This window comes from Thermohalobaculum sp., from assembly GCF_058622915.1.
In genome coordinates, this window is the sequence record NZ_JBZSYN010000197.1 from 1 (window position 1) to 40826 (window position 40826).

41 protein-coding genes and 2 tRNA genes are annotated in these 40826 nt (G+C 68.4%); 19 read left to right on the forward strand and 24 right to left on the reverse strand.

All coding sequences use genetic code 11. From position 1 onward, the window contains the following. The 16 genes from AC32QD_RS15440 to AC32QD_RS15515 form a co-directional block, all read right to left on the reverse strand. Positions 1–433, reverse strand: a 433-nt coding sequence (locus AC32QD_RS15440; RefSeq protein ID WP_492011398.1) for an NADH-quinone oxidoreductase subunit H, incomplete at its 3' end; no start/stop codon positions are given. A gap of 4 nt (positions 434–437) precedes the next feature. Then, complete coding sequence (nuoG, locus tag AC32QD_RS15445) at positions 438–2465, reverse strand: NADH-quinone oxidoreductase subunit NuoG (protein ID WP_492011399.1); 2028 nt, start codon at positions 2463–2465, stop codon at positions 438–440. Continuing rightward, the gene (locus AC32QD_RS15450; protein ID WP_492011400.1) at positions 2458–2658 is read right to left on the reverse strand and encodes a hypothetical protein; all 201 of its coding nucleotides are present in this window, start codon (positions 2656–2658) and stop codon (positions 2458–2460) included. Before AC32QD_RS15450 ends, nuoG begins: the two co-directional genes overlap by 8 nt. A 10-nt stretch (positions 2659–2668) precedes the next feature. Beyond that, on the reverse strand, positions 2669–3151 hold the full coding sequence (locus AC32QD_RS15455) for a hypothetical protein (RefSeq protein WP_492011401.1): 483 nt from the start codon (positions 3149–3151) through the stop codon (positions 2669–2671). Between the two features lie 3 nt (positions 3152–3154). Then, positions 3155–4450 carry an NADH-quinone oxidoreductase subunit NuoF gene (gene nuoF / locus AC32QD_RS15460; RefSeq protein WP_492011402.1) on the reverse strand — a complete coding sequence of 432 codons (1296 nt, stop codon included), beginning with the start codon at positions 4448–4450 and terminating at the stop codon, positions 3155–3157. Continuing rightward, positions 4450–5460: an NADH-quinone oxidoreductase subunit NuoE gene (nuoE, locus tag AC32QD_RS15465; RefSeq protein ID WP_492011403.1), complete on the reverse strand. Its 1011-nt coding sequence runs from the start codon at positions 5458–5460 to the stop codon at positions 4450–4452. Before nuoE ends, nuoF begins: the two co-directional genes overlap by 1 nt. 88 nt (positions 5461–5548) lie before the next feature. Next, positions 5549–6763: an NADH-quinone oxidoreductase subunit D gene (locus AC32QD_RS15470; RefSeq protein WP_492011404.1), complete on the reverse strand. Its 1215-nt coding sequence runs from the start codon at positions 6761–6763 to the stop codon at positions 5549–5551. A gap of 2 nt (positions 6764–6765) precedes the next feature. Further along, positions 6766–7374 carry an NADH-quinone oxidoreductase subunit C gene (locus AC32QD_RS15475; protein ID WP_492011405.1) on the reverse strand — a complete coding sequence of 203 codons (609 nt, stop codon included), beginning with the start codon at positions 7372–7374 and terminating at the stop codon, positions 6766–6768. A 13-nt stretch (positions 7375–7387) separates the two neighbouring features. Next, positions 7388–7921, reverse strand: a complete 534-nt coding sequence (locus tag AC32QD_RS15480; RefSeq protein WP_492011406.1) for a NuoB/complex I 20 kDa subunit family protein — start codon at positions 7919–7921, stop codon at positions 7388–7390. After that, positions 7912–8277, reverse strand: a complete 366-nt coding sequence (locus AC32QD_RS15485) for an NADH-quinone oxidoreductase subunit A (protein ID WP_492011407.1) — start codon at positions 8275–8277, stop codon at positions 7912–7914. Before AC32QD_RS15485 ends, AC32QD_RS15480 begins: the two co-directional genes overlap by 10 nt. Before the next feature lie 170 nt (positions 8278–8447). Further along, a tRNA-Asp gene (locus AC32QD_RS15490) sits at positions 8448–8524 on the reverse strand. Between the two features lie 340 nt (positions 8525–8864). Continuing rightward, entirely contained in the window at positions 8865–10481 is a 1617-nt protein-coding gene (locus AC32QD_RS15495) for an ABC transporter ATP-binding protein (RefSeq protein WP_492011408.1), read from the reverse strand. 5 nt (positions 10482–10486) lie between these two features. Continuing rightward, on the reverse strand, positions 10487–11542 hold the full coding sequence (locus AC32QD_RS15500) for an ABC transporter permease (protein WP_492011409.1): 1056 nt from the start codon (positions 11540–11542) through the stop codon (positions 10487–10489). Positions 11543–11545: 3 nt separating this feature from the next. Further along, on the reverse strand, positions 11546–12682 hold the full coding sequence (locus AC32QD_RS15505; protein WP_492011410.1) for a microcin C ABC transporter permease YejB: 1137 nt from the start codon (positions 12680–12682) through the stop codon (positions 11546–11548). Between the two features lie 19 nt (positions 12683–12701). After that, positions 12702–14558, reverse strand: a complete 1857-nt coding sequence (locus AC32QD_RS15510; RefSeq protein WP_492011411.1) for an extracellular solute-binding protein — start codon at positions 14556–14558, stop codon at positions 12702–12704. A gap of 131 nt (positions 14559–14689) precedes the next feature. After that, entirely contained in the window at positions 14690–16183 is a 1494-nt protein-coding gene (locus tag AC32QD_RS15515; RefSeq protein ID WP_492011412.1) for a c-type cytochrome, read from the reverse strand. Positions 16184–16337: 154 nt separating this feature from the next. Between AC32QD_RS15515 and AC32QD_RS15520 the strand changes: the two genes are divergently transcribed. Further along, entirely contained in the window at positions 16338–17204 is an 867-nt protein-coding gene (locus AC32QD_RS15520) for a prephenate dehydratase (RefSeq protein WP_492011413.1), read from the forward strand. 7 nt (positions 17205–17211) lie between these two features. Here the strand turns inward: AC32QD_RS15520 and tldD are convergent, their stop codons facing one another. Then, positions 17212–18642, reverse strand: coding sequence for a metalloprotease TldD (gene tldD, locus AC32QD_RS15525; RefSeq protein WP_492011414.1), 1431 nt, complete (start codon positions 18640–18642; stop codon positions 17212–17214). 176 nt (positions 18643–18818) lie between these two features. On the opposite strand from tldD, the gene coxB reads away from it, so the two are divergent. From coxB to AC32QD_RS15570, 9 genes are all read left to right on the forward strand, one after another. Beyond that, the gene (coxB, locus tag AC32QD_RS15530; RefSeq protein WP_492011415.1) at positions 18819–19685 is read left to right on the forward strand and encodes a cytochrome c oxidase subunit II; all 867 of its coding nucleotides are present in this window, start codon (positions 18819–18821) and stop codon (positions 19683–19685) included. A 41-nt stretch (positions 19686–19726) separates the two neighbouring features. Continuing rightward, positions 19727–20686 (forward strand): heme o synthase, encoded by a 960-nt coding sequence (locus AC32QD_RS15535; protein ID WP_492011416.1) that lies wholly within the window; start codon positions 19727–19729, stop codon positions 20684–20686. 13 nt (positions 20687–20699) lie between these two features. Beyond that, positions 20700–20840, forward strand: coding sequence for a cytochrome c oxidase system small membrane protein (locus tag AC32QD_RS15540; RefSeq protein ID WP_492011417.1), 141 nt, complete (start codon positions 20700–20702; stop codon positions 20838–20840). 1 nt (position 20841) lies between these two features. Continuing rightward, entirely contained in the window at positions 20842–21405 is a 564-nt protein-coding gene (locus AC32QD_RS15545; protein WP_492011418.1) for a cytochrome c oxidase assembly protein, read from the forward strand. A gap of 70 nt (positions 21406–21475) precedes the next feature. Continuing rightward, complete coding sequence (locus tag AC32QD_RS15550; RefSeq protein ID WP_492011419.1) at positions 21476–22276, forward strand: cytochrome c oxidase subunit 3; 801 nt, start codon at positions 21476–21478, stop codon at positions 22274–22276. A 67-nt stretch (positions 22277–22343) separates the two neighbouring features. Continuing rightward, a complete protein-coding gene (locus AC32QD_RS15555; protein WP_492011420.1) occupies positions 22344–23024 on the forward strand; it encodes an SURF1 family protein in 681 nt (226 codons plus the stop codon). 66 nt (positions 23025–23090) lie between these two features. Next, the gene (gene thrC / locus AC32QD_RS15560; protein WP_492011421.1) at positions 23091–24488 is read left to right on the forward strand and encodes a threonine synthase; all 1398 of its coding nucleotides are present in this window, start codon (positions 23091–23093) and stop codon (positions 24486–24488) included. A 19-nt stretch (positions 24489–24507) separates the two neighbouring features. Next, positions 24508–25767: a M16 family metallopeptidase gene (locus tag AC32QD_RS15565; protein ID WP_492011422.1), complete on the forward strand. Its 1260-nt coding sequence runs from the start codon at positions 24508–24510 to the stop codon at positions 25765–25767. Between the two features lie 4 nt (positions 25768–25771). Continuing rightward, a complete protein-coding gene (locus AC32QD_RS15570; protein WP_492011423.1) occupies positions 25772–26359 on the forward strand; it encodes a GNAT family N-acetyltransferase in 588 nt (195 codons plus the stop codon). 25 nt (positions 26360–26384) lie between these two features. Here the strand turns inward: AC32QD_RS15570 and AC32QD_RS15575 are convergent, their stop codons facing one another. Continuing rightward, positions 26385–26969, reverse strand: coding sequence for a YqgE/AlgH family protein (locus tag AC32QD_RS15575; protein WP_492011424.1), 585 nt, complete (start codon positions 26967–26969; stop codon positions 26385–26387). Between the two features lie 92 nt (positions 26970–27061). On the opposite strand from AC32QD_RS15575, the gene AC32QD_RS15580 reads away from it, so the two are divergent. After that, positions 27062–27910, forward strand: coding sequence for a protein-disulfide reductase DsbD domain-containing protein (locus tag AC32QD_RS15580; RefSeq protein ID WP_492011425.1), 849 nt, complete (start codon positions 27062–27064; stop codon positions 27908–27910). Positions 27911–27991: 81 nt separating this feature from the next. On the opposite strand, the gene rpoH is transcribed toward AC32QD_RS15580, so the two are convergent. Then, complete coding sequence (rpoH, locus tag AC32QD_RS15585; RefSeq protein ID WP_492011426.1) at positions 27992–28900, reverse strand: RNA polymerase sigma factor RpoH; 909 nt, start codon at positions 28898–28900, stop codon at positions 27992–27994. A gap of 98 nt (positions 28901–28998) precedes the next feature. Further along, a complete protein-coding gene (locus AC32QD_RS15590; protein ID WP_492011427.1) occupies positions 28999–30087 on the reverse strand; it encodes an RluA family pseudouridine synthase in 1089 nt (362 codons plus the stop codon). Between AC32QD_RS15590 and AC32QD_RS15595 the strand changes: the two genes are divergently transcribed. Further along, complete coding sequence (locus tag AC32QD_RS15595; RefSeq protein WP_492011428.1) at positions 30086–30436, forward strand: DUF6476 family protein; 351 nt, start codon at positions 30086–30088, stop codon at positions 30434–30436. The genes AC32QD_RS15590 and AC32QD_RS15595 overlap by 2 nt on opposite strands. A 1-nt stretch (position 30437) precedes the next feature. On the opposite strand, the gene AC32QD_RS15600 is transcribed toward AC32QD_RS15595, so the two are convergent. Next, entirely contained in the window at positions 30438–31418 is a 981-nt protein-coding gene (locus AC32QD_RS15600; protein ID WP_492011429.1) for a P1 family peptidase, read from the reverse strand. A 107-nt stretch (positions 31419–31525) separates the two neighbouring features. On the opposite strand from AC32QD_RS15600, the gene AC32QD_RS15605 reads away from it, so the two are divergent. Next, positions 31526–32617, forward strand: coding sequence for a CaiB/BaiF CoA transferase family protein (locus AC32QD_RS15605; protein WP_492011430.1), 1092 nt, complete (start codon positions 31526–31528; stop codon positions 32615–32617). A 69-nt stretch (positions 32618–32686) separates the two neighbouring features. Continuing rightward, on the forward strand, positions 32687–33088 hold the full coding sequence (locus AC32QD_RS15610) for a c-type cytochrome (RefSeq protein ID WP_492011431.1): 402 nt from the start codon (positions 32687–32689) through the stop codon (positions 33086–33088). Between the two features lie 191 nt (positions 33089–33279). Here AC32QD_RS15610 and AC32QD_RS15615 read toward each other — a convergent pair whose 3' ends face one another. The 3 genes from AC32QD_RS15615 to AC32QD_RS15625 form a co-directional block, all read right to left on the reverse strand. After that, complete coding sequence (locus AC32QD_RS15615; RefSeq protein WP_492011432.1) at positions 33280–33690, reverse strand: metallopeptidase family protein; 411 nt, start codon at positions 33688–33690, stop codon at positions 33280–33282. A 68-nt stretch (positions 33691–33758) separates the two neighbouring features. Further along, positions 33759–35168, reverse strand: coding sequence for a type I glutamate--ammonia ligase (gene glnA / locus AC32QD_RS15620; protein WP_492011433.1), 1410 nt, complete (start codon positions 35166–35168; stop codon positions 33759–33761). Between the two features lie 57 nt (positions 35169–35225). After that, positions 35226–35564, reverse strand: coding sequence for a P-II family nitrogen regulator (locus tag AC32QD_RS15625; protein WP_492011434.1), 339 nt, complete (start codon positions 35562–35564; stop codon positions 35226–35228). Positions 35565–35910: 346 nt separating this feature from the next. Here AC32QD_RS15625 and AC32QD_RS15630 point away from each other — a divergent pair, with 346 nt between their 5' ends. The 5 genes from AC32QD_RS15630 to clpX all read left to right on the forward strand — a co-directional run. Continuing rightward, positions 35911–37482 carry an NAD(P)H-hydrate dehydratase gene (locus tag AC32QD_RS15630; RefSeq protein ID WP_492011435.1) on the forward strand — a complete coding sequence of 524 codons (1572 nt, stop codon included), beginning with the start codon at positions 35911–35913 and terminating at the stop codon, positions 37480–37482. Positions 37483–37758: 276 nt separating this feature from the next. After that, a tRNA-Leu gene (locus tag AC32QD_RS15635) sits at positions 37759–37843 on the forward strand. 60 nt (positions 37844–37903) lie between these two features. Then, positions 37904–39235, forward strand: coding sequence for a trigger factor (gene tig, locus AC32QD_RS15640; RefSeq protein WP_492011436.1), 1332 nt, complete (start codon positions 37904–37906; stop codon positions 39233–39235). 159 nt (positions 39236–39394) lie between these two features. Next, positions 39395–40030: an ATP-dependent Clp protease proteolytic subunit gene (locus AC32QD_RS15645; protein WP_492011437.1), complete on the forward strand. Its 636-nt coding sequence runs from the start codon at positions 39395–39397 to the stop codon at positions 40028–40030. Between the two features lie 137 nt (positions 40031–40167). Further along, a partial coding sequence (gene clpX, locus AC32QD_RS15650; protein WP_492011438.1) for an ATP-dependent Clp protease ATP-binding subunit ClpX occupies positions 40168–40826 on the forward strand: 659 nt, incomplete at its 3' end.

A 40826-nucleotide genomic window follows, 5' to 3' on the forward strand; every position in this document is an offset into this window, starting at 1 on the left:
GAAAGGGGTATTTCGAGTTCGAGGCCCAGCCGCCCATGACGACGCCGTAGACGCCGAGCGAGGAGACCGCGAAGATATAGAGCACCCCGACATTGATGTCCGAGATCACCCAGCCGTTGGCGAAGGGGATCACCGCCCAGCCGATCGTGGCGAGCACGAAGGTCACCATCGGCGCGATCAGGAACACCGCCTTGTCGGACCCCGCCGGGATCACGATCTCCTTGAGCATGAACTTGAGGAAGTCGGCGAAGGACTGCAGCAGCCCCCAAGGCCCCACCACGTTCGGGCCACGCCGGATCTGCACCGCGGCCCAGACCTTGCGGTCCATGTAGAGCAGGAAGGCGAGGCTCACGAGAACCGACACCACGACCGCCAGGCACTCGCCAAGGATCAAGAGGAAGATCCCGAAGTCGGTGTGCAGGAACCCGTTCATTCGCTCACTCCGCCGCCATCGCCCGGTTGCGCTCGGTCGCCATCCGGCTGAGCCTGGCCATCACCGCGCTCGCCCGGCAGATCGGGTTGGCGAGGTAATGATCGCCCACCGTCGAGCGAAACGGCCGGTCGTCCAGAGTCCCTGCCTCGACCGGCTGCCACGCGTTCTCGGGCACCTCGTCGAGCGCGGCCAGATGCGGGTGCGCCTCGAACAGCTGCGCGCGCAGCTCGTTGAGGCTGTTGAACGGCAGCGTGTGGCCGAGCTGCGCCGAGAGCGCCCGCAGGATCGCCCAGTCCTCGCGCGCGTCGCCCGGCGGGAAGCCGGCGCGATGCGCCATCTGCACCCGGCCCTCGGTGTTGACGTAGATGCCGGACTGCTCGGGATAGGCGCCGCCGGGCAGGATCACGTCGGCGCGGTGTGCGCCGCGGTCGCCGTGGCTGCCCTGGTAGACGACGAAGGCGCCCTGGGGCAGGTCGATCTCGTCGGCGCCGAGGTTGAAGATCACCCTGGCGCCGTCGAGTGCGCCCGAAAGGCCGCCCGCATGCGTGAAGCCCAGATCCATTGCTCCGACCCGGGCCGCTGCCGTGTGCAGCACCAGGAGGCGCGCCCCCGCCTCCTGGGTCAGGGCCATCACGTGGCCGAGCACGGCCGCGCCGTCCGGCCGCGCCAGGGCGCCCTGGCCCAGGATCACCAGCGGCGCCTCGCCCCCCTTCAGATAGTCGACGATCTTGCCGCGGCTTTCGCCCTGGAGCGCCTCGGGCCCGTTGCCCAGATGACGGTGGCGGTAGGTCAGGTCGGCATCCTCGCCGACCAGCGCCACCTCGGCGTCGTTGACCCAGGCCTTGCGGATGCGGGCGTTCAGCACCGGCGCCTCACGCCGCGGGTTCGTGCCGACCAGCAGGATCGTACTGGCCTGGTCGATGTCCTCGATGCGCGCGGTGCCGACATAGCCCGAGCGGTTGCCCGGCGGCAGCGCGGCGCCGTCCTGGCGGCACTCGTGCCGGTCCGAGTCCAGCAATTCGAGCAGCGTCTTCAGGGCAAAGACTGGCTCGACCGAGACGAGATCGCCCGCGACCGCCGCGATGTCCTTGCCGGCGCCCTTGACCGCCTCGGCGACGGCGGCGAAGGCCTCGGCCCATGTCGCCGGGCTGAGCTTGCCGTCGACGCGCACATAGGGCCGGTCCAGCCGCTGCCGGCGCAGGCCGTCCCACAGATAGCGCGAGCGGTCGGCCAGCCATTCCTCGTTCACCGCGTCGTGGCTGCGCGGCAGGATGCGCATCACCTCGCGGCCGCGCACGTCGATGCGGATGTTCGAGCCCAGCGCGTCGATGGCGTCGATCGAGGGCGTCTTGGTCAGCTCCCAGGGCCGCGCCTGGAAGGCATAGGGCTTGTGCGTCAGCGCCCCCACGGGGCACAGATCGGCGACATTGCCCTGCATCTCCGAGCTCAGCGCCGCGTGCAGGTAGCTGACGATCTCCGCGTCCTCGCCGCGGCCGGTCATGCCCATCTCGGGCACGCCCGCGACCTCGGTGATGAAGCGCACGCAGCGGGTGCAGTAGATGCACCGGGTCATGAAGGTCTTGATCAGCGGCCCGATGTCGTAGTCGGCCAGCGCCCGCTTCGGCTCGCGGTAGCGCGAGAAGTCCATGCCGTAGGCCATGGCCTCGTCCTGCAGGTCGCACTCGCCGCCCTGATCGCAGATCGGGCAGTCGAGCGGGTGGTTGATCAGCAGGAACTCGAGCACGCCCTCGCGCGCCTTCTTGACCAGCGGCGTGTTGGTGCGGACCTCCGGCGGCTCGCCGTTCTTTCCCCCGCGCAGGTCCTTGACCTGCAGGTGGCACGAGGCCTGGGGCTTCGGCGCGCCCACCGCCTCGACCAGGCACATGCGGCAGTTGCCGGCGATCGACAGCCGCTCGTGGTAGCAAAAGCGCGGGATCTCGATGCCGTTCTGGTCGCACACCTGGATGACGGTCAGCGCCGGATCGGCCTCGATCTCGCGGCCGTCGATGATGATCTTGCGCGGCTCAGCCATGCTTCACTCGCTCCTGCCTCATGTCGCCGGCCGGGTTGGACCCGAGCCAGTGCCGCAGCCGCGCCAGGAGGGCGCAGACCGCATCGACGACGCGCTGCTCGCGCGCGGCGGCAGCGGCGTTGGCCTCGAGGATTCGCTCCTCGGCGGCGCGGCGGCTCGCCTCGGGCATGTACATGTCGACCGAGTGGCACATGGTCCCCTCCTCAGTCCTTCGCCGATTTCGGACAGGTCGCGAAGATCACCCAGGCCTGCTCGCTGTCGCGGTACATGGTGCTGGGGGAGCCGCCGCTCTGAACGATCTGCATCGCCGCGTTGCCCGGGCAGATGCCGTTTTGCTGCCGCACCGCATCGGCGATCTTCAGCGCCACCGGGCGCCAGACCTTGGCGCTGAACGGCTCGCCCGAAGGCACATTGCCCAGGCCCGAGACGCCGAGCGGACGCCAGCTCGAATCGGCCTTGCCCTTGCCCTGGCGCACCACGATCACGCTCTGGCCGAGCATCGAGACGTACTGCACGTTGACCCGGTAGAGGTTGCCACCGCCATTGACCAGGAACTGCGCGCTTTCATGCGCCGCCCCCGCGCTCGCCCCGGCCCCCGACTTGCCCTGCGCGGTGGCCGTGGGCAGGGCGCAGCCGCCCGCCAGCAGCAGGGCGCCGATCGCAAGGCCGGTGAGGATGATTCGCATCGCCTACTCCGCCGCCGTTGCCGTGACCCGCCCGCCGCGCCGGGCGCTGATGCGCTCCTCGAGCTCGCCGCGGAAATGCCGGATCAGGCCCTGGATCGGCCAGGCGGCCGCGTCGCCCAGCGCGCAGATGGTGTGGCCTTCGACCTGCTTGGAGACCTCCCACAGCATGTCGATCTCGTGCGGCTCGGCGTCGCCCTCGATCAGGCGCTCCATCAGGCGCATCATCCAGCCGCAGCCCTCGCGACACGGCGTGCACTGGCCGCAGCTCTCGTGCTTGAAGAACTTGGAGATGCGCCAGATCGCCTTCACCACGTCGGTCGACTGGTCCATCACCGTGACCGCGGCGGTGCCCAGCCCCGACTGGTGATCCTTGAGCCAGTCGAAGTCCATGATGCACTCGTCGCACAGACGCGCCGGCAGGAGCGGCACCGAGGCGCCGCCGGGGATCACCGCCTTGAGGTTCTTCCAGCCGCCGCGCACGCCGCCGGCGTGGCGGTCGATCAGCTCGCGCAGCGGCATCGACATCTGCTCCTCGACCACGCAGGGCGCGTTCACGTGGCCGGAGAGCGCATAGAGCTTGGTGCCGGAATTGTTCGGCCGGCCGATGCCGGCGAACCAGGCGGCGCCGCGGCGCAGGATCGCGGGCACCTGGGCGATGGTCTCGACGTTGTTCACCGTGGTCGGACAGCCATAGAGGCCGACCGCTGCCGGGAACGGCGGCTTCAGCCGCGGCATGCCCTTCTTGCCCTCGAGCGACTCCAGCAGGCCCGTCTCCTCGCCGCAGATATAGGCGCCGGCGCCGTGGTAGAGCTTGACATCGCAGTCCCAGCCCGACCTCGCCGCGTTCTTGCCCAGAAGCCCGGCCTCGTAGCACTCGTCGATCGCCGCCTGCAGCGCCTCGCGCTCGCGGATGAACTCGCCGCGCAGGTAGATCCAGGCGGTGTTCGCGCCCATGGCGAAGCAGGCGAAGAGGCACCCCTCGATCAGGATATGCGGGTCGTGGCGCAGGATCTCGCGATCCTTGCAGGTGCCCGGCTCGGACTCGTCGGCGTTGACCACGAGGTAGCTGGGCCGGCCGTCCGACTCCTTGGGCATAAAGGACCACTTGAGGCCGGTCGGGAACCCCGCCCCGCCGCGGCCCCGCAGCCCGGCATCCTTGACCTCCTGGATGACCTTGTCGCGCCCGCGCTGGATGATCTCGGCGGTGCCGTCCCATTGCCCGCGCGACATGGCGCCCTTCAGCGAGCGGTCGAACATGCCGTAGAGGTTGGTGAAGATGCGGTCCTCGTCCTTCAGCATTACCGCTCACCCCCATGCACCAGGGCCTTCGCCTGCTCGACCCAGTCGTCGCGCTCGATCCGGCCGCGGGCCCCGATCTGTGCGTCGATCCAGGCGATCTGCGCGTCGGTCCAGCTCAGGATCTGGTCGTAGTGGAAGACGCCCAACTCGTTCAGCGCCTCCTCCATCTTTCGCCCCAGCCCCTTGATCTTCTTCAGGTCGTCGGGGGTGCCGTCGCGCGGCTTATCGAGAAGCTTGGGCTTGGCGCCGGCCTCGTCCACGGCCGCGCGCTTCGCCGGGGCGGGCTCGGCCTTCTTCACCGAGCGGGCGCCGAGTTTGACCATCTCGGGCCGTTGGAAATCCTCGCCGGTGATGCGCGCCACCGTGTCGTGCTTCTCGAGCGCCAGCGTCACCGAGGCGTTGGTCTCGTGCGCCCGCTCGGCATCGAGTGTGGTCAGCCCGCTCGCCGGCTCGGACGAGAAGCGCCCGGTCTGCGAGCCCGGCACCGGCAGCTTGCCCGCGGCGAAGGTGTCGATGATCTGCTCGAGCGTCTCGGGCGTGAGGTCCTCGTAATAGTCCTTGCCGATCTGCACCATCGGCGCGTTCGAGCAGGCGGCGAGGCATTCGACCTCCTCCCAGGAGAACTTGCCGTCCTCGCTGAGCTGGTGCTCCTTCGGCGCGATCCGCCGCTTGAGCACCTCGATGAGCGCCTCCGAGCCGCACAGCATGCACGGCGTGGTGCCGCACACCTGGATATGCGCGACCGAGCCCATCGGCTTGAGGTGGAACATGAAGTAGAAGGTGGCCACCTCCAGCACCCGGATCGACGCCATGCCGAGCATCTTCGCGATCTGCTCGATCATCGGCCGGGTGACCCAGCCCTCCTGCTCCTGGCCGCGCCACAGCAGCGGGATTACGGCGCTTTGCCGCTTGTTCTCGGGATACTTCGCGATCTCGCGCCTGGCCCATTCGAGGTTGGCGGGCGTGAACGCGAAGCTCTCGGGCTGTTCGTCGTGCAGCCTGCGAAACATCAGCGGCGGTCTCCCACGACTTTGTTGAGGCAGCGGGCGCCGCGGAGGGCGCCGCCGACAGAAACCGGAGCGCGGGCCGGTGCGCGGCTCACCGGTCGATCTCCCCGAAGACAACGTCGACCGAGCCGAGGATGGCGCTGACATCGGCCAGCATGTGGTTGCGGCAGATGTGGTCCATGGCGGCGAGGTGCGGATAGCTCGGCGCGCGCAGCTTGGCGCGGTAGGGCACGTTGGTGCCGGTCGAGACCAGGTAGACGCCGAACTCGCCCTTGGGCGCCTCGACCTTGGCATAGACCTCGCCCTCGGGCACGCGAAAGCCCTCGGTGTAGAGCTTGAAGTGATGGATCAGGGCCTCCATCGAGGTCTTCATCTCCGGGCGCCGCGGCGGCGAGAACTTGTGGTTCTGGGTCAGCACCGGCTCGCCCTGGCACTTGTCGAGCTTCTCCAGCGCCTGGCGCATGATCTTGGTCGACTCGCGCATCTCCTCCATGCGGCACAGATAGCGGTCGTAGCAGTCGCCGTTTTTGCCCACGGGGATCAGGAAGTCGAACTCGCTGTAGCCCGAATAGGGCTGCGCGCGGCGCAGGTCCCAGGCCCAGCCCGAGCCGCGCACCATCACGCCGGAGAAGCCCCACGCCTGCGCCTCCTCGAGCGTGACCACGCCGATGTCGACATTGCGCTGCTTGAAGATGCGGTTTTCGGTGAGCAGCTCCTCCATGTCGTCGAGCGCCTTGGGGAACTCCTCGGTCCACTGCCAGATGTCGTCGATCAGCTTGGGCGTGAGGTCCTGGTGCACGCCGCCCGGCCGGTAGTAGGCCGCGTGCATCCGGGCGCCCGAGGCGCGCTCGTAGAAGATCATCAGCTTCTCGCGCTCCTCGAAGCCCCACAAGGGCGGGGTGAGCGCACCGACGTCCATCGCCTGGGTGGTGACGTTGAGCAGGTGGTTCAGGATGCGGCCGATCTCGTCGTAGAGAACGCGGATCAGCATGCCCCGGCGCGGCAGGTCGATGCCGGCCAGCTTCTCGATCGCCAGGCACCAGGCGTGCTCCTGGTTCAGCGGCGCCACGTAATCGAGCCGGTCGAAATAGGGCAGGTTCTGCAGGTAGGTGCGGCTCTCCATCAGCTTCTCGGTGGCGCGGTGGAGCAGCCCGATATGCGGGTCGACGCGCTCGACGATCTCGCCGTCGAGCTCGAGCACCATGCGCAGCACGCCGTGCGCGGCCGGGTGCTGCGGCCCGAAGTTCAGGTTGAAGTTGCGGATCCGCTGCTCGCCGGTCCGGGAGGCGGCCGTGCGCTCGTCCATGCTCAGCCCTCCTTCGCCTTCTCGTCGCCCGGGAGGATGTATTTCGCCCCCTCCCACGGGCTCATGAAGTCGAACAGGCGGTAGTCCTGCACCAGCTTGACCGGCTCGTAGACCACGCGCTTGACCGTCTCGTCATAGCGCAGCTCGACATAGCCGGTGGTCGGGAAGTCCTTCCTGAGCGGGTGCCCGCGGAAGCCGTAGTCGGTGAGGATGCGGCGCAGGTCCGGGTGGCCCGAGAACGTCACGCCGTACATGTCGAAGGTCTCGCGCTCGTACCAGTTCGCCGAGGGGAAGAGGTCGGTGATCGAGGGCACCACGTCGTCCTCGCCGACCTCGAGCTTGACGCGCACGCGCTGGTTCTGCGGCATCGATAGGAAATGGTAGACTACATCGAAGCGCTTGTCGCGCCCCGGCCAGTCGACGCCGGTGACGTCGAGCAGCGAGGTGAAGGCGCAGGCCGTGTTGTTGCGCAGATAGGCGACGAGCGTGCGCAGCCCGGCCGGCGTGGCGATCAGCACGAGCTCGCCCACGGGGGTTACATGATGGCTGACGACCGCCTCCGGCTGGGCGGCCGCGATCATCTCGCCAAGTTCGGCCAGAGCGTCCGGCATGCGCGGGTCTCCCTCAGCGCTCGATGGTCCCGGTACGGCGGATCTTCCGCTGCAGCTGGAGGATGCCGTAGAGCAGCGCCTCCGCCGAGGGCGGGCAGCCGGGCACGTAGATGTCGACCGGCACGATGCGGTCGCAGCCGCGCACCACCGAGTAGGAATAGTGGTAGTAGCCGCCGCCATTGGCACACGAGCCCATGGAGATGACGTAGCGCGGCTCGGGCATCTGGTCGTAGACCTTCCTCAGTGCCGGCGCCATCTTGTTGCACAGCGTGCCCGCGACGATCATCACGTCGGACTGGCGCGGGCTGGCGCGCGGCGCGAAGCCGAAGCGCTCGACGTCGTAGCGCGGCATCGAGGCCTGCATCATCTCGACGGCGCAGCAGGCCAGGCCGAAGGTCATCCAGAAGAGCGACCCGGTCCGCGCCCAGTTGATCAGGTCGTCGGCCGTCGTGAGCAGGAACCCCTTGTCCGCCAGCTCGTCGGAGAAGTTGCCGGCAAGCACGTCCTTGTCGGCCCCCGCCCGGATGGCGCCTGCGCTCACTCCCATTCCAGGCCTCCCTTCTTCCACTCGTAGGCGAAGCCCACCGTCAGCACCGCGAGGAACACCATCATCGACCAGAAGGCGACGGCCGACAGGTGGCCGAAAGCCGCAGCCCAGGGGAACAGGAAGGCGATCTCGAGGTCGAAGATGATGAACAGGATCGCGACGAGGTAATACCGCACGTCGAACCTCATGCGCGCGTCGTCGAAGGCGTTGAAGCCGCATTCGTAGGCCGACACCTTCTCCGCGTCCGGCCGGTACACCGCGATGATCAGCGGCGCCAGCATCAGCACCAGTCCGAGCACGATGGCTAGTCCGAGGAAGATCACGATCGGCAGGTATTCGCGAAGAAGCTCGTCCATCACACCACCTCTCGGGGCCAGGGGCCCGGCACTGCCGAAGTGTCTATATGCCGGACCGGGGGAGGTCAACTGAGGCGCCCCCGCAAATCTCGCTGTCCCCTGAGGCAACTACGCGCGGGCGTGCCAACGGTTGCCCGACTGCGCAAAACGGCTGATCGTGGAAGGCGACTTGGCGCGGTGGACGGGACTTGAACCCGCGACCCCCGGCGTGACAGGCCGGTACTCTAACCGACTGAGCTACCACCGCATTAAGTCGCTCGTCCGGGGCGGCTGGGCCCCCGGAAGTGCGTGCCTTTTAGAGTTGGGCTCATGCCGCGTCAAGTGATTCACACGGCGCGCCCGCACGGCGCGCCGGCCGCCTTTTTCGGCCTGCACGGCGGGCCTCTCGACCTCGCCGCCGACCCCGTTTCCAGGCGGGGACGATGCGCACGCAACTTATCTATGGTGGCGCGGCGACCGGTATCAAGATGCGCGGCGCGACTCCCTGCCCGCGGCGAGCGCCGAGGGTCGACGCCGCCCAGTCGGTCCGGCGCTCAGTCGGTCCGGCGCCTGGTCCGTCCGACGCCCGGCTACTCCGAGACGCCCGGCTACTCCGAGACGCCCGGCACGGCCTCGAGGTTGAAGGCGGCCGCCATCAGTGCGCGGGCGTATTCGGTCTGCGGCGCCTCGAAGATCTCGTCCGAGGTGCCGCTCTCGACCACCTGGCCGTCCTTCATCACGATCAGCTTGTGCGCCATGGCGCGCACCACGCGCAGGTCGTGGCTGATGAAGATATAGGCCAGGCCGTGCCGCCGCTGCAGCGCGCGCAGGAGGTCGACGATCTGGTGCTGCACCGTCATGTCGAGCGCCGATGTCGGCTCGTCGAGGATGATCAGCTTGGGCTTGAGGACCATGGCGCGCGCGACGGCGACGCGCTGGCGCTGGCCGCCGGAGAATTCGTGCGGGTAGCGGTCCATGGTGGAGGGGTCGAGCCCGACCTCGCCCATGGCCTCGGCCACCAGCTCGCGCCTGGCCGCGCCGCTGCCGCCGATGCGATGCACGCCCAGGCCCTCGAAGATGATCTCGGCCACCGACATGCGCGGGCTGAGCGAGCCATAGGGGTCCTGGAACACGATCTGCATGTTCCGCCTGAGCGCGCGCAGCTCGCGCTTGCGCAACCCGTGCACCTCGCGGCCGTCGAAGGTGATCCGGCCCTCCGACCGGATCAGCCGCATCAGCGCCAGGCCGAGCGAGGTCTTGCCCGAGCCGGATTCGCCGACCACGCCCAGCGTCTCGGAGGCGCAGATGTCGATGTCCACGTCGGTGCACGCCTTGATGTGGCCGACGGTCTTCTTGAACAGGCCGCGCTTGATCGGGAACCACACGCGGATGTCGCGGCCCTGGACCAGCGGCTTGGCCTGGCGCGGGACCGGGCCGGGCCGGCCCGTGGGCTCGGCCGCCAGCAGCATGCGGGTATAGGGGTGCTGCGGGGCGTCGAAGACGCGCGCCGTCGCGCCGGTCTCGACGATCTCGCCCTCCTTCATCACGGCGATCCGCTGCGCCACCTTGCGCACGATGTTGAGGTCGTGGGTGATGAACAGCATCGACAGCCCCTCGTCGCGCTGCAGCTCGGCGAGGAGGTTCAGGATCTGCGCCTGAATGGTGACGTCGAGCGCCGTGGTCGGCTCGTCGGCGATCAGCAGATCGGGCTTGTTGGCCAGCGCCATGGCGATCATCACGCGCTGGCGCTGCCCGCCCGAGAGCTGGTGCGGCCAGGCGCCCAGCCGCTCGGCCGGGTTGGGGATGCCGACGCGGCCGAGAAGATCGATGGTGCGCGCCCGCGCCGCCTTGCCGGTCAGCCCCTGGTGGATCGCCAGGCTCTCGCCGATCTGCCGCTCGATGGTGTGCAGCGGGTTCAGCGAGGTCATCGGCTCCTGGAACACGAAGCTGATGTCGTTGCCGCGCACCTGCATCAACTCGCGCTGGCTGGCGCCCAGCATCTGCCGGCCGCGATAGTCCACCGAGCCGGTCACCACCGCCGTGTCGGGCTGAAGCGCGACGGTGGAGAGCGCCGTGACCGACTTGCCCGAGCCCGACTCGCCCACCAGCGCCAGCGTCTCACCGCGCGCGATATGGAACGAGACGCCGCGCACCGCCTCGACCGTGCGCTCGCTCTCGGGAAAAGCGATGCACAGGTTCTCGACGGTGAGCAGCGCGTCGCTCATCCGCGTCACCGGAAAGTCTTGCGCGGATCGAAGGCGTCGCGCACGCCCTCGAACATGAAGACCATCAGAGAGAGCATGATGGCGAAGGTGAAGAAGGCGGTGATTGCCAGATGCGGGTCCTGCAGGTACTTCTTGCCCTGCAGCGCCAGCTCGCCCAGCGAGGGATAGCCCGCCGACAGCCCGAAGCCGAGGAAATCGAGCGCCGCGAGCATGCTGATCGAGCCGGTCAGCATGAAGGGCACGAAGGTCAGCGTCGCCACCATGGCGTTGGGCAGGACGTGCCGGAATATGATGGTCCAGTCGCCGACCCCCAGCGCCCGGGCGGCCACCACGTATTCGAAGTTGCGCGCGCGCAGGAACTCGGCGCGCACCACGCCGATGAGCTGGGTCCAGGAGAAGGCGACGAAGATGAAGAACATCACCCACAGGTTGGGCGCCAGCACCGAGGCGATGATCAGCACCACGTAGAGCAGGTTCATCGAGGACCACACCTCCTCGACCCGCTGGAAGAACAGATCGACCCAGCCGCCGAAGAAGCCCTGGCTGGCGCCGGCGACGATGCCGATGATCGCCGAGACGATGGTCACCCCGAAGCCAAACAGCACCGAGAGGCGGAAGCCGTAGATCACGCGCGCCAGCACGTCGCGCGCCTGGTCGTCGGTGCCCAGGATATGCGTCCAGTCCGGCGACGAGGGGGCCGTCGCCACGTTGTAGTCGATGGTGTTGTAGTTGAAGGGGATGAGCGGCCAGATCATCCAGCCCGGTCTCTCGCCGGGCGACAGCTTGCCGTCGCCGTTGGTGCGGATCAGCTTCTGCACATAGGGGTCCTTGTAGTCCGCAGGGGTGCGGAAGTCGCCGCCGAAGAAGGTCTCCGGGTAGTCGTGGACCAGCGGGAACAAGAGCTCGCCCTTGAAGCTGAGCACCAGCGGCCGGTCATTGGCGATGACCTCGGCGAACAGGCTGAGCACGAAGAGCACGAGAAAGATCGCCAGCGACCAGACCGCGCGCCTGTTGGCGCGGAAGTTGCGCAGCCGGCGGCGGTTGAGGGGGGACAGACGCATGCCCTAGCCTTCGCGCCGCTCGAAGTCGATGCGCGGGTCGATCCAGACATACATGAGGTCCGAGATCAGCTTCACCACCAGCCCCATCAGGCCGAAGATGTAGAGGGTGCCGAGCACCACGGGATAGTCGCGGCTGACCACCGATTCGAAGCCCAGGAGCCCCAGCCCGTCGAGCGAGAACACCGTCTCGACGATCAGCGCGCCGGTGAAGAAGGCGGCGAGGAAGGCACCGGGGAAGCCGGCGATCACGATCAGCATGGCGTTGCGGAAGACGTGGCCGTAGAGCACGCGCCGCTCGCTCAGCCCCTTGGCCCGGGCGGTCATCACGTAGTGCTTGCGGATCTCGTCGAGGAAGGAGTTGCGGGTCAGGAGCGTGAGCGTGGCGAAGCCCGAGATCATCAGCGCGCTGACCGGCAGCACGATGTGCCACAGATAGTCGGGCACGATCACGGTGACGCAGTCGAGCGGCGCGAAGTGCGCGCCGAAGGGCAGGCAGGCCCCGGCGTCGAGCCCGTCCGACAATAGCCCGCGCAGCGGGAACCACTGCAGGTAGCTGCCACCGGCGAACAGCACCAGGAGCACGATGGCGAACAAAAAGCCGGGAATGGCGTAGGCCGCGACCACGATTCCCGAGGAGATCGCGTCGAAGCGCGAGCCGTCGCGCACCGCCTTGGCGATGCCGAGCGGGATCGAGACCAGATAGGCGATCAGCGTGGTCCAGACGCCGAGCGAGATCGAGACCGGCATCTTCTCGAGGATCAGGCCGATCACGCTCTTGGAGCGGAAGAAGCTCTGGCCGAAATCGAAGCGGGCATAGTTCCAGAGCATGATGAAGAAGCGCTGCAGCGGCGGCTTGTCGAGCCCGAACTGCTTGCGCAGCTCGACCTTCAGCTGCTGCTCGAGCCCGCGCGAGCCGCGATAGGCGCCCTCGCCGCCCGCGCCCTCGCCACCGCCGCCGCCGACCTGGCCGCCGCCCGAGAAGCGCGCAGTGGCCCCGCCGTGGCCCGATTGCTGGATCTGCTGCAGGATCTGCTCGACCGGGCCGCCGGGCGCGAACTGGATGATGACGAAGTTGAGCAGCATGATCCCGAACAGCGTCGGGATGATCAGCAGAATCCGGCGCAGGATGTAGGCGCCCATCTCAGCCCCCCGTCACGCGTCAGTCCCTAAGATCGGCCTTGAGACGGGCGTATTTCGCGTCGTCGACCCACCAGGTATCGATCACCCCGCGGGCATATTTCGGTTTGGTCCTGGGCCAGGCATAGATGTCCCAGAAGGCCAGGTGGTGAGAGGGCTTGTACCACTGGGGCACCCAGATCTGCATGGCGCGCAGGACCCGGTCGAGCGCCTTCACCGCCGAGGTCAGCCGGTCGCGGCTCTCGGCCCGCTCGATCTCCTCGATCAGCGCGTCGACGGCGGGGTCGGCAACGCCGGCGGTGTTGTCCGAGCCGGGCGAGTTCGCCGAGGAGGAGTGGAAGTAGTCCCTGAGCTCGACGCCGGGGGTGAGCGACATGGCCTTGCGGTCGACCACGACGTCGAAGTCGAAATGGTCGGTGCGCTCCTTGTACTGCGCCGGGTCGATCGTGCGCATCGTGGCCCTGACGCCGATGCGCGCGAGGTTGTCGATATAGGGCGCGGTGATGCGGTCGAAGCCTTCGCCGACCAGGAGGAACTCGAACTCGAGCCGCTGGTCGCCCTTCTGGCGCACACCGCCCGCAACCGTCCATCCGGCCTCGTCGAGCAGGCGCGCGGCCATGCGCAGCTCGGCGCGGTTGCGGCCCGAGCCGTCGGTCTTGGGCGGCTCGTAGGCCGGCTGGTCGAGCACCCCGGGCGGCAGCTTGTCGGCTAGCGGCTCGAGCAGCGCCAGCTCGCCCGGCGTGGGCAGGCCCTTGGCCTGCATCGGGCCGCCCTCGAAGAAGCTGTCGGTGCGCTCGTAGAGGCCGAAGAACAGCGTCTTGTTGGACCACTCGAAGTCGAAGCAGGTGGCGATCGCCTGGCGCACGTTGCGCTCGGCGAACACCGGGCGGCGCAGGTTGAACCAGTAGCCCTGCGCGCCCGAGGGCGTGTTGTCGGGGATCGACTCGCGCTTGACCTTTCCCGACTTGACGGCGGGAAAGTCGTAGCCGGTCGCCCACAGCTTGGACCAGAACTCCTCGTTGAACGAGAAGGTCCCGGCCTTGAAGGCCTCGAAGGCGGCCGAGCGGTCGCGGAAATACTCCCAGCGCAGGCGGCCGAAGTTCCACCGCCCCCGGTTCACCGGCAGCTTCCAGCCCCAGTAGTCGTCGCGGCGGCGCAAGATCACGGTCCGCCCGGGCGCCAGCGCGGCCTTGTCGACCGCATAGGGCCCCGAGCCCAGCGGCGGATCGAGCGTGGACCGGGAGAAGTCGCGCGTCTGGTAGTAGGCCTTGGACAGGATGCTGAGCCCGGCCACCGTCATTGGCAGGTCGCGGCGCGGTGCCTTGGGATCGAAATGGAAGCGCACGCGCAGCGGCCCCTCGGCCTCGACGCCGGTGACGTTGGCCAGCAGCAGGCGGAAGGTGGGGTGGCCCTTCTTGCGCAGGATATCGACGGTGAAGACCACGTCCTCGGCCGTGACCGGCGAGCCGTCGGCGAAGCGCGCCTCCTCGCGCAGATCGAAGGCGGCCCAGAGCCGGTCGTGCGGATACTCTATGGACTTGGCGAGCAGCCCGTAGACGGCGTCGGGCTCGTCGTCGGCCCGCGCCATCAGCGAATCGAACGTCAGCGACATGCCTGTCGCCGGATACCCCTTCAGGATGAAGGGGTTGAGGCTGTCGAAGGTGACCCCCCCGACGCCGGTGGAGAAGGCATGGCCGGCCGGTGCGTCCGGCGCGACATAGTCGAAATGGGCGAAGTCGGCGGGGTATTTCAGGTCGCCGAAGGCCGAGACGCCATGCGCCTTGACGGTCTCGCCGGCCGGCGCCAGTCCCGGGCGCAGCACCGTCCACGCGCCGGCCGCGGCGGCCAGCCGACCAAGATCGCGCCGTGTCCAGTTCATGGCCTGCCTCTCGTCCGCGGAGCCCCTACGGTTAGGGGCTAGCGCGGGGCGATTCAAGCGCGGGGCCGGGCTCGGCGCGGGAAAAACGCGCCGCGCCCCGCGCCCGCCGGATCACAAGGCCGTTACAGCCCTCAGTTGGCCGTGCCGGCCTCCTCCTGCTTCAGGTAGGCGATGATGTCCTTGCGCTCCTGGGCGTCCTTGATGCCCGGGAAGGGCATCCTGTTGCCCGGAATGAACTTGTTCGGGTTCTCGATCCAGGCATCCAGGTTCTGGGGCGTCCAGGTGCCCTGCTTGTTCTTCAGGGCGTCGGAGTAGTTGAACCCCTGGACGCTGCCGATCTTGCGGCCGACCACGTGGTAGAGCGACGGACCGACCTTGGTCTTGCCTTCCTTCAGGCTGTGGCAGGCCTGGCACTTGCGGAAGGCCTGCTTGCCCTTCGCGGGGTCGGCGTTGGCCAGGAAGCCCGAGGCGGAACCGCCGGCCGAGGCAGCCTGGCCGCCCTGCTGGGACTGCTGCGCCTGGCCCGTGGCCTGCTGCGTCTGCCCGCCGCCCTGCGTCGCGGCCTGCTGGGTCGTGCCCTGCGCCTCGCTCTTCTGCGCCGGCTGCGCCGCGCCGCCCTGACCGCCTCCAGCCTTGTTGCCCCCGGCCTTGTTGCCCCCGGGCTGTGGCAGATCTCGCTTGCCGTTCGCCTGGTCGATATAGGTCAGCACATCGATCCGGTCCTGCGCGTTCTTCAGGCCGGGGAAGGTCATCTTGGTGCCGGGGGCGTACTTCTGCGGGTTGGTCAGCCAGGCATTGAGCCTGGCCAGCGTCCAGGTCTCGTTCTCCTTGCTCTTGAGCGCACTCGAGAAACTGTAGCCGGGCACATCGGCGATCTTCTGGCCGATCACGTTGTAGAGCGACGGCCCGACGCCGTTCTTGCCCTTCTCGATGGAATGGCAGGCCTGGCACTTGTGGAAGATCTGCTTGCCCTTCTCGGCGCTGGCCTTGGCGAGCAGCGCGTCGAGATTCTCGCCGCCGCCGGCCGCCTTCGCCTGCTCGCCCGAGGTTCCGCCCGCGGCCTGCGCTGTCTTCGGCGGGGTCAGCTTCACCGGGTTCGGGCCCTGCTGGTTGAGGTAGGAGATCACGTCGACCCGGTCCTGCGGATTCGGCAGGCCGGTGAAGGTCATCTTGGTGCCCGGCGCGTAGGCCTGCGGATTCTTCAGCCACTCGAACAGCTTCTTGAGCGTCCAGGTCTGGTCGGACTTGCTCTTGAGCGCGCTCGAGAAGCTGTAGCCGGGCACATCGGCGATCTTTTCGCCGACGATGCCGTAAAGCGACGGGCCGACACCGTTCTTGCCCTTCTCGGCCGAATGGCAGGCCTGGCACTTGTGGAAGATCTGCTTGCCGTGGGCGGGATCGGCCTTGGCCAGCAGCTTGCTCCAGTCGGGGCCCTTTTGCTTGCCCTTGGCCCCGGCCTTCTCGATCGGCACGGCGAAGGCGAGCACCTCCTTCTCGTGCGGAGCGAACTTCGAGGGATGTTCCGGGCCCTGATAGATCAGATGGGAGAAGAAATTGAGCAACAGGAAGATCAGCAGCCCCCCCAGGATCGACCCGGCATAGATGTTGAACTTCTTGGAATCCATCCCTCGTGCCCCTCCGATCGGTCTGACGCAATGCTGCTGCGCGGTTTGCGCGCATCCTTAGCGTCTTCCACCGTAGTTTGCCAAGACGTATAAGGCGCGACCTAACGCCCGAAAAGCCTCGAAGGGGATCGGGAAAGCGGACGGAGACACGGACATGAGCGGCACGGAGCACGCAAGCATCGCCTTCCAGGGCGAGCCCGGCGCCTACTCGCACCAGGCGTGCGTGGAGACCTATCCGGAGATGGAGCCCCTGCCCTGCCCGAGCTTCGAGGACACCGTCGCCGCGGTCCGCAACGGCGAGGCGCGCCTGGCCATGCTGCCGATCGAGAACTCGGTCTACGGCCGGGTCGCCGATATCCACCATCTGCTTCCGGGCAGCGGCCTCTACATCATCGGCGAACATTTCGTGCCGATCCGGCTGCAGCTTCTCGGCGTGCCGGGCGCGAGCCTCGAGGGCATCAAGGCGGCGCACAGCCATGCCGTGGCGCTGGGCCAGTGCCGCATCTTCCTGCGCGAGCACGGCATCCAGGCGGTCACGGGCGGCGACACCGCGGGCAGCGCCAAGCACGTCTCGGGGATGGGTAACAAGGCCCATGCCGCCATCGCCTCGCGGCTGGCGGGCGAGCTGAACGGGCTCGAGATCCTCGCCGAGGACATCGAGGACCACGCGCACAACACCACGCGCTTCCTGGTCATGTCGCGCCAGAAGATCGAGGCCGACCGCATGGGCGGCGACGCCGTGACCAGCTTCGTCTTCGAGGTGCGCAACGTGCCGGCGGCACTCTACAAGGCGCTGGGCGGCTTCGCCACCAACGGCGTGAACATGACCAAGCTCGAGAGCTACATGCTCAACGGCTCGTTTTTCGCCACCCAGTTCTACTCGGAGATCGAGGGCCACCCGGACGACCGCCCGGTCGAGCTGGCCCTCGAGGAGCTGCAGTTCTTCACCAAGCGCGTGAAGATCCTCGGCGTCTACCCGGCGGCGGCCTATCGAAAGAAGGCCGCCGGGCGGCGCGGCTGAGGCCGGCTCAGGCGGCTTCGGAGCCGCCCACGGTCAGGCCCTCGATGAGCACGGTGGGCTGGCCGACGCCCACGGGCACGCCCTGCCCGTTCTTGCCGCAGGTGCCGACGCCGGGGTCGAGCTTGAGGTCGTTGCCGACCATGCGGATGCGGCCCAGCGCCGAGGGGCCGTCGCCGATCAGTGTCGCGCCCTTGACCGGGTGCAGCACCTTGCCGTCCTTCACGCGGTAGGCCTCGGTACAGGAGAACACGAACTTGCCGTTGGTGATGTCCACCTGGCCGCCGCCGAAGTTCACGGCATAGATGCCGTCCTTGACGGCTTTGACGATCTCCTCGGGGTCGGCCACGCCGGGCTCCATGATCGTGTTGGTCATGCGCGGCATCGGAATGTGGGCATAGGACTGGCGCCGGCCGTTGCCGGTCGAGCGCGTGCCCATCAGCCTGCCATTCTGCCGATCCTGCATGTAGCGGACCAGGACGCCGTCCTCGATCAGCACGGTGCGCCGCGTCGGCGTGCCCTCGTCGTCCACGCTGAGCGAGCCGCGGCGGTCGGGGATGGTGCCGTCGTCCACCACGGTCACGCCGGGCGCGGCGACGCGCTGGCCCATCAGCTCGGTGAAGGCCGAGCTGCCCTTGCGGTTGAAGTCGCCCTCGAGCCCGTGGCCGATCGCTTCGTGCAGCAGGATGCCCGGCCAGCCGGGGCCGAGCGCGACCTCCATGACGCCGGCGGGCGCGTCGCGCGCCTCGAGGTTGACCAGCGCCACGCGCAGCGCCTCGGACGCCATGGCGCGCCAGCTCTCGGGCGCGATCAGGCCGTCATAGCCGCAGCGCCCCCCCGCCCCGGCCGAGCCCGACTCGCGGCGCCCGCCCGCCTCGACGATCACCGAGATGTTGAGCCGCGACATGGGCCGGAAATCGCTCACGCGCAGACCCTCCGGGCGCAGGATCTCGACCTCCTGCACGCCGCCCGACAGCGCGACCGAGACCTGCACGACGCGCTTGTCGCGCTCGCGCAGCCAGGCATCGATCTCGCGCAACAGCTCCAGCTTGCGCGCCAGCGGGTGCCCCGCGACCGGGTCGACCGCCTCGTAGAGATGCCGGTTGGTGGGCGCCGGCGGCTCGGCGAGGCTGCCGCCGCCGGCGCGCGCGGCCAGCCTGGCGGTCGCCGCGGCGCGGCCGAGCGCCGATTGGGTGAGCTCGGTCGAATGGGCATAGCCGGCCGCCTCGCCGGCCACCGCGCGCAGGCCGAAGCCGGTGCCCGAATCGTAGGAGGCGGTCCTGAGCCGCCCGTCGTCGAAGCTCAGCACCTCCGCGCGACTGCGCTCGAGGAACAGCTCGCCGTCGTCGCCGCCCGCCACCGCCTCGCGCAGCGTGGCCAGGGCGCGCGCCTCGTCGAGGTCGGTCTCGAACGGGCGGAAAGGATTGTCGCTGGATGCCATGCCAAGGTTCCTGCTATCACGTGTCCGCGCGGGAGATTCGGGCCATCAGAGCGGCGTCTTGCCGCAAGATGCAAGCTTGCTCTCAGACCTGTGATATGGTCTTAAACTGGCCCGGAAAAAGCAAATCGGGGGAAACCCGGCCGGCGACCGGCCGGTAGAGAAACGGGAAACGAACGATGCGGATCAGCGAGTTCCTCGGCTGGATGACGGTGGCCATGCTTTCCCTTCCGGCCATGGCGACGGCGGCGGAGCCGCAGATCGGACGGCCGGTCGACGGTGCCATGTCGCTCCAGCCCGCCGCGAGCCCGGTGATGCAGGACATCCACTGGCTCGACGATTTCATCCTGTGGATCATCGGCGGCATCGTCCTGTTCGTGATGATTCTGCTGGCGATCATCATCTTCCGCTTCAACCACCGGGCGAATCCGACCCCGGCCAAGTTCACGCACAACGCCGTGCTCGAGGTGGTCTGGACCGCCATCCCAGTGCTGATCCTGGTCGTCATCGCCATCCCGTCGCTCAGGCTGTTGTTCCTGGAGCTCGATGTCCCCCACCCCGATCTGACCATCAAGGTCACCGGAAACCAGTGGTACTGGAGCTACCAGTACCCCGATCAGAAGATCTCGTTCGATGCCTTCATGATCGGCCAGGGCGCGCCCGGCCTTACCGACAAGGTGAAGGCCGAGCTGAAGAAGGACGGCTACACCACCAGCGACTATCTTCTGGCCACCGACAACAAGGTCGTCGTGCCGGTGAACAAGATCGTGCACGTGCTGGTGACCGGCGCCGACGTGATCCATTCCTGGACCGTTCCGGCCTTCGGCTCGAAGATCGACGCGATCCCCGGACGGATCAACGAGACCTGGTTCAAGGCCCTGAAGACCGGCCTTTTCTTCGGACAGTGCTCGGAGCTGTGCGGCAAGGATCACGCCTTCATGCCGATCGTCGTCAAGGTGGTGACGCAAAAGCAGTTCGACGACTGGGTGAAGACCAAGCAGGCGATGAACGACACCTCGGGGACGAAGGTGGCCACGGCGAAGTGAGCCGTGCCGGGGCCGGCCGGTGAGCCAGGGAGGAAAGTGACTTGACCGAGACCACCGCGCTCCACAGCGGCACGGCGCGCGTCGCGGAAGCGAGCTTCGGCGACTTCGTCGCGCTGATGAAGCCGCGCGTGATGTCGCTGGTGGTGTTCACCGCGCTGGCCGGTCTGGTGGCGGCGCCCGGTTCGGTCCACCCGGTGGTGGCGCTGGCCACGATCCTGTGCATCGCCGCGGGCGCCGGGGCATCCGCCTCGCTCAACATGTGGTGGGACGCCGACATCGACGCGGTCATGCTGCGCACCTGCGCGCGCCCGGTGCCGACCGGCGTCGTCACGCCCGGCGAGGCCCTGGGCTTCGGGCTCGGCATGGCAATCCTCTCGGTGATGATTCTGGCGGTGGTGGCCAATCCGCTGGCCGCCGCGCTCCTGGCGCTGACAATCTTCTACTACGTGGTGATCTACACCATGTGGCTGAAGCGCACGACGCCGCAGAACATCGTCATCGGCGGCGCCGCCGGCGCCTTTCCTCCCGTGATCGCCTGGGCGGCGGCCACCGGCAGCGTGTCCTGGGCGCCGGTCCTGATGTTCCTGCTGATCTTCCTGTGGACGCCGCCGCATTTCTGGGCCCTGGCGCTGTTCCGCAACGAGGACTACGCGCGCGCCGGCGTGCCGATGTTGCCCGTCGTCGCGGGCGAGCGCGCGACCCGCTGGCAGATCCTCGTCTATGCCCTGGTGCTGGTGCCGGTCTCGCTGGCGCCGGCGGTTACCGTGGCCGGCGGACCGGTCTACCTCGCCGTGGCGCTCGCTGCCAACGCGGCGTTCCTGCGCGGCGCCTGGACGGTGGCGCGGCGCGACAGCGGCACCGCGTCTGCCGACCGCTACCGGGCGGAGAAGCGGCTCTTCGGCATCTCCATCCTCTACCTCTTCGCGCTTTTCTCCGGCTTCCTCGGCGACGCCGCCCTGAACGCGGTAGCGGGGCCGATCGCCTGGCCGGTGTGGCTCTGAGATGGACGGTGCGATGCGCAAGGACCACGAATTGCACCGCCGGCGGCGCGGACGGAACTACGGCCTGTTGATCGTGTTGCTGGCCTTCGCCGGCCTGCTGTTCTGGGTGACGATCGCCAAGCTGGGCGCGCATCCGCCGCATATGCGGTACTGAAATGAGCGAGCCTCGTCCACGGCCTGATTTCCGCCGCACGACCATTCCGCTCGTCCTGATCGTGTTCGGGATGGGCACCATGGCCTGGGCCGCAGTCCCCTTCTACAGCTGGTTCTGCCGGGTCACCGGCTTCGGCGGCACGCCGCGTTCGGCCACAGCCGCGCCGGGCCCGGTGCTCGACCGCACGGTGACCATCCGCTTCGACGCCTCGCTGGCGCGCGGCATGCCCTGGGTGTTCAGGCCGGTCGTGAACACCATGAAGGTCAAGATCGGCCAGACCGCGTTGGCCTATTACGAGGCTTACAACCCGACCGACCGGCCGGTTGCGGGAACCGCCACCTTCAATGTCGCGCCCTTCTCGACGGGGGCCTACTTCACCAAGATCGACTGCTTCTGCTTCCAGAGGCAGGTGCTGCAGCCGGGCGAGCGCGTGCGGATGCCGGTGACGTTCTACGTCGATCCGGCGATCGTCAAGGATCCCGAAGCCAAGGGGGTGGGCGTGATCACGCTGTCCTATACCTTCTTCCCGACGGGTCTGGACAAGCAGGCGTCGCTGGGCAATTGAGCATCGGGAGGGGCGTCGCGCGACGCCACGGAACGAACGCGGGACGGATGCTGGGGGAACGGAGGACCTGATGGCCCATACCAAGGAACACGACTACCACATTCTGGCGCCGAGCATCTGGCCGTTCCTCGGCGCGGTCAGCGGGTTCACCATGCTGGGCGGCGCGGTGCTGTGGTTCCACCACATCACGCCGTGGGTGTGCGTGCTGGGCGCAACCGGCGTGATCTACACCATGATCAACTGGTGGTCGGACGTGGTGCGCGAGGCGCAGACCGGGGATCACACGCCGGTGGTGCGGATCGGGCTCAGGATGGGCTTCATCCTGTTCATCATGTCCGAGGTGATGTTCTTCTCGGCCTGGTTCTGGAACTTCTTCGGCCACGCCCTCTACCCGATCGACGGAACCTGGGCGATCCCGTGGGTGGGCGGCTGGCCGCCCAAGGGGGTCGTGACCTTCAATCCCTGGGACCTGCCGCTGATCAACACGCTGGTGCTGCTGCTCTCGGGCGTCACGGTCACCTGGGCGCACCACTCGCTGATCGAGGACGACCGCAAGGGGTTGATCACGGGGCTGACTGCGACGGTCTGCCTGGGCGCGCTGTTCACCACCTTCCAGGCCTACGAGTACATCCACGCGCCGTTCCTCTTCGCAGGCAACATCTACGGCGCCAGCTTCTTCATGGCGACGGGCTTTCACGGCGTGCATGTGATCATCGGCACGATTTTCCTCGCCGTCTGCCTGTTGCGTGCGACGAAGGGGCACTTCACGCCCGATCATCACATCGGCTTCGAGATGGCCGCGTGGTACTGGCACTTCGTCGACGTCGTCTGGCTGTTCCTGTTCTCCTGCGTCTACATCTGGGGCAGCTGACGCCGCAGCGACATCCGGCCGCCGCCGCCGCCCGTCCCGGGCGGCGGTTTGCTTTCGCGAGATCCGCATGAGGGCGAGCTTTCTTGCCGCAGTGATGTTCGGACTGGCGGGTACCGCCCTGCTCGCCGGGCTCGGCGTGTGGCAGATCCACCGGCTGCACTGGAAGGAAGGGCTGATCGCCGAGCTCGACGCCAAGCTCTCGGCCAAGCCGGTGCCGCTCCCCGCCGCACCCGACCCCAAGCGCGACGAGTTCCTGCGCGTCCGGGTTCAGGGCACCATCGGCTCGAAGGTCATCGATCTGCTGACTACCGAGCGGCCCTGGGGGCCGGGCTTTCGCGTGATCGCGCCGCTCACGCTGGCGGGCTCGGGCCGGACGGTGCTGGTCGATATGGGCTACATCCCCGAGGCGATGAAGGACAAGCGTTTGGTCAGGGGCCGCAAGGCCGAGGCCACTGGGGCGCTGTTCTGGCCCCGCCACCACGACAGCTTCACCCCGCCGCCCGATCTGGGCAGGAACATCTGGTTCGCCCGCGACCCGGCGGCGATGGGCAAGGCGCTTGGCGCCGAGCCGGTGCTGATCGTCGCCGACGACCACGATCTGGGGAAATGGCCAATGGCGATCCGGCTTGGGGTGAATCTGCCCAACAACCACCTGACCTATGCCATCACCTGGTTCTCGCTGGCGGTGATGTGGGCGGTGATGAGCCTGATGCTGGCCCGGCGCGAGAGCGCGCGGCGCCCGGCGTGAGCCGCCGGCATTGTCGGCTGCGCGGCTGTCCGCTATGAGCCGGGGGAACGGGAGGCGACACGCGCCATGCGCTATGTAAGCACCAGGGGTCGGGCGCCCGCGCTCTCCTTCGAGGAGGCGATGCTGGGCGGGCTCGCCCGCGACGGCGGGCTCTATGTGCCCGAGTCGGTGCGCCCGATGGCGCCCGGCGCCATCGCCGCCCTCGCGGGGCTGACCTACGAGGAGGCCGCGCTGCGCGTGATGCAGCCCTTCCTCGGTGGCTGCTTCGCCGAGGACGCGTTCCGCGCCATCCTCGCCCGCGCCTATGCCGCCTTTCGTCACCCGGCACGCTGCCCGCTGGAGCAGATCGGGCCGAACGACTGGATCCTCGAGCTGCATCACGGGCCCACGCTCGCCTTCAAGGACATGGCGATGCAGCTCATCGGCCAGATGTTCGAGGCAGTGCTGGAGCGCCGCGGCGAGCGGCTGACCATCGTCGGCGCCACCTCGGGCGATACCGGCTCGGCGGCGATCGAGGCGTTTCGCGGGCTCGACAAGGTCGACGTCTTTATCCTCTACCCGCACGGCCGGGTCTCGCAGGTGCAGCGCCGCCAGATGACCACGCCGGCCGAGCCCAACGTCCACGCGCTCGCCGTCGAGGGCGACTTCGACGACTGCCAGGCGCTGGTCAAGGCGATGTTCAACGACCACGCCTTCCGCGACGCGGTGGGGCTGGCCGCGGTGAACTCGATCAACTGGGCCCGCGTACTGGCGCAGACGGTGTACTACTTCACCGCCGCCGTGGCGCTGGGCGCGCCGGCGCGGCCGCTGGCGTTCTCCGTGCCCACGGGCAATTTCGGCGACATCTACGCGGGCCATGTCGCCCGGCGCATGGGTCTTCCCGTCTCCCGCCTGGTCATCGCCACCAACGAGAACGACATCCTGCACCGCACGCTCGAGGGGGGCGTCTACGAGCGGCGCGGCGTGGTGGCGACCAATGCGCCCTCGATGGACATCCAGGTCAGCTCGAATTTCGAGCGGCTGCTGTTTGAACTCGCGGACAGCGACGGTCGCGCCGTCACCGAGCTCATGGACGAGCTGGCCGCCACAGGCCGCTTCGCCCTCCCGCAGGGCGCGCTGGAGCGCCTGCGCGAGGGCTTCGCCTCCGCGCGCATCGACCGGCCACGGGTCGAGCAGACCATCGCGCGTGTGGCGCGCGAGGCCGAGATCGTGATCGATCCGCACACCGCGATCGGCGTGGCCGCCGGCCGCGCCTGCCGCGGCGACCCGGCCGTGCCCATGGTCGCGCTGGGCACCGCCCATGCCGCCAAGTTCCCCGACGCCGTCGAGGCGGCCTGCGGCATCCGCCCGCCCCTGCCCGAGCGCCTCGCCGACCTATATGAGCGCGAGGAGCGGATCACGCCGATTGGCAACGACCTCGCCGCGCTGGAGGCCCTGATCCGCGAGCGGCGCGGCACACTTTGACAAGGCGGAAAAGGCAGGCATGAGCGTTGAGATCACCTCGCTGAGGAACGGCTTCCGAATCGTCACCGAACATATGCCGGGGCGGGCCTCGGCCGCGCTCGGCGTCTGGGTCGAGGCCGGTTCGCGCCACGAAACCGCGCCCGAGAACGGCATTGCGCATTTCCTCGAGCACATGGCCTTCAAGGGCACGGCGACACGCACGGCGCTTCAAATCGCGGAGACTATCGAGGACGTGGGCGGCCACCTCAACGCCTACACCTCGCGCGAGCGCACGGCCTATTACGCCCGCGTGCTGTCGGAGGACGTGCCGCTGGCGATGGAGCTGATCGCCGACATCCTTCGTGCGCCGCGATTCGCGCAAGCCGACATCGAGACCGAGCGCGGCGTCATCCTGCAGGAGATCGGCCAGGCGCTCGACACCCCCGACGACATCATCTTCGACTGGCTGCAGGAGGTCGCCTACCCGGACCAGCCGATCGGCCGCCACATCCTCGGCGCGCCCGAGCGGGTGCGCGGATTTTCCCGCACCGACCTTACCGGGTTCACCGGGCGCCACTACGCGCCGGGCCGCATGATCCTCGCCGCCGCGGGCGACGTCGACCACGGCCGGATCGTCCGCCTCGCCGAGCGTTTGTACGGCGATCTCCCGGCTGTCGCGCCGGGCACGCCCGAGCCGGCCGCCTTCGCCGGCGGCGAGCGGCGCGTGGCACGGCCGCTCGAGCAGGCGCACATGGCGATGGCGCTCGCCGGCCCGGCCTTCGCCGAGCCCGACTACCACGCCGCACTGATCCTTTCCGTGATCCTCGGCGGCGGCATGTCCTCGCGCCTGTTCCAGGAGGCGCGCGAGAAGCGCGGGCTGTGCTATACGATCTTCGCCCAGTACGGCGCCTGGTCGGATTCGGGGCTGATGACGATCTACGCGGGCACGGGAGGAGATGAGCTGGCCGAGCTGGTCGACCTGACGGCCGATGAAATCGCGCGGGCGGCCGAGACGGTCGCACCGGCCGAACTGGCGCGCGCCCGGGCCCAGACTCGCGCCGGGCTGCTCATGGGCCTGGAAAGCGCCTCGGCGCGGGCGGAGCGAATCGCCAGCCTGCAGGCGACGCTCGGCCGGGTCCCCTCGGTTGAGGAGACGGTCGAGCGGGTGGAGGCGGTGAACCCCGAGGCGCTGCGCCGGGCGGCCGGGCGGATGCTTTCCGCCCCCCCGGCGCTGGTGCTCTACGGTCCGGTCGAGGGGGCGCACCCCTTCGAGACGCTCACCGGACGGCTCGTGGCCTGAGCCGATGTTCATGCGTCGCCGGACCCGCGCCGACACCGAGCTTCAGACCGAGCGGCTCGTCATGCGGGCGCCCGAGATGCGCGACTTCGAGCAATGGGCCCGGCTGAGGCGCGACAGCCGCGCCTTCCTCGCCCCGTGGGAGCCGGAATGGTCGCGCGACCATCTCTCGAGCCGATCGTTCCGAAACCGCGTGCTCTGGGCGGAGCGGGCAATCCGCCGCGGAGAGGCTTACCCGCTGTTCCTGTTCCGCCTCAAGGACGGGCAGATCATCGGCGGTCTGACGCTGTCCAACATCCGCCGCCATCCGGCGCAGGCGGGGACACTGGGCTACTGGATCGGCGAGCCTTACGCCATGCAGCGCTACATGACCGAGGCCCTGACGGCGCTGTGCGAGCGCGCCTTCGCCGTGCTCGATCTCTCGCGGCTGGAGGCCGCCTGCCTGCCGGACAACACCCCCTCGCGCCGGCTGCTCGAGCGCTGCGGCTTCCGGCTCGAGGGCACCGCACAGGCCTATCTGCAGATCGACGGCCACTGGCGCGACCACGTCCTCTATGCGGTGCTGAGGCCCGACCGGCGCAACGAGTCGGAGTGAGGCCGCAAACGGCGAGCGCCACGGCTCAGGCGTGGCCGCCCCAGGACGAGAGCATCGCCGGATCGACGCCGAGCTTGGCCAACGCCTTGTCCCATTTGCCCGCCTCGTCATCGCCGAACAACAGCTCGTCATCGGGGTCGCAGGCCAGCCAGCCATTGGCGCGCATTTCGGCCTCGAGCTGGCCCGGCGCCCAGCCAGCATAGCCCAGCGCCACGATGGCGCGGCGCGGACCGCGATTGTCGGCGATGGCGTGCAGGATATCGACGGTGGCGGTCATCGAGGTCGCCTGATCCACCTGCAGGGTCGCCTCGCCCGAATCGTAGTCCGACGAATGCAGCACAAAGCCACGACCGGTCTCCACCGGTCCGCCGAAATGCACCGGCGCCAGCCCGACCGGCTCGCCGATCGGAATCTCGAGCTTTTCGAACAGGTCCTTGAGCCTGAGGTCGTCGGCGTGCTTGTTCACGATCAGCCCCATCGCGCCCTCCGAGCTGTGCGCACAGAGATAGACCAGCGAGCGCCGAAAGCGCGGGTCGCTCATGCCGGGCATCGCGATCAGCACCTGGCCGCCGAGCGAGTCGTCATGCGTGGATGTCTCGGATTCCGTCATGTCCCAGATGATGGCGCTGTCGGACGGTGGGCGCAAGAAATCGCGAAAGCGTTATGGAGAGCTTGTGGCGAAAGTCCTATGTAGGTGGGGCGATGCCGCTGGAGAAGACGCTCCGATCCCTTGTTTGCGCCTCGGCGCTGGCCGCCGCATCCATTCTGGTCGCGGCGCCCGCGCGCGCGCAGTCGATCGTCTCGACCGGGCAGTCCTTCGTGAAGGTCTCGCTGCTTCCCGGCAAGGCCGAGCCGGGCGGCGCGCGCATGGCGGGCCTCGTGGTCGATCTCAAGCCCGGATGGAAGACCTATTGGCGCAGCCCCGGTGAGGCCGGGCTGCCGCCAACCTTCGACTGGTCGCATTCGCGCAATCTCGCTTCGGCCGAGCTGCGCTGGCCGCGGCCGCAATTCTTCGACAGCTTCGGCATGCGCACGCTCGGCTACACCGGCCGCGTGGTGTTTCCCGTGCGCCTGGTGCCCAAGGATCCCTCGCGCCCGATGGCGGTCCATCTGGATCTCGCCCTGGGCGTTTGCCACGACCTGTGCGTGCTTGAGAAGACCAAGGTCGACGCCACGATCGGCGCCGACTCCCCGCAGACCGGCGCGCCGCTGGTGGCCGCCGCCGAGGCGAAGGTCCCCCGCCCCGCCCCGGCAGTCGGGCTGACCGAGGCGCAGTGCCGGATCAGCGGAACCGGCAAGACACGCGAATTCGAGGCAACCCTCGACTTTGACCATCAGGTCAGGGAACCCAAGGTGGTGCTCGAGGGGCCCGATCTCGCCTGGTTCAAGGACGTGCAAACGACGCCCGGCCCAAACGGCCGGCTCCACGTCGACGCTCAACTCAAGCTGCTCGACGCCAAGGCCTGGGTCGGCCGCTCGGACATCCGCATGACCGTGCTCGCCGACAACTTCGCCGCCGACGTCAAGGGCTGCGCCGCGCCCAAGGGCTGAGCGCAGCCTTCGCGATCATCAAGGCCGGGGTGCCCGGGCGCCGCAGTGGCGCCACGGCGGCGACCGGGCGGGGACAGCGCCTCAGCCGTTCACCGCGGCGATCATGCCCCGCTCGGCGGCCAGTGCGCGCATCTGCGCCTGCAGCTTCTCGAAGGCGCGCACCTCGATCTGGCGGATGCGCTCGCGGCTGACGTCGTAGACCTTGCTCAGATCCTCGAGCGTCACCGGCTCGTCCTTCAGCCGCCGCTCGGTCAGGATGTGGCGCTCGCGCTCGTTGAGCCCCTTCATCGCCTCGAGCAAGAGCTCGTGGCGCGTCTCCAGCTCCTGGCGGTCGGCGTACTGCGCGGCCTGGTCGGCGTCCTCGTCGGCCAGCCAGTCCTGCCACTCGGTCGAACCCTCGGCATCGCCCCGGAGCGGCGCGTTGAGCGAGCTGTCACCACCGCCCGAGAGCCGCCGGTTCATGCTCACCACGTCGTTCTCGGTGACGCCGAGGTCGGTGGCGATGCGCTCGACCTGCTCGGGGCGCATGTCGCCGTCCTCGAGCGCGCCGATCTTGCCCTTGGCCTTGCGCAGGTTGAAGAACAGCTTCTTTTGCGCCGCTGTGGTGCCCAGCTTCACCATCGACCAGGAGCGCAGGATGTATTCCTGGATCGAGGCGCGAATCCACCACATGGCATAGGTCGCGAGCCGGAAACCCTTGTCCGGGTCGAAGCGCTTGACCGCCTGCATCAGCCCGACATTCGCCTCCGAGATGATCTCGGCCAGCGGCAGGCCATAGCCGCGATAGCCCATGGCGATCTTGGCCGCGAGCCGCAGGTGCGAGGTGACCAGCCGGTGCGCCGAGTCGCGGTCACCATGGTCCACCCAGGCCTTCGCCAGCATGTATTCCTCCTCGGGCTCCAGCATGGGGAACTTCCGGATCTCCGAAAGATACCGGCTGAGCCCTTGCTCCGGCGACGGAGCGGGAAGGTTGGAATACGTCGTTGCCATCAATTCCCTCTTGTTGGGCCTGGTCCTCCCCGGGGAGAACCGTCTCGAGAAGGATTATAGTCCGCAGACAATGTGCCTCATCCGTTCTCTCACTTATTTTAACGTGGTTTGCTAGGATTCCGGTCCCCTAAAATTCTTAAAAATTGGACAAGATCGCGCAGGTCCGTGGGAAGGGGCGCTTCGAAGGACAGGCGCTCCCCACTCACGGGGTGGCGAAAGCCCAGGCTCGCGGCGTGCAGCGCCTGCCGGGGAAAGCTGCGCAGCGTCTCGGCCTGCTCGGCCAAAAGCGGCCCCAGCCGGGGCCGATGCCGGCGACCATAGACGGGGTCGCCGAGCAGCGGATGGCCGATATGGGCCGCATGCACGCGGATCTGGTGCGTGCGCCCGGTCTCGAGCCGGCACTCGGCGAGGCTGGCGACCGGCGCGGCGGCGTCGCCGTGGCCGAATCGCTCCAGGACGCGCAGCCGCGTCACGGCGTGGCGGCCCCGCGCCGCGACCGCCATGCGCTTGCGCTCGGCGGGGTGCCGGGCGATGGCGGCCTCGATGCGGATCCAGCCGCCCGCCTCGAAGCTCACGCCGGGCAGTCCGGCGAGCCGCGCCTCGACGCGCTCCGGCGCCCCCCAAAGGATGGCGAGATAGCGCCGCTCGATCTCGTGCGCGGCGAAAAGCGCCGACAGCCCGGCATGGGCGGCCGCGGACTTGGCCACGACCAGCAGCCCCGAGGTGTCCTTGTCGATGCGGTGCACGATGCCCGGCCTGAGCGCACCGCCGATGCCCGTGAGTGACCCGCCGCAGTGATGCAGCAGCGCATTGACCAGCGTGCCGCGCTCGGCGCCCGGCGCGGGATGCACCACCATCCCCGCAGGCTTGTCGATCACGACCAGATCGGCATCCTCGTGGACGATGCAAAGCGGGATCGCCTCGGGCTGAGGCGTGATCGGCACGGGCGGCGGGATCTCCAGCGCGAACGTCTCGCCCGCCTTGACTTTACGCTTCGCCTCCGTGACCGTCTCGCCTGCCTCGCCGCTGACCGCGCCCTCGGCGATCAGCCGCGCGATGCGCGAGCGCGACAGGCCGGGATCCCCCTGGCCGAGCTCGGCCAGGGCCTTGTCCAGCCGGGCGCCGGCCAGCTCGGCGGGGACGGTCAGCTCGAGCGGGGCGTCGTCCCCATTGGAAGGGTCCGCCATGGTTCAGCCCCGCCCCGCCGCCGACGCAGACCTGCCCGAGCCGCCGCAGGTCCGCCGGCTCAGGCGGCTGGTCAGCCTGCTGATCATCGTGCTGATCGGCGGCATGCTGGTGGTCGTGGTCGCCATGGTGGTGCAGCTGGGCTCCGTGCACAGCCCGCCCCCGCCCGCGCTGGGTCCGGTCAGGGCCGGCTCCTTCACGCTGCCCGCCGGGGCGCAGGCCGTGGCGCTGGGCCGGGCGCACGGCGAGGTGCTGATCCTCACGCGCGATGGCGCGGGCGCGGAGACCCTGCGCGTCTTCGACGCAAAGACCGGCGCCCAGACCTCGGCCACCCCGATCCGGCGCAAGTAGCTCACGCGAGATCCCGATAGGCGGGATACCCCGCCAGCGCCCCGGCCTCGTAGACACCGCGGGCAATGGCGCGCGCGACGCAATCGGCCGCCAGCATGCCGATGCGGGCGACCTCGGCGACCGGGTCTTCGAGCGGCTTCGCCCCGGTCGAGAGCACGAAGACGGTGTCGCCGTCCACCGGCGTGTGCACCGGCCGGATGGCCCGCGCGATGCCGTCCTGGGCCATCATCGCCACCCGCTTCGCCGCAGGCCGGGTCAGGGCTGCGTCGGTCGCCACCACGGCGAGCGTCGTGTTCGCCCCGGCGGGCGAGTGGAAGGGGTGGTCCATCTCCCTCAGCGGCCCCTCGGGCGGCGCCTGGCCGCCGAACTCGCGCTCCATCTCCAGCCACCAGGCCCAGAAGGTGCGGGTGCCCGGGATCACCACCGACCCGGCGGGGTTCGCCACCGCGAGCGCGCCGAGCGTGCAGCCGTTCCACTCGACCGAGGCGGTGCCGAGCCCGCCCTTGAGCGCACCGGCCTTGGCCCCCAGCCCGGCCCCCGCATTGCCCAGCGCGAAATCGCTGCCCGCCGCGGCGGCCGCCTCCAGCCCCAGCCGCCACCAGGGTGGCTCGTCCCAGTCCTTCGGGCCCCCGGTGGCGAGGTCGAAAATGATCGCCGCCGGCACGATCGGCACCAGCGCGTCGCGGATGGCGAAGCCGCGGCCCTGGCCGCGCAGCCAGTGCATCACCCCGCCAGCGGCATCGAGCCCATAGGCCGAGCCGCCCGAAAGCGCGATGGCATGGATCGCCTGCACCATGGACTCGGGCGCCAGCGACTCGGTCTCGCGCGTGCCGGGCGCGCCGCCGCGCACGTCCACGGCGGCAATGGCGGCGCTGTCGGGGATGATGGCCGTGGTGCCGGTGACGAGCCCGGGCGCCTCGGCATTGCCGACGCGGATGCCGGGGACATCGGTGATGCTGTTGCGCGGGCCGGGCCGGATCATCGGGTCATACTCCACCCGGGAACATAGGGGGGCTGCGCCGCCGCTTGCAATGGCGGCCGCGCGCCAGCAAGCTCGGCCGGGGAAGATGGGGCAGGCAGGAAGCCACGATGTCGGGACCGCTGGAGGGGATTCGCGTCCTCGAATTCGAGGCGATCGGCCCGGGGCCCTATTGCGGCATGCTGCTCGCCGACCTCGGCGCCCAGGTGCTGCGCATCGCCCGGCCCGGCGCGGACCGCGGCGCACTGATCGCGGATGTTGGCGACGCCGTCCTGCTTCGCGGCCGCCCCGCCATCACGCTCGATCTAAAGCGTGCCGCCGACCTCGATCTCGCCCGCCGCCTCATCGCCCGCGCCGACGGCCTGCTCGAGGGGCTGAGACCTGGCGCGATGGAGAAGCTGGGGCTCGGCCCGGGCGAGGCGCTGGCACTCAACCCGCGCCTGGTCTACGGCCGCGTCACCGGCTGGGGACAAGAGGGCCCGCTGGCGCGCAGCGCCGGGCACGACATCAACTACATTGCGCTTTCCGGCGTGCTCGCGGCGATGGGGCCGGCCGGTGCGCCGCCCTGCCCGCCCCTCAACCTCGTGGGCGATTTCGGCGGCGGCGGGCTCTGGCTCGCCTTCGGCATGCTCGCAGGCCTGATCGAGGCCGGCCGCACCGGGCGCGGCCAGGTGATCGACGCCGCCATGCTCGACGGCGCAGCCAGCCAAATGGCGCTGATCTATGCTTGGTACGCAAACGGTCGCTGGCGCGACGAGCGCGGCGCCAACCTGCTCGACGGCGGTGCGCCGTTCTACCGCTGCTATGCCTGCGCCGATGGCCGCTTCGTCGCCGTCGGCGCCATCGAGCCGCAATTCTTCGCCGCGCTGATGCAGGGCCTGGGCCTCGCCGGCGAGGCCTGGGAGCAGACCGACCGCGCCCGCTGGCCCGCGCTCGCCGAGCGCATGGCCGAGGTCTTCGCCACGCGCCCGCGCGATGACTGGGCGGCGCGGTTCGAGGGCACCGACGCCTGCGTGACCCCGGTGCTCGGCCTCGCCGAAGCGCCGCAGCACCCGCAAAACCGGGCGCGCGGCACCTTCTTGGGCCCGCCTGACCAGCCGGCGCCCGGGCCGCGCTTTTCCAACCACGGACGCGCCCTGCCCTGTGCTGGCGCCGCGCCGCCGGTCGAGCGCGACCGCGTGCTCGCCGACTGGGGCATCTGAGCCGCAGCTTGCCTCGACGGCATGCTCTCGCCTAGCATTCGCGCAACCGATTGCGCGGAGACAGCGGTCATGGCCAAGGGCGCCGTTCTGGCAGGGATTGTGCTTCTGGGCCTTCTGTCCCCCGGATCCGCCGGGGCGCAGGGCTATGCCCCGGGCGAGAAGCTCGCGCTGGTGAACTGCGGCCGCTGCCACGTGGTCAACGACAGGAACCGCATGGGCGGCATCGGCTCGACGCCCTCCTTCGCCATCCTGCGCAGCCGGTCCGACTGGGAGAAGCGCATGAAGTCCTTCTGGACCCGGCGCCCGCACATCTCCTTCACCCAGATCGAGGGCGTCACGCACCCCTTCCCGATCAACCGGCCGCCGCCGATCCACCCGATCACGCTGACGCGGCACCAGGTGGACCAGATCGTGGACTACATGCGCTCGCTCAAGCCGGCCGACCTGGGCATAAAGATGCGGACGCGCTAGGGCGCGGTCGCGCTTCAGATCTCGGCCGGCCTACCTATGCAAGCGCCCGTAGGGCGGCCTTCAGCCCGCCATCTCGCCGCCGGTATACGGGCCGCAGGCCCCCGCCCGACACGGGCGTCGCCGTATCGATTTTTAAAATCTAATGATTCCAATATCTTGCGCAGCGTCCAAATTTGGACGCCCCTCCCGGCTCACAGCCGCCAGTCGTCGATCGCGGCGATGTCCTCGTCGGAAAAGCCGAAATGATGCGCGATCTCGTGCACCAGCACATGGGCCACCAGGCGGGCCAGCGCTACGTCGCCGCGCTCGATCCACTCGTCGAGGATCGGCCGGCGATAGAGCCAGACCGCGTCGGGCTCGACAGCCACGTCGCTGACCGACTTCTCGGTCAGCGCCACGCCGTGATAGAGCCCGGTCAGCTCGAACGGGTCCTCGATGCCCAAGGCGTCCAGCGTCTCGTCGTCGGCAAACTCGGCCACCCGGATGACCAGCCCCTCGCACGGGGTGCGGAAGGCCGGCGGCATCTCCTCCCAGGCCGCGCGTGCCATGCGCTCGATGTCCTCGAGCGTCGGCGCGGTCAGGTCGTCGGGCGCATCTGCCATTGGTCTCTCCCACAGGCGAAGGGCGGAGCCGAGGCCCCGCCCTTGCCGGTCGATCCGGTCCCGCCCGCTCAGCAGGAATAGTACATGTCGTACTCGATCGGGTGCGGCGTGTGCTCGTAGTTGTAGACCTCCTCCCATTTGAGGTCCATGTAGCCCTCGATCTGGCCGCGCGTGAACACGTCGCCGGCCATCAGGAACTCCATGTCGGCCTCGAGCGCGCCCAGCGCCTCGCGCAGGCTCCCGCACACGGTCGGGATGCCGGCGAGCTCTTCGGGCGGCAGGTCGTAGAGGTCCTTGTCCGCCGGCTCGCCGGGGTGGATCTTGTTCTGGATGCCGTCGAGCCCGGCCATCATCATCGCCGACATGGCCAGGTAGGGATTGGCCGCGGGGTCGGGGAAGCGCACCTCGACGCGCTTGGCCTTCGGGCTCTCGGTCCAGGGGATGCGCACGCTCGCCGAGCGATTGCGCGCCGAATAGGCGAGCAGCACCGGCGCCTCGAAGCCCGGGATCAGCCGCTTGTACGAGTTGGTCGCCGGGTTGGTGAACGCGTTGAGCGCCTTGGCGTGCTTGAGGATGCCGCCGATGTAGTAGAGCGCCATCTCCGAGAGGTCCGAGTACTGGTCACCGGCGAACAGCGGCTTGCCGTCCTTCCAGATCGACTGGCTGACATGCATGCCGGTGCCGTTGTCGCCCTTGATCGGCTTGGGCATGAAAGTGACCGACTTGCCATAGGCATGGGCCACGTTATGCACCACGTATTTGTAGTTCTGCAGCGCGTCGCCCTGGCGGGTCAGCGTGCCGAAGATCAGGCCCAGCTCGTGCTGGCACGAGCCGACCTCGTGGTGGTGCTTGTCGACCTTCAGCCCGATCCGCTTCATGGTCGAGAGCATCTCCGAGCGGATGTCCTGGGCCGCGTCCACCGGATTGACCGGGAAATAGCCGCCCTTGACGCGCGAGCGGTGGCCCATGTTGCCCATCTCGTACTCGGTGTCGGTGTTCCAGGCGCCATCCTGGGCATCGACCTCGAAGGCGACCTTGTTCATCGCCACCTTGAAGCGCACGTCGTCGAACATGAAGAACTCGGCCTCGGGCCCCCAGAAGGAGCTGTCGCCGATGCCGGAGTTCTTCAGGTACTGCTCGGCCTTCAGCGCGGTGGCGCGCGGGTCGCGGTCATAGAACTCGCCGGTGTCCGGCTCGACCACGGTGCAAAAGCAGGCCAGGGTCTTCTCGGCGTAGAACGGGTCGACGAAGGCGCTGTCGACGTCGACCAGAAGCTTCATGTCGGACTGGTCGATCGACTTCCAGCCGGCGATCGACGATCCGTCGAACATCCAGCCGTCCTCGGCCCAGTCCTCGTCGACGATATCGGACAGCGCCGTGACGTGCTGCATCTTGCCGCGCGGATCGGTGAAGCGGAGGTCGACATAGGCGATCTCCTCGTCACGGATGCGCTTGAGCAGCTCGGCTCCTTTACTCATGGGTGGCCCCTTCTTTCCTCAGGCTTGGGTTGAGTTTCTTGGTTTGCGGCGGGCGGCTCAGAGGGCGTCGGGCCCCTCCTCGCCGGTGCGGATGCGGATCGCCTGCTGAACCTCCGAGACGAAGATCTTGCCGTCGCCGATCTTGCCGGTCTTGGCGGCGCCGACGATGGCCTCGACCACGCTGTCGAGCTGGTCGTCGGCGATCACCACCTCGATCTTCACCTTGGGCAGGAAGTCGACGACGTACTCGGCGCCGCGGTAGAGCTCGGTATGGCCCTTCTGGCGCCCGAACCCCTTGGCCTCGAGCACGCTGAGCCCCTGGATGCCGATCTCCTGCAACGCCTCCTTGACCTCGTCGAGCTTGAACGGCTTGATGATGGCTTCGACCTTTTTCACCGGGCTCTCCCTCCGTGCGTTGAAGCGTGCCCGGATCGGACCGGTCACGCGGGATTGACTGCCCCGAGAGATGCAGGGACCGTGCCAAACCCGGCATGGGCGCGAAACCGGGGGCTGCAGCGGGGTGCGCGGAAAACGGGCGGCAAATTTGCCTTCTCATTGGGCAAAATGATGCTTCTTTATGCAGGCGCGGGGGCCATGCGCCAGCTTGACGGGACAGGACCGGGAAAGATCAATGGAAAGCCGTCAGTCCGGGGCCCCGGACTTGATCCGGGGCCGCGTGGCCCAACCTGACGGGAAGAGGCCCCGCGCGCCGGCCGGGGCCCGGACCGATGCGGGAGCCGCCATGACCGACCTCCTCACCGCCGCGCAGATGCGCGCCATCGAGACCGCCGCCATCGATTCGGGCGAGGTCACCGGCCTCGAGCTGATGGAGCGCGCCGGCCGCGGCGTGGTCGAGGCGATCCTGGACCGGCGCCCCGACCTCGCCGCCGCACCGCACCGCGCGGTGGTGCTGTGCGGCCCCGGCAACAACGGTGGCGACGGCTTCGTGGTGGCGCGACTTCTGCGCGAGCGGGGCTGGGAGGTCGAGGTCTTCCTCTATGGTGAGGAAGCGAAGCTCAAGGGCGACGCGGCTCAGAACGCGCGGCGGTGGCGCGAGATGGGGGAAATACGCCCGATCGACCGCTTAACATCGATGACGACGGGATGCGACGTCCGCATAGATGCTCTGTTCGGAACCGGGCTGACCCGGCCCGTTTCGAACGATCTGGTTCAGGCTGACGAGAGCACGTCGCGAGACGAAGACGGAAGCTGGATCGGCGGCTTGCGTGTCGCCATTGACATTGAGTCCGGGCGCTGCGCTGACAGCGGCAGGGAGCTGGGTGGCGAGCGCAACGCGCTCGACTCCGAGCTGGTCGTCACTTTCCAGTCCCGCAAGGTGGGGCACTATCTGGGCCATACTTCCAGAAGCCCCCGTGGCATTCGGACTGTCGACATTGGCTTGGGCAAATGGCGTGACGACTACGTCGGAAAGCATGAGGCTGACATCGTGCGAGAGGCGCATCCTCTCCGTCGAAGCCTCAACAAGCCGCTGTCAGGGCACAAACACAAGTATGACTTCGGCCACGCCGTGATCCTCTCGGGCGGCGCGGGCAAGGGCGGCGCCGCCCGCCTCGCCGCGCGCGGCGCGCTGCGCATCGGCGCAGGGCTCGTGACCGTCGCCGCGCCGCCCGAGGCCATCGCCGAGCACGCCGCCCAGCTCACCTCCATCATGCTGCGCCCGGTGAGCGGGGCCGAGGCGCTGGACCGGATGCTCGAGGACGACCGGCTCAACGCCATCGGGCTCGGGCCGGGCCTCGGCGTCGGCGGCCACACGCGGGGCCTCGTCGCCGCGGCGCTGAACGCGCGGCGTGGCACCGTGCTGGATGCCGACGCGCTGACCAGCTTTGCCGAGGACCCGGGGGGCCTGTTCAGCCTGGTGCACGAGGGCTGCGTCCTGACCCCGCACATGGGCGAGTTCGCCCGCCTCTTCCCCGACATCGCGGACAAGCTGAAGGCGCCGGCCACAAAGGGCCCCGCCTATTCCAAGGTCGACGCCGCGCGCGAGGCGGCAGCGCGGGCGGGTTGCACCGTGCTGGTCAAGGGCGCGGACACGGTGATCGCCGACCAGGCCGGCCGGGCGGCGATCAACTCGGCGCATTACGAGCGCGCCGCGCCCTGGCTGGCAACCGCCGGGGCTGGGGACGTGCTCGCGGGCATGATCACCGGCCTGCTCGCCCGCGACTTCGGGCCGATGGCCGCCGCCGAGACCGCCGCCTGGCTCCACGTCGAGGCGGCGCGCAGGTTTGGCCCCGGCCTGATCTCCGAGGACCTGCCCGAGATGCTGCCGGCCGTGTTCCGCGACCTCGGTCTCTGAGGGCAGCCCTCGGGCTGCGCCACGCCGCGCGGCGTTAACCATGAAGACCGTCCAAATGGACAATCCAAATAAGTCAATGACTTAGACATGTGTCCACATGTGGACACCGGTCTGCAAGGCGATTTTGGCAGGTTTCGCCGCGGCGCGCGGCGTCGCTTGGCCCCAACCGGCGGGAAACTGCGACAAAACTGCGCTTTCCCTCTATCGCCTGCCGATTCCGCTTGCTATAGGGGCCTCGATTTTGCACCCCCCGGGCCCGGCTCGCGGCGGTGGTAAGCGGGCGTGGTGGAACCGGTAGACACGCGAGATTTAGGTTCTCGTGCCGAAAGGCGTGGGGGTTCAAGTCCCTCCGCCCGCACCACGGGAGCATTGAAGGGGACGGCCGGGCGGCAGCAAGGACACGCAAGGACAGGTTAAGCCGATGCAAGTGACCGAAACCAAGGCGGAGGGCCTGAGGCGCGAATACCAGGTGGTCGTGCCCGCCGACACGCTGGAGGCGAAGACCACGGAGAAGCTCAAGACCGTGCGCCAGGACTTCCAGATGAAGGGTTTCCGCAAGGGCAAGGCCCCCATGCCGCTGCTCAAGAAGATGTTCGGCAAGTCGCTGATGGGCGAGGTCGTGCAGGAGACGGTCGAGGAGACGGTCAGCGAGCACCTGAGCGAGACCGGCCACCGCCCCGCCCAGCAGCCCGAGGTCAAGATCGTCAACGAGGAGTTCGACGAAGGCTCCGACCTCAAGATCGAGTTCACCTACGAGTGCCTGCCCGAAGTGCCCGAGGTCGACTTCTCCGCCATCAAGCTGGAGCGCAAGTTGGTCACGGTCGACGATTCGGCCGTGGAGGACGCGCTCAAGCGCCTCGCCGAGAGCTCGACCGTCTACGAACCGCGCGAGGACGGCGCCGAGGCGCAGGACCACGACCAGGTCGTGCTCGACTTCACCGGCAGGATCGACGGCGAGCCCTTCGACGGCGGCGAGGCCGAGGACTACCCGCTGGTGCTCGGCTCGAAATCCTTCATTCCCGGCTTCGAGGACCAGCTTCTGGGCGCCACAGCCGGCGAGAAGCGCGAGGTCACCGTGACCTTCCCCGAGGGCTACGGCGCAAGCCACCTCGCCGGCAAGGAAGCCGTGTTCGACGTCACCGTGAAGGAGGTGCGGGCGCCGAAGTCGTCCGAGATCGACGAGGATCTCGCCACGCGCTACGGCGCCGAGAACCTCGACGATCTGCGCAAGCAGATTCGCGAGCGCATCGCGGCCGAGTACAACGAGAGCACGCGGTCTCTGCTGAAGCGCCGGCTTCTCGACGCGCTCGACGAGGCGGTCAAGTTCGAGTTGCCTCCCTCCCTGGTCGAGGCCGAGGCGGAGGCGATCGCCCATCAGCTGTGGCACGAGGACAACCCCGACCACGAGGGTCACGATCACCCCGAGATCGAGCCGACCGACGAGCACCGCAAGCTTGCCGAGCGTCGCGTGAAGCTCGGCCTTCTGCTCGCCGAGGTCGGCAAGAAGATGGACATCGAGATCAGTGACCAAGAGATGGGCCAGGCGATCATGGCCCAGGCCCGCAACTTCCCCGGCCAGGAGCGGCAGTTCTTCGATTACGTGCGTCAGAACCGTCAGGCGCTCGAGCAAATTCGTGCCCCAATTTTCGAGGATAAGGTGGTCGACAGTATCGTCGAGCAGGCGAAGGTCTCCGAGGTCCCGGTGAGCAAGGAGGAGTTCGAGCGGGAACTCGAGGCGCTCGACAAGGAGTGACGCTCGATTAGGAATGGCGCTCGACCGGACGTGACGATGACGCGGGTCGGTCCGCGTCGGCCCCAGTGCCCTTGCCGCTGATGCGGCCGGCAACTATTGGTGATCGTCACGCGGCCGGCCGACCGGGCGGCACGTTGCATCAAGCAGGCAGGATCCCCCATGAAGGACCCCGTGGAAACCACCACAAGCTACATCATCCCGACCGTCGAGGAGATCACGGCGCGCGGCTCGCTGCGCTACGACATCTTCTCGCGCATGCTAAAGGAACGGATCATCTTCGTCGCCGGCCCGATCCAGGACGAGACGGCGACATCGATCGTCGCCCAGCTCCTGTTCCTCGAATCGGAGAACCCGAAGAAAGAGATCTCGATGTACATCAACAGCCCGGGCGGGGTCGTAAGCTCGGGGCTGTCGGTCTACGACACCATGCAGTACATCCGCTGCCCGGTCTCCACCGTGTGCTTCGGACAAGCGGCCTCGATGGGCTCGCTCCTGTTGTGCGCCGGTGAGAAGGACATGCGGTTCTCGCTTCCCAACAGCCGCATCATGGTGCACCAGCCATCAGGCGGCTTCCAGGGACAGGCCTCCGACATCGAGATTCACGCCCGCGAGGTCCTGGCGCTGAAGAAGCGGCTCAACGAGATCTACGTCCAGCACACTGGCCAGTCGCTCGACGCGGTCGAGGCGGCGCTCGAGCGCGACTTCTTCATGACGCCCCAGCAGGCCAAGGACTGGGGCATCGTCGACGGCATCGTGGAGAAGCGGGCCTTGCCCGAGCAAGAAAGCGCCGAATGATGTGTGTCGGACAAGGAGCATCGGGTGACAGGCATGGCCACGCCAGCGAGATTCTTGCTTGGCCGGATTCGGCTGTTACCTTATTGTCAAGCGAGTGACACGAGCCTTCTAGCGGGAGCGCCCGTACGGGGAGTGGGATGACAAAGACTGGCGGCCCTGACAGCAAGAACACCCTCTACTGCTCATTCTGCGGAAAGAGCCAGCACGAGGTGCGCAAGCTCATCGCGGGCCCGACCGTGTTCATCTGCGACGAATGCGTCGAGTTGTGCATGGACATCATCCGCGAGGAGACCAAGAACAATCTGGTCAAGTCGGCGGACGGCGTGCCCAGCCCGCGGGAGATCTGCGATGTGCTGGACGACTATGTTATCGGCCAGCAGCGTGCCAAGCGCGTGCTCTCGGTTGCCGTGCACAACCACTACAAGCGGCTCGGCCACGCCGCACGCTCGAGCGATGTGGAGCTGGCCAAGTCGAACATCCTGCTGATCGGCCCGACGGGATGTGGCAAGACGCTTCTGGCGCAGACGCTGGCGCGTATTCTCGACGTGCCCTTCACCATGGCCGATGCCACCACGCTGACCGAGGCCGGCTATGTGGGCGAGGATGTCGAGAACATCATCCTGAAGCTGCTGCAGTCGGCCGACTACAATGTCGAGCGCGCCCAGCGCGGCATTGTCTACATTGACGAAATCGATAAGATTTCGCGCAAGTCCGACAACCCTTCGATCACGCGCGATGTGTCGGGCGAGGGCGTCCAGCAGGCGCTGCTCAAGATCATCGAGGGCACGGTCGCCAA

What these genes read in the sequence shown, in the direction of transcription:
- nuoG (WP_492011399.1), bottom strand. Translation starts at nt 2,465, where the DNA reads ATGGCTGAGCCGCGCAAGATCATCATCGACGGCCGCGAGATCGAGGCC.
- AC32QD_RS15450 (WP_492011400.1), bottom strand. Translation starts at nt 2,658, where the DNA reads ATGTGCCACTCGGTCGACATGTACATGCCCGAGGCGAGCCGCCGCGCC.
- AC32QD_RS15455 (WP_492011401.1), bottom strand. Translation starts at nt 3,151, where the DNA reads ATGCGAATCATCCTCACCGGCCTTGCGATCGGCGCCCTGCTGCTGGCG.
- nuoF (WP_492011402.1), bottom strand. Translation starts at nt 4,450, where the DNA reads ATGCTGAAGGACGAGGACCGCATCTTCACCAACCTCTACGGCATGTTC.
- nuoE (WP_492011403.1), bottom strand. Translation starts at nt 5,460, where the DNA reads ATGTTTCGCAGGCTGCACGACGAACAGCCCGAGAGCTTCGCGTTCACG.
- AC32QD_RS15470 (WP_492011404.1), bottom strand. Translation starts at nt 6,763, where the DNA reads ATGGACGAGCGCACGGCCGCCTCCCGGACCGGCGAGCAGCGGATCCGC.
- AC32QD_RS15475 (WP_492011405.1), bottom strand. Translation starts at nt 7,374, where the DNA reads ATGCCGGACGCTCTGGCCGAACTTGGCGAGATGATCGCGGCCGCCCAG.
- AC32QD_RS15480 (WP_492011406.1), bottom strand. Translation starts at nt 7,921, where the DNA reads ATGGGAGTGAGCGCAGGCGCCATCCGGGCGGGGGCCGACAAGGACGTG.
- AC32QD_RS15485 (WP_492011407.1), bottom strand. Translation starts at nt 8,277, where the DNA reads ATGGACGAGCTTCTTCGCGAATACCTGCCGATCGTGATCTTCCTCGGA.
- AC32QD_RS15495 (WP_492011408.1), bottom strand. Translation starts at nt 10,481, where the DNA reads ATGAGCGACGCGCTGCTCACCGTCGAGAACCTGTGCATCGCTTTTCCC.
- AC32QD_RS15500 (WP_492011409.1), bottom strand. Translation starts at nt 11,542, where the DNA reads ATGCGTCTGTCCCCCCTCAACCGCCGCCGGCTGCGCAACTTCCGCGCC.
- AC32QD_RS15505 (WP_492011410.1), bottom strand. Translation starts at nt 12,682, where the DNA reads ATGGGCGCCTACATCCTGCGCCGGATTCTGCTGATCATCCCGACGCTG.
- AC32QD_RS15510 (WP_492011411.1), bottom strand. Translation starts at nt 14,558, where the DNA reads ATGAACTGGACACGGCGCGATCTTGGTCGGCTGGCCGCCGCGGCCGGC.
- AC32QD_RS15515 (WP_492011412.1), bottom strand. Translation starts at nt 16,183, where the DNA reads ATGGATTCCAAGAAGTTCAACATCTATGCCGGGTCGATCCTGGGGGGG.
- AC32QD_RS15520 (WP_492011413.1), top strand. Translation starts at nt 16,338, where the DNA reads ATGAGCGGCACGGAGCACGCAAGCATCGCCTTCCAGGGCGAGCCCGGC.
- tldD (WP_492011414.1), bottom strand. Translation starts at nt 18,642, where the DNA reads ATGGCATCCAGCGACAATCCTTTCCGCCCGTTCGAGACCGACCTCGAC.
- coxB (WP_492011415.1), top strand. Translation starts at nt 18,819, where the DNA reads ATGCGGATCAGCGAGTTCCTCGGCTGGATGACGGTGGCCATGCTTTCC.
- AC32QD_RS15540 (WP_492011417.1), top strand. Translation starts at nt 20,700, where the DNA reads ATGCGCAAGGACCACGAATTGCACCGCCGGCGGCGCGGACGGAACTAC.
- AC32QD_RS15545 (WP_492011418.1), top strand. Translation starts at nt 20,842, where the DNA reads ATGAGCGAGCCTCGTCCACGGCCTGATTTCCGCCGCACGACCATTCCG.
- AC32QD_RS15550 (WP_492011419.1), top strand. Translation starts at nt 21,476, where the DNA reads ATGGCCCATACCAAGGAACACGACTACCACATTCTGGCGCCGAGCATC.
- AC32QD_RS15555 (WP_492011420.1), top strand. Translation starts at nt 22,344, where the DNA reads ATGAGGGCGAGCTTTCTTGCCGCAGTGATGTTCGGACTGGCGGGTACC.
- thrC (WP_492011421.1), top strand. Translation starts at nt 23,091, where the DNA reads ATGCGCTATGTAAGCACCAGGGGTCGGGCGCCCGCGCTCTCCTTCGAG.
- AC32QD_RS15565 (WP_492011422.1), top strand. Translation starts at nt 24,508, where the DNA reads ATGAGCGTTGAGATCACCTCGCTGAGGAACGGCTTCCGAATCGTCACC.
- AC32QD_RS15570 (WP_492011423.1), top strand. Translation starts at nt 25,772, where the DNA reads ATGTTCATGCGTCGCCGGACCCGCGCCGACACCGAGCTTCAGACCGAG.
- AC32QD_RS15575 (WP_492011424.1), bottom strand. Translation starts at nt 26,969, where the DNA reads ATGACGGAATCCGAGACATCCACGCATGACGACTCGCTCGGCGGCCAG.
- AC32QD_RS15580 (WP_492011425.1), top strand. Translation starts at nt 27,062, where the DNA reads ATGCCGCTGGAGAAGACGCTCCGATCCCTTGTTTGCGCCTCGGCGCTG.
- rpoH (WP_492011426.1), bottom strand. Translation starts at nt 28,900, where the DNA reads ATGGCAACGACGTATTCCAACCTTCCCGCTCCGTCGCCGGAGCAAGGG.
- AC32QD_RS15595 (WP_492011428.1), top strand. Translation starts at nt 30,086, where the DNA reads ATGGTTCAGCCCCGCCCCGCCGCCGACGCAGACCTGCCCGAGCCGCCG.
- AC32QD_RS15590 (WP_492011427.1), bottom strand. Translation starts at nt 30,087, where the DNA reads ATGGCGGACCCTTCCAATGGGGACGACGCCCCGCTCGAGCTGACCGTC.
- AC32QD_RS15600 (WP_492011429.1), bottom strand. Translation starts at nt 31,418, where the DNA reads ATGATCCGGCCCGGCCCGCGCAACAGCATCACCGATGTCCCCGGCATC.
- AC32QD_RS15605 (WP_492011430.1), top strand. Translation starts at nt 31,526, where the DNA reads ATGTCGGGACCGCTGGAGGGGATTCGCGTCCTCGAATTCGAGGCGATC.
- AC32QD_RS15610 (WP_492011431.1), top strand. Translation starts at nt 32,687, where the DNA reads ATGGCCAAGGGCGCCGTTCTGGCAGGGATTGTGCTTCTGGGCCTTCTG.
- AC32QD_RS15615 (WP_492011432.1), bottom strand. Translation starts at nt 33,690, where the DNA reads ATGGCAGATGCGCCCGACGACCTGACCGCGCCGACGCTCGAGGACATC.
- glnA (WP_492011433.1), bottom strand. Translation starts at nt 35,168, where the DNA reads ATGAGTAAAGGAGCCGAGCTGCTCAAGCGCATCCGTGACGAGGAGATC.
- AC32QD_RS15630 (WP_492011435.1), top strand. Translation starts at nt 35,911, where the DNA reads ATGACCGACCTCCTCACCGCCGCGCAGATGCGCGCCATCGAGACCGCC.
- tig (WP_492011436.1), top strand. Translation starts at nt 37,904, where the DNA reads ATGCAAGTGACCGAAACCAAGGCGGAGGGCCTGAGGCGCGAATACCAG.
- AC32QD_RS15645 (WP_492011437.1), top strand. Translation starts at nt 39,395, where the DNA reads ATGAAGGACCCCGTGGAAACCACCACAAGCTACATCATCCCGACCGTC.